The sequence below is a fragment of the Mangrovibacterium sp. genome (genome assembly GCF_059905295.1).
Map to the genome: position 1 here is coordinate 1 of NZ_JBZQJF010000073.1, position 53,308 is coordinate 53,308.

Sequence of the window (53,308 nt, forward strand, 5' to 3'; positions counted from 1 at the left end):
CTATCTTCCCGCCACCAAAAAACAAAAAACAATGCAACGAAAAGTCTATTATTTGTCGACCTGCGATACATGTAAACGAATTATGAAGGAAGTTGGCGTGGACGACAGCTTTGAACAACAGGATATTAAGTTTAGCCCCGTCACTGAGGAACAGGTAGATGGTTTCTACAAACATACCGGTAGTTACGAGGAGCTGATCAACAAGCGTGCCCGTAAATTGAAAGATGTGCTGGCAGAAAATCCGGTGAGTGCCGATGCCGATTATAAGAAGCTTTTGCTGATGGACTACACCTTCCTGAAACGGCCGGTATTCGAAATTGATGGAAAACTGTTTGTCGGAAATGCGAAGAAAACGGTTGAGGCGATAAAAAGCGTATTGTATTAATTCCTGCGATTTACATTGCCCGACAGAACGTTTCCCTCGCCCGACAGTGTATTTACATTGCCCGGTGGAATGTTTTCGTCGTTTGATAGAGCTTCGGAATCGTTCGACAGCATCCTGGAATCATCCGAAAGAACGTTGGAATTGTTTGACAGAACCCTGGAATCATCCGACAGAGCATTGGAATTATCCGATAAAAAGTTGGAGTCGTTCGACAGCATCCTGGAATCGTCCGATAGAACGTTGGAATTGTTTGACAGGACCCTGGAATCATCCGACAGAGCATTGGAATTATCCGATAAAAGGTTGGAATCATTCGACAGCATCCTGGAATCGTCCGACAGAACGTTGGAATCGTTTGACAGGACCCTGGAATCGTCAGGTAGTGTTCCGAATAGTGTCTCAGATTTTTTGTGAATTGACAAAAAAGAGGCGCCTTTCGGCAACCTCTTTTGGTCTTACCCCCGCATTGCTATACGGTCCTTCAAATGTCTATTGTAAGTTTTCAGTGGAATCTTGTTTACGATTTCTGAATGTGTACAGAGGTCATGCTCAACGAACCGGCCATGGCCTTGTCGTTGAAAAGTGTTATTTCTTCTTTCTCCTCTTTTAAGCCAAGCACATATAGCAGCGGCAAAAAGTGATCGGGGCTGGGAATGGCTAATTTGAATGCTGTTCCTTGCTTTTGATAATCGATCAAAGCCTGGTGGTTACCATTCATAATCCATTCATTCATTTGTTTGCGGGCTTCCTCAGCCCAATCGTAGCCGAAGCCAATGTCATTCATGCGGTTCCAGTCGACCATCCGCAGATTGTGCACCAGGTTACCGCTACCGATAATCAGCACTCCTTTGCGCCGCAGTGCGGCAAGCTCGCGTCCCAGCTCATAGTGGTATTGGGGCCCTTTGGTGTAGTCAATGCTCATTTCCACAACGGGAATGTCGGCATTGGGGTAGAGGTGTCGGATTACACTCCACGCGCCGTGGTCGAGTCCCCATTGATCGGTTAGCCCGGCGTTGGTGCTGGTAACCAGCTGTTTTACCTCCTGTGCCAGTTCGGGACTGCCCGGTGCCGGGTACTGAACTTCGTACAGAGCTTTCGGGAAACCTCCGAAATCGTGGATGGTCTCCGGATGTTCCATGGCTGTCAGAAAGGTTCCTCGCGTTTCCCAGTGTGCCGAGATCACCAAAATAGCTTTTGGCTTTTCAATTTTTGTACTGATGTCGTGGAAACTCCTGGTGAATTCGTTGTCCTCAATGGCATTCATCGGGCTGCCATGTCCAAGGAACAGCAGGGGCATTTGCTCCGTGCTGTCAAAGGACGATGTTATCTTGTTTAATTCATTTAATTTCATGGCTGCTCCAGTTAAAGGAAGTAAGGACAGAGTTTTCAGAAATTGTTTCCGTTCCATACTTCAGTTAATTTACGATACTTGTTTTACAAATTGCATTTCAGCCTGGATTTTCACATCTTCACTTACCAGTACACCGCCGGTTTCCAGTGCTGCGTTCCAGTTAAGGCCCCAGTCTTTGCGGTTAATTTTACCTGCTAACGAGAATCCTGCTTTTTCATTTCCCCATGGGTCTTTGTTAATACCACCAAATTCGACATCGAAAGTTACTTCCTTGGCCACTCCTTTAATGGTTAATAAACCAGTCAGTTTGTATTCGTAATCGTCTGTTTTTTTGAAAGATTTTCCTTCGAACTTCAGTTCTCCATAGTTTTCCACATCAAAGAAGTCGGCACTTTTCAAGTGGTTGTCACGGTCCACACTGTTGGTGGAAATTGAAGTAGCTTCGATGACTGCGTTGATTTTTGCCTTTTCGAAATCTTCACCGTCAACGGATGCTGAAAAGGATGTAAACTCACCTCGTACATTCGAGATCATCATGTGTTTTACTTTGAATGTCAATTCGCTGTGTGTCGGGTCTAATGTCCAAATAGTTTTCATTTTCTTCTAGTTTTAAATTGTTTCTACTTTGTTTCGTTTTGTTGATACAAAGTTGCAACAAAGCCCCGCGCAGGGGGTAACACTTTTCGGAAAATGAGTGATAGATTTAGGAAATCAGCTTTTGCATCTCCTTTCGGAACTCGCTTGGTGTTTGGCCTGCTTTGCGTTTAAATACGCTGGTGAAGTACGATTTCTCGTTGTATCCCAGTTCGAAACCAATCTCGGCAATGGTCTTGTCGGTTGTCAGCAGCAGGTTCTTGGCTTCAATCAATTTGCGGGTTTCAATTAGTTCCGATACACTTTGCTGCATGATGTTTTGGCAGATGATGTTGAGGTTGCGGCTACTCATAAACAGCTTCTCGGCGTAAAACTCGACACCCTCGGGGCGGCGAAAGTTCTCCTCCAGGGTTAGCAGGAATGTTTTGAAGGTCGAGCTCTGGGTTTTTACCAGTTGCGATTGCGGTTCCTGCTTCTTACGCTCAGCCTCGACCATGGTAAACAAGGCACTCAGCAAATGGCGGATGATTGAATAATCCGGAGCCGGCTCCCTGGCCTCTGCGTCCATCAGCTCGCACATTGTTTCCAGCCGATTGAAACAGCGGTCAGTTGGAAGTGCGATGGTTGCATTATTATGGTAGTAGGCATATAGCTGGAAAGTCGTTTCAGGGACGAACTCACTTCGAAAACGAATGGCCCAGATTTTACATTTGCCATCCTTCATATAAGGGATTACCCGGTGAACTTTACCTTTCGTTATAAAGCTGATGTAGGGAGCATCTACCTTGGTTGATTCAAAATCGATGAAGTGTTCTAACTGCCCCTCAATACCGATCAGAAGTTCTTCGTAATCGTGGGTGTGCGGTTCGTTCTCCGACGCTTGTATCCGCTCCACATCTTCGGGGTGAAGCTGAAATATATCGAATGTTTCCCTCATCATACTTAGAGTTATTACGTGCCTGCCAAATTTAATAATTACATGGAAGAGATAACTGTTTGTTGACGAATAATTGGTTTCTACGATTTATTTTAAAGTAGCGATCCTGTCCGGCTGTTTTTTCTGTTTTTGTAGAATGAAGTCAATGAGGGGTGAAAAAAGTCGTGTGAAGGATGAACTTCTGTCCGGCTTTTTTGTCCTTATAAGAGATTTTTAAATCTTTTTCTGTTTAACCCCATTATGGAGAAAATTAAACATGAGGCAATGGATGAAGCGATGAAGAATGAGTCCGGTAATTCTACGGATTATCGTTCTGTTATTGCTGAATTTCATCGGCGCGTGGAGGCTGTTAGTTCGCACGGTCCCGAAAAGGCTGTCATCAAGCACCGTGAGCGGGGCAAGCTGCTGGCTCGCGAGCGAATCAACTTGTTGGTTGACCCGCGTTCGCCCTTTGTGGAACTATCATCGTTTGCCGCCTACGGGCAGTATGACGATGCTTTCCCCTCGGCCGGCATTGTAACAGGTATTGGCCTGGTTCATGGCCGTGAGTGCATGATTGTTGCCAATGATGCGACCGTGAAAGGTGGCACTTATATTCGCGAAACAATTCGAAAACATATACGGGCACAGGAAATTGCCATGCAAAACCAATTGCCCTGCATTTACCTGGTGGATTCGGGCGGTATTTTCCTCCCCGAACAAGCACAGGTTTTCCCCGATCGTTTTGACTTTGGGAGGGTATTCTTTAACCAGGCGCGTTTGTCGGCCGAGGGTATTCCGCAAATTGCTGTAGTCATGGGCTCATGCACGGCGGGAGGCGCTTATGTTCCGGCTATGTGCGACGAAACGATTATTGTCCGGAATCAGGGAACCATCTTTATTGGTGGCCCACCCTTGGTGAAAGCTGCTACGGGCGAGGAGGTTTCTGCTGAAGATCTTGGTGGTGGCGACGTGCATACCAAAATTTCGGGTGTTGCCGACCATTTAGCGGACGACGATGTACATGCGTTGCGTATTTGCCGTGACCTGGTATCGGGTTTACCTCGGGTGACGAAGCGTGAAATCGATGTAGCCGAGACTGTAGAGCCTGAGTTTCCGGCGGAAGAGTTGTACAATTATGTGTCGACCGATCTGAAAAAACGCATTGATGTAAATGCAATTACCAAACGGTTGGTTGATGGCGGAACATTTCAGGAGTTTAAGGCAGAATATGGCAAAACTTTAATGACAGGTTTTGCTCGTATAAAGGGAATTCCGGTCGGGATTTTGGGAAACCAAAGTTTCCTGACTGCCGAAGCAGCACGTAAAGGTGCTCATTTTATTCAATTGTGTAATCAACGACAAATTCCGCTTTTGTTTTTGCAGAATATCAGTGGTTTTATTGTCGGTAAGAAATACGAACACGAAGGTATTGCCCGCGATGGCGCCAAGCTGATCAATGCTGTGGCAAACGCCTCCGTTCCTAAAATTACGCTGGTTGTTGGTGGTTCCTTTGGTGCAGGAAATTATGCCATGGCCGGCCGCGCTTACGATCCTGATTTTCTGCTGATGTGGCCACACTCGCGCATTGCCGTGATGGGCGGCGAGCAGGCCTCAGGTGTGTTGCAAACTATTGGCGGTAAGGAAAATAGTTTAATTGAGCAGTTTGAGCAGGAGAGTACGGCTTACTTCAGCTCGTCGCGCCTGTGGGACGATGGTATTTTCGATCCTGTGGATACACGCGATTTGCTGGGCTTTTTATTTCGGGTGACGCTGAATCAGCCGGTACGGGAGGCTCATTATGGTGTGTTTAGAATGTAAGAAAGGAGAGAGTAATGAAAGAATATCAAAATATTAAGGTGCTGATCAGCCATGGGCAGGCAACTATTTTGTTGAACCGTCCGGAGCAGCACAATGCCTTGAATCCGGCAATGATTGCGGATTTACATGGGGTGCTAGACGAACTTGCTTTGAATGATGAAATCAACTTTGTGGTTTTTGCCGGCGAAGGTCGTTCGTTTTGTGCCGGAGCCGACATCAACTGGTTTGCCAATGCTGTGAACCGTGAGAAATCGGAAAACTGGCAGGAGTATTTGCAAATGGCCGATCTGCTGAAAAAGGTTTACAACTTCCCGAAAGTGACCATCGCTGCTGCCCATAAAAATGTACTTGGTGGCGCAAATGGATTAATCTCGGCTTGCGATTTTGTCATTGCCGAGCAATCGACAGCCTTTGCTTTTGGAGAGGTGAAGCTGGGAATTATTCCTGCAACGATTTTACCGTTTGTGGCTAAGCGATTATCAACCCAAAACTTGAAAAAGTTGATGTTTTCAGGTGAACGTATTTGGACCAGTGAGGCTCATACAATTGGGTTAGTTGACATGGTGGCTGAGGATGGCAAACGCCTGCAAGTCGTTGATAAGTTGATCAGCGAGCTGCAAAATGTTTCCCCTAATGCATTGAAAGCCTGCAAACAGCTCATCCTGAAAGTAAACTCGGGAGAGGTAAGCACCGACAGCAGTGAATATACGGCAGCTGTTCTGGCTGATTTGGTTGAGTCGGAAGAAGGGCAGGAAGGTCTGCGCGCATTTTTGGAAAAACGAAAACCGGATTGGACAGCATTAAAAGTGAGTGAAAATTGAGAAGGAAATTTCATAAAATATTCATTGCAAACCGGGGCGAGATTGCTGTGCGGATTATTCGAACAGCCCGCCTATTGGGCATCCGAACAGTAGCAGTTTATGCTTCGGATGATGTGCAATCGCTTCATGTGTCTCTGGCGGATGAAGCTTTTTTATTAGACGGAAATTCTCTGGCTGAGACTTATCTAAATCAGCAAAAGTTGCTTGCTCTTGCAAAGCAAGCTGGTGCTGATGCCATTCATCCGGGCTACGGATTTTTGTCCGAAAATGCGCCTTTTGCCCGGCTGGTTGAAGAGGCTGGTATTGCTTTTATTGGAGCAACACCGGAGCAGATCAGCTTGATGGGAGAGAAAACCAGGGCCATTGATTTTGTGAGTCAGTTGGGGGTTCCGGTTTTGCCGGGTGTGCGTGGTTCTCTGGAGAAGATTATGGAGAATGCCGAGTTGCTGGATTTTCCGGTTTTGGTCAAAGCGGCAGCCGGAGGAGGTGGAAGAGGAATGCAGATTGTGCAGCAAGCAGAGGACTTGTCTTCAGCCTTGCAGCAGGCCCAACGTCAGGCGTTGGAGTATTTCAGCAATGGTGAACTGTTTGTTGAGAAATATTTGCCTAAAGCCCGCCACGTTGAAGTCCAACTGATGGGTGATGGTCGTGGTAAGGCTGTTCACCTGTTCGAGCGCGATTGCAGTTTGCAACGTCGTTATCAGAAAGTCGTCGAGGAAGCTCCGGCTCCTAATCTGTTACCGGAAACCCGGAAGAACCTTCATCAATATGCCCTGCAGATAGCGCAGGCTGCGAACTATCGCGGTGCAGGAACAATTGAGTTTTTAGTTGACGAACAGCAACAATGCTGGTTTTTGGAGATGAACACGCGATTGCAGGTAGAACACCCGGTTACCGAAGCCATTACCGGATTGGATTTGGTAGAATGGCAGTTCGAGATTGCAGCCGGCAATGGTTTGCCCTTGCCACAAGCAGATATTCAGTTGTGCGGACATGCGATTGAAGTGCGTGTTTGTGCTGAAGACCCGGCTCATCAATTTGTACCTTCCTCTGGGACGGTTGCTGCGGTGCAGGTTCCGCAACAAGTGCGTTGGGATAGCTTTATCTCGGAAGGTAGCTTATTGTCTTCAGCCTACGATAGCATGCTTGGTAAATTAATCGTTCATGCTCCCGACCGAAAGCAGGCGATTAGTCAGATGGCACAGTCGCTGGATTCCATTTTGTTGGGTGGTATTAAAACAAACCAGTCATTCCTGAAGTCCTTGATTCAACTGGAGGCATTCCGTGAAATGAAGATTCATACCAAATACATTGAGCAAAATTTGCCCGAGCTGTTAACCGGATTGGAACAGTCTAAAACGGCAGTTGCTAAGCTGCTTCCTGCAACTGCTTATGTGTTGCACCATTTTATGCGGGAATCGCAGTCCGGTAACCCTGGTTATTGGCGAATTAACCCAGCTTTTGAGCTTGAGGTGGATGGTAAGAGCTGCTCCCTCAAACTTCAGAAAACAGGAAAAGGATATCAAATTAAATCTAAAAATGAACCGCTTTTGCTGAACGATGTTCATTACTCTGGCCATCGCGTTTCTTTTAGACTAGACGGGCAGGAGTATGCTGCTTTTTGTGTCGATCAGGAGAGTTCGACCTTGGTGCAGTTTGGAACCTGTCGGTTTGAATTGACCAGTCGCCATGTTCTGTCCCAGGTTAAGCTGAATAAACAATCGGTGGGAAGAAATGGTGAGTCGCAGTCGCGCATTGTCGCCGATCTGTTTGGAAAGGTTATTGACGTTTTTGTTGCACCGGGTGAGCAGTTGAAGAAAGGTCAAAATCTGCTGGTGATTGAGTCTATGAAAACCGAGTTTATGATTCAAAGTCCGGTGGATGCCATTGTGAAGAAGATTCATGTGGAAAAAGGGAAGCTGGTGCAGGATAAGGAGGTTTTGGTTGATCTGGAGCAAAATTAACTTCAGAATAGAAAGGACATTTTGACGAACAAACAACATAAAATTCCGGGTAGCTATACCCGTTAGAAAAAACCATTTATGAACGCTTTATTAAAGAAAGTACATCACGAAGTGAGAGCCCGGGTACGAGCTTTTGCTGAAGAAAAGATTAAGCCGGTGATTGGCGAATTTGAGGCTTTGGAGAAGTTCCCAAGTGAATTGGTCAAGTTAATGGCAAGTATTGACGTTTTCGGCATGTATGCTCCGAAAGAGTATGGCGGACAGGATACGGATTACTTGTCGTACATTATTGCTGTTGAGGAATTGGCACGGGTTGACAGCTCAATGGCCGCAACCCTGGCAGCGCACAACTCGCTGGGAATTGGTCCGATTTTAACCTTTGGCACCGAAGCCCAAAAGCAGAAGTATATTCCGCAATTATGCACGGCCGAAAATTTGTGGGGTTTCGGTCTTACGGAGGAAAATGCGGGTTCCGATGCTCAGGGTGTTGAAACACAGGCAGTGGAAAACGAGAAAGGATGGCTTGTGAATGGCCATAAAAAATACATTACCAATGCGGCCTCGGACATGGTGGCGGGGATTAGTTTTGTTGCACAGACAGGCATGCGCCCGGACGGAAAGAAAGAATTTACCACTTTTCTGGTTCCGAGAGGAACATCGGGCTATACCACCGAATTTATGAAACAAAAGTTTCTGTGGCGTGCTGCTGATAATGGCATGGTTTACTTCAAGGATGTCCAAATTCCGGCTGAAGACCAGTTGGGTGAGCGCGGACAAGGCATTAAAGTGATGCTGAAAACGATTGATTCCGGTCGGCTGTCAATTGCAGCCATGGGACTTGGTCTGGCGCAAGGTGCTTACGAGATGGCCGTTGCTTTTGCAAAGAAACGCAAGCAGTTTGGACAGGCAATTTCAGGCTTTCAGTCCATTGCTTTTAAATTGGCCGATATGGCTACCAAAATTGAAGCAGCCCGAAATCTGCTGTATAATGCTTGCTGGTTAAAGGATAACGATCAGGCATATGGCACGCCGGCAGCCATGGCAAAATTATATTGTGCTGAAGTTGCCAGTGACGTTGCAAGCGAGGCGATGCAGATTTTTGGTGGTGCCGGCTTTTTCCGGAACGATGAATTCCCGATCGAACGCTTCTTCCGTGATCAGCGATTGTTATCGATTGGTGAAGGAACTTCAGAAGTGTTGCGGATGGTTATTTCCCGGAGCATCCTGAAAGAGAAGTAGGGCAATCAATCATGCAATAAGAGTCATCCCGAACATGTTTCAGGATCTGATCCTCAACTCAGGAGATCCTGATAGAACTTGAGGATGACGTGCCCATAACATATTTTGAACTAAATGTTAAGGAATAGGCAAATGCAATAGTTACATTTGCCTGTTACCTTTTATAGACGCAAATGGAAAAAGACCGCAAACTCGAGCACATTCAAATGGCCTACGATTCGCAAACCGGTTATCCGGAGCAGGATCGTCGGTTTATTTACGAACCGCTGTTATCAGCTCACCCGAATCAGGAGCCTAAAGCATTTTCTTTTTTAGGGAAAATGATGAAAGCACCTTTGTGGGTTTCGAGTATGACCGGCGGAACGGGCATCGCCAAAACCATTAATCGCAATCTGGCTGAAGCCACTCGCGAGTTTGGTTTGGGAATGGGCTTGGGCTCGTGTCGAAAAATTCTTTTCGGTAAAACCGATTGGGAAGATTTTGATGTAAGAGATATCATCGGGCCTGATCAACCGTTTTGGGCTAACCTTGGCGTAGCGCAGGTTGAGCAACTGTTGGCCAATAAACAAGAGCAGGCGATAGTTGATTTGGTTGGAAAATTGCGAGCCGATGGATTGATTATACATGTTAACCCGCTGCAGGAATGGTTCCAACCTGAAGGCGATCATATTTCGAAAGCTCCCTTGGAAACAATTCAGGAGCTGATGAGCCGTATTCAGATGCCTGTGATTGTGAAAGAGGTCGGGCAGGGAATGGGGTGTGAAAGCTTAAAAGAGTTGTTGCAGTTGCCTTTGGAAGCCATTGAGTTTGCTGCCTATGGAGGAACTAACTTCTCGAAGCTGGAGATGATGCGTCAGGATGAAGCGTTGAATCAGCTTTATCATCCATTTGCGTTTGTCGGGCAAACTGCCAACCAGATGTTGCGCGATGTGAACAGCCTGGTTGAGGAACAACAGCCTGCCTGTAAGTCGGTGATTCTCTCAGGTGGGGTGAAAAACTACCTTGATGGCTATTACCTGGTATCCAAAAGCAAGTTGCCTGCGGTTTTCGGGATGGCCTCGGGTGTGTTGAAACATGCAACCGGAGATTATGCTGAGTTGAAGAGTTATATCGAAAATTTGCTGAAAGCTTATCGATTGGCAGAAGCTTATTTACGTGTAAACCCAAATTATGAAGGACAATAAACCAATAACCGGATTCTCGAAACTCAATAAACCCCAAAAGATTGACTGGCTGATTCAACAAATAGGATTGAACTCAGACACCGCTTCTTTTTTGGCTGATTTTGAATCGAAAAATCAGGATGCACAGGATGTGATTGCCGATTTGAGCGAGAATCATTTGTCTAATTTTCATTTTCCGTTTTCGGTAGCACCCAATTTTTTGGTGAATGACCGCTATCATGTTTTCCCTTTTGTAACCGAGGAAAGTTCGGTTGTTGCAGCCTTAGCTAAGGCGGCAGGTTTTTGGGCAAAGCGAGGAGGTTTTCATGCTGAAATACTCGGGACTGAAAAGAAAGGACAATTACATTTTTTGTGGAAGGGCAATTCGGAGAAGCTGAGGCTTCATTTTGATCAAATTGAAGAACGACTGCGAAAGGATACAGCTGCCATTACACAAAAAATGGAGAAGCGTGGAGGTGGAATTAAAACGATTCAGCTTCAATATTTACCCGAAATATTACCGGATTACTACCAGTTGGATGTTGCTTTTGAGACACGCGATGCGATGGGAGCTAACTTTATCAATTCGTGCTTAGAGCAATTGGGGAAAAGCCTGGCCTTGTGGGTTGCTGAACAAGCGGATTGGACTGCTGAAGAGCGCAAGCTTGAAATTATAATGGCTATTCTTTCAAACTATGTTCCCGATAGTCGGGTTCGCGTTTGGGTGGAATGCCCGGTGGAGCAACTGTCCGAGACGAATGATTCAGATGCTGCCCGTCAGTTTGCTGAAAAGTTTGTACGTGCTGTGCATATTTCACGCAACGATGTTTCGCGAGCAGTCACGCATAATAAAGGCATTTTCAATGGTGTAGATGCCCTGGCCCTGGCAACGGGAAACGATTTCAGGGCTATTGAGGCCGGGGGGCATGCTTTTGCTGCGCGCAATGGCCAGTACGCAGGCTTAAGTGAAGCCCGAATTGAAAATGGAAAATTTCGTTTTTCCATGGAACTTTCGTTGGCAGTAGGTGTTGTTGGGGGGGTAACTGCTTTGCACCCGATGGCCCGGCTGGCAATGCAGATTTTGGAGCAACCTTCAGCCGAAGAGTTGATGCAATACCTGGCGGTTGCTGGTCTGGCATCAAACTGGTCAGCCGTTCGGGCATTGGTTACTACTGGTATTCAGCAGGGCCACATGAAGATGCACCTAAGCAATATTTTAAATACACTAAAGGCGACGGATGAACAAAAAGCCTCCGCCAGACTTTATTTTGATAAGAAGGAAGTTAGTTTTTCCGAAGTAGAGCAATTTCTGAAAAATGATGCAGGAAATTAAAGTGATAAAAGAAAGTTACCATGCACATGGTAAGTTGTTGTTGACAGGTGAGTACTTTGTCCTTTGGGGAGCAAAATCGATTGCTTTACCATTGCAGTATGGTCAACGGATGGAGGTAAGCCAAGGCAAAGAAGAGGGAATCCTGAGCTGGAAAGCTTTTATGCAGGAGGGATTATGGTTTTCCTGTGATTTGCAGATGCCAAATTTTGAAATCGTCAATAGCTCCGACCCTGAAAAAGCAGCTATCCTTCAGGAAACATTTTTGGCCATTCGCGAGCTGAACCCCGGTTTTTATCCGGGCAATTCGTTGGATGTACATACCCGCATCGATTTCAATAATCAATGGGGACTGGGAAGTAGTAGCACCTTAATAGCCAACCTGGCCAATTGGGCTCAAGTTGATGCTTTTAAGCTGAACGAGATGATTTTTCATGGCAGTGGCTTCGATATTGCCTGTGCGAAAGCTGACGGGCCGATCTTCTATGCCAGAAAACAACAGCCCGAACCCATCGATTTGAATTATCCGTTTCTCGATAATCTTTATTTTATCTATTCAGGTTCCAAAAAAAGTACCCGCAATGAAGTGCGTCGCTTTTTGAATGAAGGGGAAGTTACACAACAACAAGTTGACCGGATGAACCAGCTGTCCGAAGCCTTTGCCAATGCTGATCATTTGGATGACTTCCTGAAACTGATGGCAGAACATGAGCAAATGGTTGGTTCTTTATTGCAGCATCCAACTGTAAAATCGGCTTATTTCTCCGATTTCAATGGTGAGGTGAAGTCGTTGGGTGCCTGGGGAGGCGATTTTTACCTGGTGGCAACGCCCATGAACGACCGGGATGTACTCAATTACTTTAAACAAAAAGGCTTGCGGGTCGTATTCCCATGGAGGGAACTGGTGTTGAACGAACGATAGAACAGTCATGACTACTTATACATCAAATTGGCTTTGCCCGTCGAATATTGCGCTGGTCAAATATTGGGGCAAAAGGCCCGAACAGTTGCCAATGAATCCTTCGCTGAGCTTCAGCTTAAGGCAAGCTCGCACGCATACTTCTGTAACATTGGGGGCGCCAAAAGTGAAGCGATTGGACTTTCTGTTTGAGGGGAAAGAATCGCCTTTTACAGTCCGAATCGAAAAATACCTGGATAAGCTTTCGATTGAACTACCCTGGATTAATGATTATTCCTTTGAAATAACCAGCGAAAATACCTTCCCGCACTCGACCGGAATTGCTTCGTCTGCATCGGCATTCGGTGCCTTAGCGCTTTGTTTAGCCGATCTGAATGCTCAGATTCAGGGTGCCTCGTCTGAAGGTGAAAAGTTCCTGCAGGCTGCATCGCGATTTGCGCGTATGGGAAGCGGCAGTGCTGCCCGCTCCGTTTATGGAGGTTTTGTTTGGTGGGGAAAATCGTCCGTATTGAAAAGCTCAACGGATTGTTATGCCGTTGCTGTATCCGATCAGATTCATGAAAGTTATTTTTCGTTGTGTGATGCGGTATTGTTGGTTGATTCGGAGATGAAAAAGGTCTCAAGCTCAGCAGGACATGAACTTTTAAATTCACACCCATACCGGGAAGCAAGGATAGCGCAGGCCAATCAGGCCATTGAGACGCTTTACGGTTTGATGCAGACGGATGGAAACCGGATGGCCTTTATTGATCTGATTGAACGGGAGGCACTAAGTTTACATGCCTTAATGATGACTTCATCTCCTTCATTTTTGTTATTGAAATCAGGAAGTCTGGAGATCATTGAAAAGATTCGCGAATTTAGGCAGGAAACCGGGTTGCCGGTAGGTTTTACAATTGATGCAGGACCCAATATTCATTTGCTGTATTGGCAAGAAGACCAGGAAGCTGTTCATTCATTCATCAAGAGTGAACTTCTGTACCATACGGAGAATGGTTCGTGGTTGGATGACCGTGTTGGAAACGGGCCTGTAAAACTTTAAACGATGAAGAAATACCCCGCAAAACTTTTGTTGTTTGGCGAATATGGTTTAATGTTTGGCGCACAGGCCCTGGCAATTCCATTTCCTCGCTTTAATGGGTATTTTGCGACATCTCCCATTACCAACCGGACCAGTCAACAAGAAGAAAGTATTACTGAGTTGGGCAAGTTTGCCGACTGGTATCGTTCGGAAAAGGTTGGAGACCAGATGACCTTCCCGCTGCTAATAGAGCTGTTGCAGTCCGATTTAAATAAGGGGGTGTATTTTGAATCCGACATTCCACTGCAATATGGTGTTGGCAGTTCCGGAGCATTGTGTGCCGCTTTATTCGATTGTTACAGCAATTTTTCGAAGCTACATGCGATCGATTCCTTAGATTCGGAATTAATCTCAAAACTTAAAGCGGACTTTGTAATTCTTGAATCTTATTTCCATGGACGGAGTTCCGGGCTGGATCCCTTAGTCGCTTTTTTAAATCGTCCACTTTGGATTGTTGACGGAAAAATTGAATTTGTGGATCTGGCTTTGGAAGAACAGCCCTGGACGGTATATTTGATTGATACTGGAATTACGAGTGCAACTTCTCCTTTGGTGAAGATATTTGTCCGAAAAATGGAGAAAGAGGCTTTTGCATCGCATTTTAGAGAGCATTATCTACCTGTAAATAATAGCCTAATCGATGCTTTTGTGAAAAATGAAGCAGCAAGCTTTTTCGATAGTTTAGTGCAGGTGCATGAATTTCAAATGGAAAATTTCAGTGAGATGCTTCCAGAAGCACAGTTGCCATTGATTCGTGATCTAAGAGAGGAGGGGATTCTTGTGAAATTGCTGGGCTCCGGCGGAGGTGGTTTCTTGATGGCATTTGCTCCCCAAGGAGCTAAATTTACGAAGCTAAAGGAAGGTTTCCGGATTTTCTGATCGGCATCATCAACCCGGAAACCAGGATTCTAAAACTAATTATGCTTTTGTGTTTTGTCTTCTAGGGTTACGTCCTTTCGATCGCTGTCCGTTGTTATTCTGCTGGTTGTTATGTTGCTGATTATTTGGCCTGCGGCGTTTCTTGTTATTTGTCCGCCTTTTTTTATCGACCAAAGTCAGATCAACGGTTCCCACGTTCATTTCATTGGCAGGACTCTCTTCGATATCCATATAGCGATCAAGTGTTGGTTTCTTACCACGTTTATTTAGCTGAATAATTGATTTCACATCTTTCAGATTCAATACAATTGGTTTGTTTGAGTAAGCGTTTTCAACTGTATACCAAATTTTCTTGCTTAAAATGTCTGTTTTAAGATGCTTCGCCAGTCCTTTTTCAGTTTCCAAAGTCAATAACTCTACGGGAAAATCTTCCTGAGCCTCGAGGTAAGTATCGAGCTCGTACATCAGACAGCACTTTAGTTTACCGCACTGTCCTGCCATTTTCTCTGCATTAGGCGAAAGACCTTGTTTTACGGCCGATTCCGAGGTGACACTCGAGAAATCGGTTCTCCAGCTTGAGCAGCAAAGTTCACGTCCGCAGGAGCCAATTCCACCAACGCGTCCTGCTTCCTGACGGGCACCGATTTGTTTCATCTCAACCTTGATCTGAAACTCGCGGGCATAGCGTTTAATTAACTCGCGAAAGTCTACCCGGTTATCTGCGATATAGTAAAAGATAGCCTTTGCTCCGTCTCCCCGAAACTCAATATCTCCGATCTTCATGTCCAGCTTAAGCTCTGCTGCAATTTGCCGTGAGCGAACCATAACGGCATATTCCCGTTTGCGGGCTTGCTCCCATTTTTGTTTGTCGGCGTCAGTGGCTTTGCGGTAAATTTTGTTCCAACTATAACGTTCGGGGCGTTTTACTTTGCGTTCAAACTGTTTCTTTGCCAGTGTTCCGGTAAGAGTCACTACGCCAACATCGTGGCCCGGACTGCAGGCAACAACAACCATATCGCCCACCTTGAGCGATAGCATATCTTCGTTCTTGTAAAAATCTTTATGTGTTCCTTTAAAACGTACTTCAACAATTTTAGTCAAATGGCTGGTATCCGGTAAATCTTTTAACCAGTCATGTGTCGTAAGCATTTCAGGGCGGTTACTGTCCACTTTCATGGCGCATCCATTGCATCCCATATTTTTCCTTTCTTTATTAATTCAGACAAAAATATCTAAAATAAGCAGTTTTCTATATTAATCAAGTCTAAATAAAGAAAATTTTATCGGATGTAACCCCCAATGTGTTTGATTCGAATAAGAAGGAAAAAAAATTATGAATCTGTCGGAAATAATTTCAAACATGAATCTTTGGGCTATTATCGTTGCAGCCTTGAGTACTTTTTTAGTTGGGAGTCTTTGGTATTCACCAACCCTGTTTGGGAAAAAGTGGATGCAATTGAATGGATTTACTGAAGAGACGATTAAAGAAGGGCGCTTCTCAATGGTGACAATCTTTGGTAGTTCTTTTGTTGCAGCGATCATAGCGGCTTTTGCAATGGCTATGTTCATAGGGCCGGAGAGTAGTTTGGGCTTTGGTGTTTTTGCCGGTTTTATGATTGCTATATTTTGGATTGCTACTGCGCGCCTGACAACAGCTTTGTTTGAACAGCAGAAATTAGGGCTCGTTTTGATTCATGTTGGGTACGACCTGGTTTCGTATGTAGTTATGGGAGCCATCGTTGGTGCCTGGAGTTAACGGAGCTTGGGCGTATTTTTTGCTTTGAATGGAAACATTTCGTAAAAAGATTCAGGTTGTTTCACGGTTTGGCGGCTTTTTAGTTCTTTTGAATAAAAAAATTGTGAAACGAATCCTCCTTTTGGTCGCCATCCTTGCCGGCCTGACAATGAAATCTTACAGTCAGAAGATCGTTTTGAGTGATCAAGCTGAAATTAGTGTCATGACCTGTGGAGTCAGCGACTTAATTCACGCCATTTATGGCCATACGGCTGTTCGGGTGAATGATCCTTTAAAACATTGGGATGTGGTTTTTAACTACGGTGTGTTTAGCTTCCGGGAACCAAATTTCGTTTACCGTTTTGCGAAAGGAAATGCAAATTACATGCTGGCTCCCGAACGGTACAACGATTTTTACGATAGTTATATTCGTAATGGACGGAGTATTCGTGAGCAGGTTTTAAACCTTTCGCAGGATGAGAAGCAGCAAATGCTGAATTTCCTGCTTAATAATGCAAAGCCAGAGAATAGGGAATATCGTTATGACTTCTTTTTCGATAATTGTGCTACGCGGGTTCGCGATTTGATTGAAAATCAGGTGAACGGGAAAATTGAGTTTCCGGGGCAAGGGGATGGGATGACTTTTCGGCAACATGTAACGCGGTATCAGCAAATTTTGCCATGGACGAACTTTGGAATTCAATTGGTTTTGGGCAGTCCGGCCGATAAACAGGCTTCAGCATATGAGGAGATGTTTTTGCCACAATATTTATTTAAGCATTTTGCCGGAGCTAAAATTATTGCTGATGGAGTAAGCCGTTCGCTGGTGAAAAAAACGAACCTGATTTACGATGCCCCGGATGTGACCGTTTCAAAACTTGTTATTTATTCGCCCGAACTCATTCTGTTTGGACTTTTCATACTGGTGTTTGTGATTACTTTCCGACAATTGAAACGGGGTAAAATCTCTTATGGTATCGATTATTTACTGCTGTTCATTCATGGCTTAATCGGTATCGTACTATTGTGGTTCTTCTTGTATTCGGAGCACCCCGAGATGAAAGCAAACTACAATCAGTTGTGGGGTATTTGGTTAAATTTCCCCTTCCTGTTTTTATGGATGATTAAACCTTTACGCTCCGTGTTGCGCTGGTATTGGGTTTTTCTTTCCGGCTGGTTATTGCTGTTTTTACCGCTGAGCTTGATTTTACCTCAGCAGTTCGAAACGGGTTTTTACCTGCTTATTGCCATGATGTTGTGTCGTTCCTTGCTACATAGCCGTTTCTTATTGACCCGGAAGTCGTTTTCGTAGCTTTTAGGTGCTTATTTTTCTTTGAAACAAGACCTCTTGTGGTAACTTGTTGAAAAGTTTCAAAGAAGTAAGTGTTAAGCTTTTTCAAACTTGAAAACACTCCTTTATCTTTGTTGGCTAAGTACAAAAAACGAAGGATTTGTCGAAAGAAAAGAAATATGTGGAAACGCCTTTGATGAAGCAGTATTATGCGATCAAAGGGAAGCATCCGGATGCAATTCTGTTATTTCGGGTGGGCGACTTTTATGAGACTTTTGGAGACGATGCAGTTAGAGCTGCCGAGATCTTGGGCATTACTTTAACACGTAGGGCAAATGGCTCGGCTAGCTATGTCGAATTGGCCGGATTTCCGTATCATGCCCTGGATACCTACTTGCCGAAACTGGTTCGGGCCGGACAACGTGTGGCCATTTGTGAGCAGTTGGAAGATCCCAAAATGACCAAGAAGATCGTGAAACGCGGAATTACCGAGTTGGTAACTCCGGGGGTTTCAATTAACGACAATATTCTTGAAAACCGAGAGAATAATTTTTTGGCCTCTGTTCATTTTGATAAAAAAATGGGTGGTGTTGCTTTTCTTGATATTTCGACTGGTGAATTTTTAACTGCTGAAGGCAGTTTTGAATACATCGATAAGCTGCTTAATTCCTTTAAACCGAAAGAGGTTCTTTACCAAAAAGGGAAAGGAAATGAATTTACAGAGCACTTTGGCGGTAAATTTTACACCTACACGATGGACGATTGGGTTTATACCGAAGATGCTTCAACCGATCGGCTGCTTCGTCATTTCGAAACTAAATCGTTGAAGGGGTACGGGGTTCATGAACTCAACTATGGAGTGATTGCTTCGGGAGCGATATTGCATTATCTCGATTTGACCCAGCACACGCAGGTACAACATATCACGGCACTTTCGCGCATTGAGGAAGATAAATATGTTTGGCTAGATCGTTTTACCATCCGGAACCTGGAATTGTTTGGTATTATCAATGAAGGGGCCAAAACCCTGGTGAATGTGTTGGATAAAACGATTTCGCCCATGGGATCCCGCATGCTGAAACGCTGGATTGCCTTACCGTTGAAAGATGTTACGGCTATCAATGAGCGTTTGTCGGTTGTAGAATACTTTATTGAGACTGAAAATGAAATTGAAGAGCTACAGGCACATCTCCGTCAAATAGGAGATCTCGAAAGGATCATCTCGAAAGTAGCTGTTGGGAGGATTAATCCACGGGAAGTGATTCAGCTGAGAAATGCCCTGTATGCGATAGAGCCAATTAAAGAATATGCCGCCAAAGTTGATAACCCGGTATTGAATCGCTTTGCTGAGCAATTGAATCCGTGTCTTTCCATTCGGGAACGTATTGAAAAGGAAATTGCCAATGATCCACCCATGCTGCTGCATAAAGGGAATGTGATTAAAGATGGTGTTTCTGAAGAGCTGGACGATTTGCGGAATATTCAATATTCCGGGAAAGATTATTTGAATCAGATGCAGGAGCGGGAATCGGAAAGAACAGGTATTCCTTCTCTGAAAATTGCCTTTAATAATGTTTTCGGGTATTATATCGAAGTTCGGAATACACATAAAGATAAAGTTCCGCCCGAATGGATTCGTAAGCAAACCTTAGTTAGTGCCGAGCGATACATCACCGAGGAGTTAAAAGAGTACGAAAGTAAGATTTTGGGTGCTGAAGAAAAGATTCTGGCTCTCGAAGGAAAGTTGTTTAATGATTTGGTGATTGCTCTGACCGAATATATTCAGACTGTTCAGCTAAATGCTGTGGTTATTGCGCGACTCGATTGTTTGCTTTCCTTTGCGACATGTGCTCTTCAAAATAATTACTCGAAACCCGAGGTGAACGATACCAAGGTGATTGAGATTAAGGAGGGACGTCACCCGGTGATTGAGCAACAATTACCAATTGGCGAAGAATATATCAGTAATGATGTGTTCCTGGATCAGGACGACCAGCAAGTCATCATTATTACCGGACCCAACATGGCTGGTAAATCGGCTTTATTACGCCAAACGGCTTTGATTGTGCTGATGTCGCAGATGGGCTCTTATGTGCCTGCTAAGTCGGCAAGCATTGGCTATGTCGATAAGATTTTCACCCGCGTGGGAGCATCGGATAATATCTCGCTTGGAGAATCAACTTTTATGGTTGAGATGAATGAGGCGGCCAGTATCCTGAATAATATTTCGGATCGGAGTTTAATCCTGCTGGATGAACTGGGACGAGGTACTTCTACTTATGATGGTATTTCGATTGCCTGGTCAATTGTGGAATACATTCATGAGCACCCGCAAGCCAAAGCAAAGACTTTGTTTGCAACGCACTATCATGAACTGAACGAGATGGAACGTTCGTTTGGACGAGTAAAAAATTACAATGTTAGCGTGAAGGAAGTTAGCAATAAGGTAATTTTCCTGCGTAAGCTGGTGCGCGGTGGAAGTAACCACAGTTTTGGTATCCATGTAGCACGAATGGCTGGTATGCCGCCTTCAGTTGTTAATCGGGCCGATGAGATTTTGGTACAGCTGGAAGGGGATAACCGGAAGGAGAGCCTGGCCAAACCGTTGGACGGAATGGCAGAGAAGCGCGAAGGCTTTCAATTAAGCTTTTTTCAGATGGATGATCCGGTTTTAAAGGCCATTCGGGATGAAATTCGGAACCTCGATGTGAATAATTTGACACCAATTGAAGCCTTGAATAAATTAAATGAAATCAAGAAATTATCTGGTTTAAAGTAGCTTTAGTTGCAGGGTTAAAAAATGATTTCAAAATTTGAAACTTTATTTTTGGAGAAATAAAAATTAGCAATATATTTGCATCGCTGTTACGGAAACGGGGCAGCAAGAAGTTCTAAAAGTATTATGCGAGAGTAGCTCAGTTGGTAGAGCACAACCTTGCCAAGGTTGGGGTCGCGGGTTCGAATCCCGTCTCTCGCTCCATATCCAGGATGCCCGGATGGTGGAATTGGTAGACACGTTGGACTTAAAATCCAATGATCATTACGATCGTGCGGGTTCAAGTCCCGCTCCGGGTACTTTAATACTTTTAAAAAGGAATTGCGAGAGTAGCTCAGTTGGTAGAGCACAACCTTGCCAAGGTTGGGGTCGCGGGTTCGAATCCCGTCTCTCGCTCCATCCATTAAAAAAGAGATGTTCTGAATCAGGATGTCTCTTTTGCTTTTTAATCCAATATTTATTTCGGTCGCTTTATTTGTCTCTAAGGATAATAAAGGACTGTTTTACCCCAATGGAATATCTCTTAAAAAATATTTCCCGATATTTAGCATCTGTTCTAGATTAACTACATACCGGGAAATGTGATTTCTCTAAAGCTTATTCCGATCTGCTATTTGAAATGATTTAACAGATTGGTTAATACGGATTCGTTAGCCTTAAAAACAGTGCCGTGGCGCGTTCCTTCAGGGAAACTGATTGAATCGTTGATGGTCTCCCAGTTTTTCAAATCAGACGACTGAATGGCTCCCATGTGGTGACGTGTGTATTCGTCGTAATAAACCACCCATTTACCGTTAACATTAGTAACGGTTGGACCTTCAACCCAATTCGGAGAAATAGGTTCTGATATTAATTTGTAGCCTCCGTAAAGCGATTTGCTGCTGGCGATCCGGATATGCTTTTTAACGGGGTTTTTAGTTTCGTCTTTCAAAAACATCAGGTACTCACCGTTAATTTTTTGAATAGTGGCGTCAATCACATTAAAGCCTTCGTCGTACAGCAATTTTGTTGGGCTATAGGTGACAAAATCTTTTGTGGTGGTGTAATACATGCGGTGGTTGTATCCACCGTCTCCCTGGCTTTCTCCGGCTTCGAAGCGTCCGGGGATAGTTGTTGCCCAGTAAATCATGTATTGGGCACTGTCGGCGTCGTAAATAATCTCCGGAGCCCAACAGTTGCGTGCTGTCGGTTCATCTTCCATAACGGGTACAAATTGTTGCTTTGACCAGTTTATTAAATCATCGGAAGAAGCGTAACCAATACCACGGTCGTTCCAACTGACCGTCCAAACCATGTGAAATTTGTGATCCGGACCTTGAATGATGCACGGATCACGCATCAACTTATCGTCGGCAACTGTTGGTGTTAAGATAGATTGATCGTTGTTTAGAGCCTTAAAATGGTACCCATCGTAGCTGTAGGCTAAATGGAGGCCATCTTGGCCATTATCCTTGAAGTAGGAGAACATGTAAACTTGTTTGGGGGCTTTCGTGCATGCCGTAAAGGCCAAAGTTAGCACTAGTGAGAGTAATAGTAGTTTTTTCATTTGATGTATGGTTTTTTCAAAAATAACAAAAAAGTCAATAATACTCTTATGGCTTGTTTAGAACAAAAAAAAGAAGCAGACTGTGCAGCCTGCTTCTTCCTGTATTTTTGGTCGAAATCGATTAATAGAATTTCGCTCTTCTGTCTTCAATTTCTGCAGCTTTCTTTTGTGCATCAAAAGCCTGGTAGTTGGCCCGATAAGCTAAAGCTTGTTCCATACGTGCCTTTTCAGCATCAACATTGGTATTTTGTAATTCGTTGATGGCAGTCACCTCCGTGATATATACACCGCGGTTTCCTTTTATAGGAGCTGAAATTTTTCCTTTTTCCATGCTTACGACTGTACCAACAACTGCAGGCTCAACACCAATAACAGGTACTGAATACAAGTCAAAGTGGATGTTTGATGCAGTTTGAACATCTGTACCAAGGTCTGTTGCAATCGCATCCATATTGCCGGCTTTGGCAGCTTCGCTCATTTTTTGAACTAAAGCGTCACCCTTTTTCTCTTTCAGTACTGCTAATTTGATTGTTGGCATTACTTCAGCAAAGGGAGTGTAACCTTCATCTTGAATTCCGGCAAGTTTAGCCACTACGAAATTGTCTCCAAATTCGAAGATGGTTGAACCTTCATTATTCGTCAGAATGTCGTTTTTGTCCGCTTGATATGCCGCACGAATTAATGTGCGTGAATCTTTCAGTCCTGCAATTTGACGGTCGTTTTCAGCAACGCGGGCAACACGTTTGTTTAACCCTTGTTCTTTAATTGCCGCATCGAAATCAGATCCGCTTGGGTTTTCACTGGCAAATTTGCTAGCTTGAGAATATACCAATTGGAACGTTTTTGTACTTGGCTCAATATTTCGAACTAATTCGGCCAGACGAACTTGCTTAACTTCTTTTCCTTTTTTTGTTGGTTGCAGCAGGTGAACCCCAAATTGAGTTGTAACAACGTACAATTTGTTTACATCACCATTGAATGCAGCATCTTCGAAAGGTTTTACCATTTGGTTGCGTTTGAACCAGCCTAAGTCTCCACCTTTAGCAGCTGAGCCCGGGTCCGCAGAATATTGTTTCGCTAATGATGCAAAGTTCGCTCCTTTTTCAATCAGGTTTTTAAGGCTGTCGGCTAAGGCTACTGCTTTATCAAGACTTCCTACAGTTTGCGGATTGATCAGGATGTGGCGGGCTTGAACAGAATCAGGAAGCTCTTTGATATCGTCAATTTTTACCAAGCGATAAGCATTGTTTTCTTTGATTGGTCCAAATACATCACCCACTTTACCACTGAATGCTTCATCAGCAATATTAGCTGGTAAATCTTCTTTTTTCTCGTAAACATCCTGAAAACGTACGTCTGAATTTACATTCACATATTGTTTGTTGTCCGGTGTGCTGGCGAACTCGTCTTTGGCATCTTCAATCCACTTCAGGGTATTGGCATCGTCTTCCTCAGTTGCAGTAACCGGGAATACCATATAGTCAATTGTACGCGAAGCAGATTGTTTGTAATTTTCCTGGTGCTCATCGTAGTAAGCTTTCATATCGCTTTCAGTTACCGTAACAGCACTGTCGGAAATTGAACTGTAAGGCAAGCTAACAAATTCAATGTTCACGTTCTTATTCTTTTCGTTCAGACTGTTTTGTGCTTCTGCGTCTGTTACAAACAAACCTTTGCTAACCAAGTTGTTGTATTTTGTTTGAATACGTTCTTGCTTAATTTGGTCTTCGATATATAACCAATAGGCTTTTTGTTGTGCCGTTGCAGCTCCTGAGTTAATTGCTCTCAGGAAGTTTAAAATTGCAGAACGGTCAACCTGTCCTGTTTGTTGGTTTGTAAACAACTGTTGGATAATCGGGTGAAGGTGAGATCCTTGAACAAGATCGAACAATTCGTCACCGGTAACGGTCAACCCAAGGTCTTTATAAACGTTGGACATAACCCCTTTGCGGACATATTCTTGCCACACTTGCTCCCGAATTTGAGCCCGGGCATCGTCGTTTAACTGTGTTTGGCCGGTATTCATTTTGTAGATTTCGGAAGTCTCATCTACTTTTTGCTGGAAATCAGGGTATTGAATTGATTCACCGTTGATTTCAGCAATTTTTAATTGGTTAGGTCTTAATAATGAACTACTTGCATTTAAGATGTCTCCTAAAATAAAAGCGACTAACGCAAGCCCGATAATAATTGCTACTAAGATACCTGCACGATTTCGAATTTTCTGTAAGGTAGCCATTTACTTATTATTCTTAATTTAGTTGTTTACTTAATTTTTTAGCGGTACGAAGATAACAATTTTAGTATTGAAACCTTAATAAACCGTTTTAATTTTAGCTGTTGTCTAATATGTGCAACTTGACCAACTCGATGCGAGTGCTGCTGGCTTTGAGTACTTTAAACTTGAAATTGTCGATCGTTATTACCGTATTGATTTTGGGAATACTTTCGTGATGAAAAAGAATGAAACCGGCGAGGGTTTCAAAATTCTCTTCAACCGGTAGATTCAAGTTGTATTTTTCATTTAGAAAGTCGAGTTCGATTCGTGCAGAAAGGATGTATTCGTTATCGTTTATCTTTCGATCCACAAAATCAACCGTATCATGTTCGTCCTCGATTTCTCCAAAAATTTCTTCTAAAATATCTTCAATAGTGACCATGCCCGATGTTCCTCCAAATTCGTCGACAACGATCGCAATACTGCGGTGTTGCTGAATGAATTTGCTCAGCAGTTTACTGGCCGGCATGGTTTCGGGAACAATTAAAACTTTTCGCAAGTTTTCTTTGATGGATTCCGGATTGGTAAAAATGATCGAATGGTGGATGTAACCGACGATATTATCGATGTTGTCTTTGTACAGAAGAATACGGGAGTAGCCAGTATCGATAAATTTTTGACGAAGTTCTTCGATGTTCGATTCTATTTCCAAAGCTTCTATTTCAGTTCTTGGAACCATGATCTCACGCAATTTTACTTTCGAAAAATCCAGTGCATTTCTGAAGAGCTTAATTTCGTTCTCTAGCTCGTCCTTTGCTGATTGCGTAGCGCTGTCTGGTTCTTTTACAAAATGGTCCAGATCGATTCGGCTGAATACAACTTTCTCTTCATTTTTATCAATAGAAGCTCTGAAGATGAAATTTAGCAACAACTTCGAAAGGGACATGGTTATCCTTGTCAAAGGATAGAAGAGGTAGTAAAAGATGATCAACGGGATTGCGAATACCCGTAAAAATATGTTTGGGTTTATCCGAAACAGTGTTTTGGGTAAAAACTCAGCTGTGAAGAGGATGAGGAGTGTTGACGATACCGTTTGCAGAAAAAGAACAGCTCCTGCGGTCGACAGAAACGAATAGAAAAAGGGTTCCAGTAATTTGGCAAAAGCCACACCATAAATTACCAGTGCAACGTTGTTCCCAACAAGCATGGTGGCAATGTATTGGCCCGGGTTTGCTGTGAATACAGATAAGATCCGGGAGTTTAGCGAATCTTGCTTTTTGTCCAGTTCGAGGCGTAATTTATTGGCTGAGACAAACGCGATTTCCATTCCGGAGAAGAAGGCCGAAAAAATAATTGTGAGTAAAATGGTTATGATCAGGGTTTCCATATGCTATTTTGCAACATCAAGATACAAAGTTCCTGTCGGTTTTTTGATCTCCCAGTTTTCTAAATTTTGGTCCGACTCCATGCCAATTCCGTTAATGACCTGATCCTGACGGATGATCTTTACAAATTTGTCGGTATAAATTTTTCCTGCCTTTTCGTCCCAAATAAGTTCTTCGGTTTTTAGTGAGTCACCCTGTTCGTTTACTGCAATCACGTTGTTTTTAGCCAGCCATTTGTCTTCTTTCTCTAAATGACGGGCATAATTGGCTGTAATTCGGGAAACGACCTTCATTTGAGAATTGTATTTCTCAATCTCAACACCATCGGGAAATTCGGTAAAAGGATCTTTCTCCTGATCGTACCGAATTAGTTTTGGTGCAATTAGCTTAAAACGGACTACCGCTGAATCCGAGTAGAGCATTTCAAAATGTTCGGCTTCCATCCCGGGTAATTTCTCTGCAGCAGAGAACTCTTTTATTTTTTCAATCTTATTGGCACATGAAAAGAAAAGCACTGCAATTCCCATTAGGAGAATTGCAATGCTTAACTGTTTTTTATGCCGTATTATTAGACTTCTATTTTGCACGTACTGTTGTTGTTTCATTAATCCAACCACCTAGTTTATACGTTTGTCCGTTTTGAAGACCTTGGAAGAACATGGTCTCTTTGTCCGGGAAATAAACGCGGTAAGTGTTGATTTTCTGATTTGCAGTAGCTGCGATATCCGGATCAACACGTTTTGCTTTTTGGTAATAGTCAACGGCTAACCAATATACTGTTGTGTGTTCGAAATCGTCTTTTCCATATGATTTGGCACTTTGTGCGTAAATGTCACCAAGAAGAATCAATGTTCTGCCTGATTTAGGATCGTTTTCCAAAGACTTGCGTGCATAGTCGCGAGCAGCTGCGAATGAATGCTCTTTAGCAAATGTAAACAAAGCCAACTCGTAGTAGTACTTCGCTAACAATTCTTTGTCGGTTTCTGAAGCAATAGCTGTTTTGTAATATTCTTTAGCTTTTGCTACCTCGTCGCGTTTTACGAATAAACGAGCCATGTTGAATGCAGCTTCTGGTGAAGGATCCAATTCGTAAAGTTTTTCAGAAGCAGTAGAGAATAACTCACTTGAAGTACAGTCTTGACGATCCAATGCACGAAGCATTTTTTTCAATGCATCAACATCTTTAGAGATTTCATCGAACTTAGGCTCGTAATAGGCTAATAATGCTTCACAGTCAGCAGCTCCTGAAGTTTGGAATGCTTTGTCTATTTCTTCTTTGGCAACCTGCGCTTTTTCGTCTTTCGGGTCTTTTGCTAATTGGGCTTCGTCAATTTTGCTAAGAATTCCGTAGTTTGCAACAACATCTTCTTTCGGAAGTTCACCCAAAAGGAACAAACTTTTTGTTACCTGCATGTCAATAACCATTACTGCAGCTTCTGACTCGTCACCTTGTAATTTAATTGATTCGCTTAAGTCAGCATAAGCTTTCTTCAGTGCAGCTTTACGTACATCTTCAGAGATGTCAGGGTTTGATAATTTGTATTTTACGTAGTCGGTTGCTTTACGACCCAATACGAAACCTTTTTGATCGAAGTATTTGATACGACGGTCATAAATTGACATCAAAGTGTCGATGTAAGCGTCTTTAGTAGCTTGATCTTTTGCTGCGTCAATTTTAGCTTCGTACATGTTTACCCCGTGGTAGTACAGGTTGATCGACGATTTAGGATATTTGTTGTAAACTTTTTTCCAGTGAGGTAAGGCTGATTTGTAGTCTTTTTGCTTGTAGAATTGGTCATACAAGGTGAATTGACTCATGAATTCAGTATCACCGGCTTTTACCAGTTCCTGGCTTGTTCTTGTATCAACACCCACTTCAGCAGCAGCTCCATCACCTTTTCCAGGGATCGGAGAACCATCAAAACTAAAGTCGATTACATCGCCTTCGTTTCCTGTTAATTCAAGTTTTTTTGATTCGTCTATGAATGTAAATTTTAGGTATTTACATTTTGCAGGATCAATAGTGATTTTGTATTTACCATCAAAACTGGTCATGAACGTTTCATTCGATTTATGCGCCTCAACAGTGATCCCGGCAGCAGGCTTGCTATCGCGATATACGGTTCCGGTGATTACCTTTTGAGCATAGGTCGAAATGCTCATCACGACCACAAAAACAAATGTTAATACTTTGCTTTTAATTAGGAATGATCTCATCTTTTTGAAAATATTTTAGATTACACTTTTATTATTCAAATTCGTTGAAAGCTCAACGCTAACAGAGGGTCAAATATAATCTTATTTTGTCTTTTTGCGAAAGCTATTTATCCTGTCAGCTTCCAAAAAATGTCAATAAAACAATGAGGTACGCTCAAGTATTGTATTTGAAGATCTGATGAATGAAAATCAAAAGTTGTGCCAAATCTCATTATTTGAATACAAAATGGGTAAAACAGGCATGCATGAAGCACTGAGTTAATCTGGTAATTGTAAGTAGTTTGATCGATATTCATCAATGGTCAACAGGGATACTTATGCTTGTTTTTTTGATTAGCTACAGTCTATCTGTCCGTAAATAGGCTACTTCACGCTTTTGAAAAATTTAGTTATGGGTAATCCGAACTGCTTGTTGTGTTTAATTATTGTTTGTGGCGTTTCAACAAAATTGATTCCTTTTAGAATTGTTCAATTCTTTTGTATTTGTGTCAGAAGCGTCAGACTGTTTGGTTTGAAAAATCGTGTTAAGAAATCATCATTTTTTGATGGTGCTCAATTTGGGGAGAAGTCATTGTTGAAAAAAATGGATTAGAACAAGCAAATTGTTATTCCGATTGCTACGCTCGATTAAAGACAAGAATTGCGTTCAACCCTGTTAGTGTTAAATCGGGTAAAAGCTCGGTGTTGCCTTTTAGCTTTTGATGAAGAAACGAGGAGTCTCCTCCCGTTAACAATACTTTCAGCCTGCTATTCTGTGCCGTAAAATAGTTGATATAACCTTGGGTTTCGAAAATAGTGCCTTGTTGCACACCTGCTCTGATTGCCGATTCTGTGTCAAATCCAACCGTTTCGAAATTGTTGCTTAATGAGACCAATGGAAGTTTCCCGGTGAACTGGTTTAGAGCTTTAAATCGGGTTTGCAGTCCCGGAGAGATATTCCCACCAAGGAATTCGTTTTCGGCACTGACAAGGTCAATTGTAATAGCAGTGCCCGCGTCGATAACTAGAAGTGGCGTTTTTGGAAACAGAGTAACCCCACCAACAGCTGCAACAAGGCGGTCAAGGCCTAATGTTTCCGGACTTCGGTAGCGATTGATGATTGGCGTTGGAGTCTTGTGGTTTAACTCGATGAAATGAGCCGTTTTAGTGGTAAGTAGTTCCCTGCATTCTTTTGGGAAATCACGAACGGCCGACAAAATTGCTTTGTCGATCATCGGGAATTCATTAAAAATATCGGATAGAACGGAGGCATCAAGTTGATCGATCAATCCCTTCTTTACAAGGCTGTTCTGATCGAATATAGCCCATTTGCAGCGTGAGTTCCCGATGTCGATCACTAAATTCATGCTTCAATACGCTGGCTAATATCCAAAGCTGTTACTGAATGAGTTAGTGCCCCGATTGAAATGAAGTCTACCCCCGTGGCCGCAACTTCAGGTAAGCGTTCTAGGGTCATATTGCCAGAGGCTTCGGTTCTTGCTTTTCCACTAATTAATTCGACTGCTTGGTGGGTTGTTTCATTGTCCATATTGTCAAGCATGATGATGTCAGCTCCTGCATTCAAGGCTTCCTGCACCTGTTGCAAGTTGGTTGTTTCAACTTCAATTTGAATTTCCGGCGATACTTTGGAACGGATTGATTTTACGGCGGCTGTTATTCCACCTGCAATATCGATATGGTTGTCTTTAATCATTACCAGGTCGTAAAGTCCAACCCTGTGGTTTGTTGCACCACCGGTTTTAACAGCATATTTATCGAGTAAGCGAAAGCCTGGAAGTGTTTTGCGTGTGTCCAGAATTTTGCAGTTGAAATCTTTTACGGCATCCGCGTAAATTCTCGATACGGTAGCAATGCCGGATAAGCGTTGCACAAAATTGAGAGCCGTTCGTTCGCCGGTTAAAATAGCCCGGTAGCTTCCTTCAAACTGAACAACAAGATCTCCTTTGTTTACGCGTTCCCCATCATTGATAAGGATATTCCATTTTAGGCTTGGATCAAGTTTTTTGAAGGTCATTTCAGCAATTTGAAGACCGGCAATAACTCCGTCAGCTTTTGCTCTCCAGAAACCTTTTTTGGTGATTTCTGCAGGGATCAGGTTGTCGGTCGTTAAATCGCCGGAAGCAACGTCTTCCTTTAATGCCAGATCGATCAGATGTTCGGCGGCTTTCAATTCTTCTTGATTCATCATTTTCTAAGTGGGATATATGCTGTTTCCGTTTCTTTTTGAAATACAATATGAAGCCTGAAATCAGGACTTTCTTGTTTATATTCTTCCCGGATATGGCCACCACGGCTTTCTTTGCGGAGTAAGGCCGAGCGGGTTATTAACTCACAGATTTCAACAATCTGGTGGGCTTTCAGAATATTGTAGTCACGTGTGCCTGAGTCTACTTTGGCTCGAATCTCTTCAAACCGGTGTAGAGCGGCTTCCAGTTCCTTGCCGTTGCGAACAATTCCGACATGTCCCGACATTAGATCGGCTACTTCGTTTTTAATTTGAAGGTAAAAATCTTCGTGTTGAGCCAAGTTGGTGTATTCTTCCAATTCAGGAATGGCGATACCCGAATTGGAAATTTCAGCCGCTCTTTGGCTGGCTCTTTTTCCAAAGACCAGACATTCGAGCAGTGAATTGCTAGCTAGTCGGTTAGCTCCCATGACTCCGGTTGAAGCTACTTCGCCACAAGCGAATAAGCCTTGGATGCTTGTTTCGCCGTGAAGACCGGTTTTAATACCGCCAACCATATAATGCGCTGCCGGTGCAATTGGTAATAGGTCTTTGGTCATATCGTATCCAAAGCTTTGCAGCTTGTTGTATATATTAGAGAATCGGTTTCTAATTTTCTCAGGATCCAGGTGGCTTAATGAAAGATAGACATTTGGACTTTGGTCCTTTTTCATTTGTTGGTAAATCGAAAAGGCAACGACATCGCGCGGTGCAAGTTCAGCCAGCGGATGGATATCCTTCATGAAACGTTCGCCGTTCTTATTGAGCAGCCAGGCACCTTCACCCCGTACAGCCTCGCTGATAAGGAAGGCATCTTGATTTTCGATACAAAGTGCCGACGGGTGAAACTGGATGAACTCCATGTCCTCCACTTTAGCTCCGGCATCGTAGGCAATCGATATACCGTCACCAGTAGCTGTATGTGGATTCGTTGTTCGGCTAAAAATTCGAGAAAGCCCTCCGGTTGCCAAGATACAAGCTGGAGCTTCGAAGATTAGATTTTCGCCGTTTACAAAATCAATGGCTTGAACTCCCAGGCAAATGTCGTCTACAACAATTAATTGTGTAACTGCGGTGTATTCGAACGTTTGAATGGATTGCTGTTCGATTACTTTTTGCATCATGAAGCAGGTCAGTTCTTTACCTGTTGCATCACCGCCGGCATGCAGGATGCGTCTTTTGCTGTGTCCGCCTTCAAGCCCAAGGACGAGTTCGCCATTTTTCTTATCAAACTGCATTCCCATTTCGATAAGCTCCAGAATTCGTTCCTTCCCTTCGGTTACCAGAATCTCCACGGCATCTTTTTCGCAAAGTCCGCGTCCGGCAACTAAGGTGTCGTGTGCATGCATCTCAGGAGAATCGTCCGGAGAGATTGCTCCGGCGATACCGCCTTGTGCATAATATGAATTACTGGTATCAAGTTGTGATTTCGTGATAAGTGCTACCGATCCTTTTTTAGAAGCATGGTATGCTGCCGTAAGCCCGGCAAGTCCACTGCCTACGACAATAATGTCAAATGATTTTTTCTGCATGAAAACGGTAAGCTTTCAAATTAATTTGAGAAGCAAAGTTATAAAATCAATTCATATGGATGCTGATTTCTGTTTGGAAGTCGGACAAATTGGGGGAGAGAGGTGTCATTTTTGATATAACCATCCCTATTAAGCATTTCAGTTTCGTTGAAATTGGTTTTCAGAAACTGGACTAATTGATTTCACAAAAGAGTGTAAGATCTATATTTGTCCAGTTGACACAAATTATATCCTATAAATGTTGAAGGATATCTGGGAAGCAATTAAACCTTTACCTTTGTTTGTAATCAAATACCACAACAAACTAATATTGACCTTGAAAAACTAAACCATGAGTTGGAGAAAAATCACTTTTATTATTGCTACTTTGCTTGTGCTGCTGGGCGGTTCTGCAGCATTGTCCTGGCTTTTTATTGAGATGAAACCGGATCCTCCCCGAAAAGACGGAGATGGTCCTCAAAGGTATGTTAAAGCATTGCCCGTTGTTTACACGGATGTTATTTCTCCATTAAAAAGAGAAGGCCGTGTTGTTGCCAGCCACGATGTTTTGCTTGTTGCCGAAGCTGCCGGTAAAATAGAGCCGGGCGAGTTGGCTTTGAAAAAAGGAACTTCATTTAAAAAGGGACAGTTGTTAGCGACCATTTATAAAGATGAAGCTGAGCTGGCTCTGAAAGCCCGGAAAAGTAGTTTTTTGACTTCTCTGTCCGAAATTCTTCCTGATTTAAAGGTTGATTATCCGGATGAATATGATACTTATTATAACTATTTTACCTCGATAGCCTTAGATGAACCACTTCCGGAGTTGCCGGATTCACAAAACGATAAATTGAAAGTGTTTCTTGCCAGTCGCTCAATTTTAAGTGATTATTATGGCTTGTTGCAAGATGAAAAATACCTGAAGCGTCGATCGCTAATTGCTCCTTTCGATGGAACTTTAGCTTCGGTGAATATTGAAGTTGGGGCCTATGTGAATGCGGGGAGTCAGATTGCCCGTATGATCGGTACCGATATTTTGGAAGTTGAAGTGCCGGTAGAGAATCGTAATAGTAAATGGATTAAGCTGGGCGATGAAGTGCAGGTAGCTTCAGGTACCGATGTCTTAAAAGGTGTTGTGGTTCGGAAAGCCGATTTTGTAGATGAAACGACCCAGGCACGAAGTATTTTTGTGAGGGTACGCGATTTTGAAAAAGATGATTTGCTTGCGGGTGAATACAAGGTTGTTGAATTTCCGGGGCAGAAGATTTCCGGGGCAATGGAAATTCCCCGAAATGCTGTCTTTAATTCGAATGTTGTTTTCACTGTGGTTAACGGTGAACTAAAGAAAGCTGAAATTAAGATTCTGAAAGTAAATGAAGTTAGTTTGGTTTTTACAGGACTGCCGGAAGGAACGATGGTTGTTGTTGAACCATTGATTAATGTCAAAGAAAACCTGCCGGTTGAAATTTTGGGGAGTCAGACGAAAAAATCATAAATCAGAATCGTATGAGAAAAATAGTTGAGACTTTTGTTCGCTTTCCATTCTATGCGAACCTGATCGTTTTGTTTTTAATTCTCGTTGGTGGAATCAGCATCTTATCAATGAAATTGTCGTTTTTCCCGGAACGTCCCTCTAAAATGATTTATGTGCAGGTTGCCTATCCCGGTGCTTCGCCTGTTGAGATGGAAGAGGGTGTTACCAGCCGGATCGAAGAAGCCGTTCGAGGTATTCCCGGTATTTACGAAATTACTTCCACCAGTGCTGAAAACTCGGCTCGTGTTCAGATTGAAATCACAGGAGATATCGACATTGATGAGACGCTGATTGAGGTGAAAAATGCGGTCGATGGAATTTCTTCATTTCCGACTGCAGCAGAGCGCCCTATTGTGTATAAACAACGAACAACTTCGCCGGCTGCGCGCTTAATGGTAACAGGTGATGTTGATTTACTGACGTTGAAAGATTATGCGCAGCAGATTGAGGAAGATTTCCTAAGCTCTGGTTATATTAGCCAGGTTTCTGTTTCCGGATTTCCGGATTTGGAAATTTCGGTAGAAGTGCACGAAGAAACCTTGATGCGATACGGGCTGACTTTCACCCAGCTGCAGAATGCTATTACGCAGAATAACCGCGATGTGTCCGGTGGCCAACTCCGGTCGGACAATGAAGAGATGCTCATTCGATTACGATCTCGCAGTGCCGATCCCAATAAAATTGGTGAAATTATTCTTAAGGCCAATCCCGATGGCAGTGTTATTCGAATTCGCGATGTGGCTACGGTAAAGAAAAAGTTCAATGATATTTCTCCGAATAAAGCTATTGAACGAGGGAATCCTGTTATCAGTATTTCGGTTTCCAAGCTTATTTCAGAGGATTTGGGCGATATTGACAGCTACATTCAGGATTACGTCAAGAAATTTAATTCCAATACGGATGGTGTTAAACTTGTTATCACCCGGTCGTATATCGAGTTGTTGAAGAGCCGCTTAGATTTACTGTTGGTGAACGGAGGGCAGGGCTTAATTCTGGTTGTAATTTTACTGGCCCTGATGCTTAGTTTTCGCTTGGCCTTTTGGGTTGCCTGGGGGATTCCGTCTTCCTTCCTGGCGATGTTTATTATCGCCAATTTAGCGGGGATTACGATTAATATGATTTCGCTTTTCGGGATGATTTTAGTGATTGGTATTTTGGTTGACGACGGGATCGTAATCGGTGAAAATATCTTTCAGCATTTCGAAAGGGGGAAGCATCCGATACATGCGGCGGTTGACGGAACCATTGAAGTTGTGCCTGCGGTAATAACTTCAGTGTTGACCACGGTCGTTGCGTTTGCACCTTTGTTCTTCATTTCCGGGAATATGGAAATGATGTATGAAATGGCGTTCATTGTTGTTGTCAGTTTGATTTTTTCCTTGTTTGAATCATTTTTTGTGTTGCCGGCTCATATCGGGAACGAACATGTTTTAAACCCGGCTAAGCTAAACAAGGAACCGAAAGGCATTAAAAAATATACAGAGCGTTTTTTTACCTGGTTAAGAAATTATGCTTACGACCGCGTTTTGAAACTGATCATCGAATGGCGGTATATTGCGATTTTTATACCTCTTGCCATGATTATAATTACCATCGGCATGATCGGAGGGCAGGTGATTAAGACGACTTTCTTTCCGAGGATGGAATTCGATTCTTTCAATATCAATATTGCTTTTACACCGGGCTCAGGCGAAAAGCAGACTATGGCTTACCTGCAGCGCTTTGAGAATGCCGTTTGGGAAGTGAACGAGGATCTGAAGAAGGATTACAATGATACTGTTGATATTATTGAATACTGTACGGTTAACCTGGGACGTGGCTTTGATGGTGATGAGTCGGGAACTCATACCGGGAATGTTTTCGTTTCTCCGCGCAATTCAGAGGAAACAGAAATAAGTTCCTACGAAATTATCGATCGGGTTCGAAAGAAGATTGGTCCTGTGCCCGAAGCTGTAAAATATACGATTGGTGCTCGTGGGCGCTTTGGTGACCCGGTGTCGATTGGTTTGCAGTCGCGTGTGCCCGAGGAGTTAGACCAGGCACAAGCTTATTTGATTAATCGATTGGTGCAAATGCCGCAGCTAAAAGATGTGGTGAATACGAATGCGTTGGGTAAGCAGGAGATTCGGCTTAAACTGAAGCCGAAAGCGTATATGTTGGGCTTCAATGAAGCGACTGTTGCTGAGCAGGTTCGTCAGGGCTTTTATGGTGGACAAGCGCAGCGTTTACAGGTTGGTCGTGATGAATTGCGTGTTTGGGTGCGTTACCCTGCTGAAGATCGGGAGCGGATTGGTCAGTTGGAGCATATGAAACTGAAAGCTTCTTCTGGTGAATATCCTTTAATTGAATTGGTCGATTATGAAATGGAACGTGGCCCGGTTAATATTCAGCGCTTTAACGGGCGTCGTGAAATTCGGGTAAACGCAGACTTAACAGATCCTGATGCATCGGTGACCGATATCCTGGATCAGGTTAAATCGGAGATAATTCCTGATTTGAATGTCGCGTTTCCGGGCATTCATGTTGAATACCAGGGACAGCAGAAAGAGAGCCAGCGCAATATGAATGATATTATGGTCTTGTTTCCAATGGCTTTCTTGGCAATTGTGTTTATCCTAATGATTAATTTCCGGTCGTTTGAGCAGCCGCTGATTATTTTGGTGATGATCCCGATTGCGATTCTGGGAGCTATTTGGGGGCATGGTATTCATGGGAAACCCATTTCTATCTTAAGCTTATGGGGTATTGTTGCCTTGTCGGGAGTTGTGATAAACGACTCCGTGGTCATGCTCTCTAAATTTAACTCTTTGATAGAAGAAGGCTTTAAAGTGAAAGAGGCCATTCTGGAGGCTGGCAAGTCTCGTTTGCGGCCTATTATTTTGACAACTTTAACAACTTCAGCAGGTCTTTTCCCCTTGGTGCTGGAAACCAGTTTTCAAGCCCAATTCCTGATTCCTATGGCCATTTCTTTGGTTTATGGAGTTGCCTTTGGCACCTTGTTTATTTTACTTTTCTTCCCGGCCTTAATTATTGTATTGAATGATATTCGCAGGTTAGTTCGGAAGCTGTATCATGGAAGAGAGTTTACACGCGAGGAGGTAGAGATTGCATACATCAATTACCAACGGCGAAATAAGGAGAAAGAAGATGATGAGTCTAAATCATAACTATTCTGAAATAACACTATGAAATATATTACACTTTTTATCTTGTTGCTTGGGCTGGGAATGAACTCCAGCGGGCAACCCAAACTTAGTCTTACAGATGCAATTCGGATTGCGCTCGAGAACAATTACGATTTGGAAATTCAGCGAAATGATCAATTGATTGCTGAAACTCAAAATACCTGGGGGGCAGCAGGGCGATATCCCTATCTGAACTTGTCCGGCGACGCGCAAACGAACTACAATATCAATGAAACTGAGAATTATCTGAAGAATCAATATTCAGGAACAGCAAGTGTGAGCTGGACTTTGTTTAATGGGTTTGCAGTTACTTTAAACAAGCGTCGTTTAAATGAATTGGAGATGCTGTCGGCTCAAAATACCGGGGTGATGATTGAAAGTACGATCCAGTCGGTCATCTTAGCTTATTTTAGCGTTTTGCTTGAAAAAGAAAAGCTTAACGTTTATGATGAGCTGATGCAATTGACATCCGACCTGTATGAAAAGGTGAAGTTGCAGCGCGAAATTGGTTCTGCTGTAACCTATGGTGTTTTGCAGGCACAAAATGCTTATTTGGAAGATCGGGCATCCTATTTACTACAAAAAGTAAATTACAAAAATGCCATGCGCGACCTGTTATTTTTGATGGCTAATGATTCGGTGACAGAATATGAACTAACAGATTCCTTTGAGGCTAGGCCGGTTGATTATCAGTTGGCGGATTTGAGGAAGGAAATGTTGAATAATAACAAGAATCTGAAGAATCAGTATGTCAACCAAAATTTGTTGAGTAATGCCGTTGCATTGGCGAAAAGCGATTTCTACCCAACTTTAAGTTTTGCCGGGGGAGCTACTGCAGCCCGCACCGGATTTGATTACGATACACAAGGCGTCACTTGGAGTAATATGAATAATTTCTACGGCAATTTTACCCTGAGCTTTAACTTGTACGGGGGCGGACAGAAAAAGCGAGCTTTGAAGATTGCACAAATTGAGCAGGAATCCGGCAAGGTCGATCTGCAACAAATGATTCATGAACTGGATAATCAGCTTCGAAATACATTCGAATTTTACCAGGTCCGCGAAGAGTTGTTAGGAGTTGCTAAGGAAAATTTGGATGCAGCAAAGCTTAATCTTCAAATTAGCCGGGAAAAGTTTGAAAACGGAAGCATTAACTCGTTTAACTACCGCGATGTACATAACCTCTATCTAAATGCTGCTCTTAATGAGCTGCAGGCTGTTTATCAGTTTATTGATGTGCATACCAGTTTGTTGCGGTTAACCGGGGGTATTATTCAGCAACATGTTCAGTAATCTATAAGGAAAGAATACTTTTCCAGACATCGACATGAACAGGAATTCCGTTTTGCTGATTGTCGGCTGCAATTTTTTTGCGGTTCTGACCAGGAAAGTGAATACACTGATCGGCAGATAATGGGATTGCTGAGAGGTAATCCTTGATAATTTCGTCGATGGCGCTGTTTATTGCCGGATGGTTGCTAAGTTGCTTTAAGTCGATGGCAATAAAGATTTGGGAAATGCCGTATTCTTCTCCTTGTTGTTGGCTAACGCCTGATGTGGAGAGTCCTCCGGACAATATTGTTGCAAACAAATCGAGTAAAAGGGATAGGGCGGCTCCTTTCCAGAAACCAATGGGAAGGGCTCGTCCTCCATTCAATATTTGCGACGGATCATGGGTCAGGTTTCCGGCTTCAGTGTAACCGCCGGCTTGTGGCAGATCGTTGCCTAGAGCTTGCTCGTTTTTTAATTTTCCAAATGAATATTGGGACATAGCCATATCCAATAGAATAACTTCGTCGTTGTAAGGCATCGCGAATACAATGGGGTTGTTGCCCAATTTATTTTCGGCCGATCCCCAAGGTGGAAGGTTGGCAATCGTGTTGGTCCATCCCATAAAGGCAAACCCTTTTTGGGCGCAATGAAGTCCGTATGTTCCACCACGCATCCAATGATTGGTTTGTGCCAGGCTAACAAGACCAATGCCCGAATTTTCCGCTAGTTTCATCGCACGATCCGATGCATGGAGTGCATTCAACGGTCCTGGTCCCAGGTTGCCGTTCCATTGTTCCAGTGCTCCTGCAGTGTGTATTAAACTGGGAGTCGCATTTGGATTGATAAAGCTTTTCCTTACTGAATTGACAAAGCGGGCAAATCGATTGACTCCGTGGGAATTGATTCCTTCAAGGCTGTTTTGTGTGAAAATTTCTGCGCATTTCAAGGCAGCGTCCGGAGAGAAGTTTTCGTGGCTCAAGACTTCACGAAATCGTTGTTTCATCTCGTGAACCGGTATTCGGGTTGTATTAGCGTTGGTCATTGTTCTTTAGGTTTGGGGTGTAGCTTGTCGATAGGAGATATACTTCGGTTTTTATTTTCAAATTAAATAAAACCAAATTGAGTGGCAAGCTGTTGATAGATTGGAAGGCGCTTTTATAAGCATTTCTTTACAGTTTCTAAATTTTTAAAATCAGAAATTGTTGGTGCTTTTGCGCCGGATTGGCGATTAGATTTATTAAATTCGGAGAAAATTATCACATCAAGTTAAACCTAAATTGTAAATATGAGCTCTAAAAAAGCTAAACGCATTGGGATTTTAACGGCCGGTGGCGATTGCCCCGGATTAAATGCGGCCATTAGAGGAGTAGGGAAAACAGCGATCGTTAATTACGGCATGGAAGTTATCGGATTTAATGCCGGTTATTCGGGGCTGATTGAGAAAGACTATGTTGAGTTAAAGGAGGCTAATTTGTCCGGAATCCTGACTTTGGGAGGTACGGTATTAGGAACCTCTCGTGAAAAGCCCTATAAATTTGTCAAAGAAGGAGATAGTGATAAACCTGAATTGATCAAGCAAAATTATCATGAGCTGGGTTTAGATGCTATTGTGTGTATCGGAGGTAATGGTACCATGAAAACTGCTAACCGGTTGGCGAAAGAAGGACTGAATGTTATTGGGATCCCAAAAACGATTGATAATGATGTTTGGGGAACTGATATCACTTTTGGGTTTGATTCAGCCCTCAATATTGCCACTGAAGCGATCGACCGTCTTCATACAACTGCAAACTCGCACCAGCGGGTGATGATCATCGAAGTTATGGGGCATCATGCAGGATGGATCGCATTATATGCCGGTATGGCTGGTGGAGGCGATATTATTTTGTTGCCGGAATTGGAATACAATATACGCTCAGTTTGTAAAAAGATTGAAGAACGATACGAAAGTAAAAAACCATATTCTATTGTTGTGGTTGCTGAGGGGATCGATCACCCAAAAGAGACTTCTGCAGCAAGACATTTGGCCGAGGCTATTCAAACATACACCGGGATTGAAACCCGTGAAACTGTCTTAGGTTATATCCAGCGGGGTGGTAGTCCTACACCAATGGATCGCATCCTGGCAACCCGTTATGGGGCTTTTGCGGCTGAGTGTATTGCAAATGGTGATTTTGGAACAATGGTGGCTGTAATCAATAATGAATTGACAACGGTGCCTTTGGAGGAAATCAGTGATAAGTTACGATTGGTAGATCCTGATCATGCACTTATTGCTAAAGCCCGTAAAATGGGTGTTTCGTTTGGCGATGAATATTTGTAACTATAATTATTCAAAAAATGAGAAGCCCCGCTTTTGCGGGGTTTTTTTATTTTGAGAAGATCATCTTTAACGCAAAGAACAGCAGCAAAAGCCCAAACATCTTTTTCAAGACCTTATCCGGAAGCTCTACAGCAATCTTCGATCCGATAAATGCTCCGATTAAAAATGTGACGGATAGAATTAATGCGAAACGCCAGTTTACATTCCCGTTTTTCCAATAGTTCCAGGTGGCCAAAATAGTAACCGGAGGTAGCATAAACGCTAAGGTTGTACCTTGTGCATCGTGTTGGCTAAAGCCAAAAAGAAAGATCAACGCCGGAATAACAATAACCCCGCCGCCAACACCGAGAGTCCCGCCGAGTAATCCGGCAGAAAGGCCCAGAACAACCAAGAGGATGATTTGATGAACTGCCATAATTTACTTACTTGTCTATTTACGCTCAATAGGAGCATTAAACCTGAAGCCGATCCCGTGCAGGTTGATGATCTTGATATTTTCGTCGCTTGAAAGGTATTTCCTAAGCCGAGAAATAAAAACATCCAGACTTCTGCCGAGGTAATAGTCATCAGAGCCCCATACGTTTTTGAGAATATCGGAACGGCTTAATACTTTGTTCGGATTTTCACAGAAGAAACGCAACAGTTCAGCCTCTTTGTAGGTCAGTGTTCTTTTTTGCTTCGCATCTTGAAGTGTCAGGTTTTCGAATAAAAAATCGAAATGCCCAACTTTGCAGCTTATAAACTCACTTTGCTCTTCCGAAGGAGCTAGCGATCTCTTTAGGAAAACCCGGATCCGCATTAATAACTCCTCCATGGAGAATGGCTTGGTAATGTAATCGTCACCTCCGATAGAGAATCCATTGATTTTATCTTCATTTAGAGACTTGGCTGTCAGAAAAAGAATTGGAATGATTTCATCTACTTCTCTGATTTTCTTCGCCAAAGAGAACCCGTCAAGCTTAGGCATCATAACATCCAACAAACACAGATCAAACTCTTCATCTTTGAAGATTTGTAGAGCTTTATCCCCATCTTCTGCCGTCGAAACAATGAAGCCTGCTTCTTCCAGGTTGTCACGAATAATAAAATTCAGGGTTTTATCGTCCTCTGCTAATAAAATCTTTTTACCCGTAAAATTCATAATTAATTCGGTATGGTTATGGTAAAAATAGTACCTTTTGGTGAATTATCCTTCACGTTTATTGCCCAGCGGTGAAAATGGATCATTTTTCGAACATAATCCAGTCCAAGACCAAATCCTTTAACGTCATGCACATCTCCGGTTGGTATGCGGAAAAAACGAGAGAATATTTTTTTCTTGTATTCTTCAGGAATACCAATGCCATTGTCGGCAAAACTTAACCGGATGTGTCGTTTTTCTTTTGTTAGCTTAACTGCTATTTGAGGGTCATCCGTACAGTATTTAACAGCATTGTCCAGTATGTTGAAAATGATATTGGAGAAGTGCAGAGGATCGGCTTGAATCGTTATCTCTCGATTTAATGTAGTGAGCCGGATGAAGTCGGTATTCACTTCCTGGCTGGCTTGAAACTCACTAATTGTTTTTTCGATAAACTCGTTCAACGTGATTTCCTGCTTGTCAAGTTCGATGATCTTTTTTTCAATACTAGCCATTTGCAGCACTTTCTCGACTTGAGAAGTCAATCGTTGCGTTTGTTCGCTGACAATTCGTGCGTAATCATTCAGCCGTTTCGGATGTTGTGCAATCTTGGGGTCTTCCAAAACCTTTGCCGAAAGGCGGATGGCTGCAATTGGGGTTTTAAACTCGTGAGTCAGGTTGTTGATGAAGTTTTTCTGAATCTCGCTAAGTTGCCGTTGCCTGAAGATGACATATAAGGTGTATCCAAAGAACATTAGTATGATAAAAAGAAATCCGTTGACCATGTACCAGGCTTGAACATGACTGCTGTAGTACTGACTTCGGTTGGGGAAATACACACCGAAGTAATAAGTATATTTGTCGCAGGTTGGGAGTGACGGTTGCTTAACTTTAGTGGATTTTAAGGCATAATGATTTTCAAAAATTTCCTCATCAGTAAGGACTTCGGGATCCGGGTCGTCCGTCATGTAGGAGGAGCGGATAATACTGTCGTTAGCTGTTGAGTACGAGATTGCATGAACCATTTGCCGGGTGTCGCAATCGTAAATCGCATATTCAAAATCAAGCTCTATGTTAAAGCGCTTAAATTCTGTGAGTAGTAAATGTTCGAGTAGTGTTGGATTGATGACATCGTTGACATTTACCACATAGTAGTTATTTGAAATCTGATCTACAGAGTTGTAGGGGTCGTAATTGCTTTTATAACCTTGCGTTTTTGTATTATACTCAACCAGACTCTGGGCCACATTCTTCAGTGCTTGAGTCGTGGATTCGTGAAATCGCCGTTCGCTGAAATCTACCGTGTTTTTCAGAAAAAAGAACTGGATGACCAGAATTCCCAGCACCGACAAAGTAGCTAGTACAATAATTACCCGTATAGTATTTCTTCCCATTTACGCTTCAATTTCCTTTCAATTCCTATGCGAAACTAGATTAATTTTCAGTAAATTCCGTTTCTGTTAACAAGTCGTTAACAAATGTTTGGCGCAATTAACAACGAAACATTTCCAGCTTTCTTAGCTTTGTGTAAGTACCATTTACGAATTATTTGATAATTTAAATAAAACCTACCGTATTCACGAAAAGAAATGCCTATGAAAGCGAGATTCTTACTTCTGTTATTAACCTTGTCGCTATTCGGAGTTGGGGTTAGAGCACAGTCATCTCAAGCCAAAATTGTTTTTGAAACAACTGAACATGATTTCGGAACCTTTAAGGAAGCTGGAGGTCCTCAGTCGTACAATTTTGCGTTTGTAAATCAAGGGGCTACTCCTTTGATCTTGAATAATGTACAAGCTTCGTGTGGATGTACCACACCTGAGTGGACCAAAAAACCGATTGCTCCGGGCGAAAAGGGGTTCATTAAAGTCAGTTACAACCCGGCTAACCGCCCGGGCCCGTTTAACAAATCGATTACAGTGACCAGTAACGGTGATGTACCGCGTACCGTTTTGCGGATTAAAGGAACAGTTTTGCAACGCGAGAAAACTATTGCAGAGTTATATCCTCGTGAAATTGGACCTGTACGTGCAAAGTCGAACCACATTGCTTTTGTAAAAATTAAAGAAAATGAGGTGAAAACCGATAGTCTGGAGATTGTCAATGATTCAGATAAACCGGTTACTCTCGATTTTAAAACTCCACCGGAAAACCTGACCGTGAAAGTTGTTCCTGCTACATTGAAACCAAAGGAAAAAGGAAACATTATTGTTACCTATGACGCTTCAAAAATTAATTCGTACGGATTTGTAATGAATCGGATTTATTTGAATGTGGACGGAAAAGCTGATTATCGGAATTCAATTGGCGTATCAGCTACAATTGAGGAAGATTTTTCATCATTAACACCTGAAGAATTGGCGAATGCTCCGGTCGTTTCATTTAACGAAGAAACACACGAATTTGGCGATATTAATGAAGGCGATAAAGTCGAGTGTGTTTTTACACTTAAAAATGAAGGAAAACGCGACCTTATTATTCGTAATGTTAAGACATCGTGCGGATGTACTGCGGTAACACCAGAGAAAAAAGTGGTTGCTGCTAACGAATCTGTTCCTTTAAAAGTTGTTTTCAATTCAAGAGGGAAACGTGGCCGCCAGAATAAAGCGATTACAGTTATTACAAACGATCCGAAAAATCCGACAACAATTTTGCGTATTTCAACAAACGTGAAATCGGCCGGATAAAAAAAGATATTTATAAATTTTGTTAGCCGCTCTCAAAATTATTGGGAGTGGCTTTTTTTTTAATCGACACTGAAGTTTTATCTTCGTGAAAATTTCGAGTTAATGATTGGAGATAAAGAACATCATCATATTGAGAATGATGAACACTACCAGGGATTGAACGTTAATGAAGGGGTGGAACAACCTGATTCTTTTAATGAAAATTCAATTCAACGTTTCCTTAAAAATAAAAAGAAGAAACAACTATCGGTCGACGAATATGTAACCGGTATTTGCGGGGGAAACCGAACTATTCTGAGTAAAGCAGTAACACTGGTTGAAAGTAATAAGCCAGAGCATCAGAAAATCGCGCAGGAAATCATTTTCAAATGTTTGCCTTATAGCGGTAAATCAATTCGTATTGGTATTACCGGCGTTCCCGGTGTTGGGAAAAGTACTTTTATTGAATCGACCGGGAAATATATCACTTCACTGGGGCATAAACTGGCCGTTTTGGCTATCGATCCGAGTAGCGAGCGTTCCAAAGGAAGTATCTTGGGCGATAAAACCCGGATGGAAGAATTATCTATTGACCCGAATGCATACATTCGGCCTTCCCCTTCGGCCGGTTCGCTGGGAGGTGTGGCTCGAAAGACCCGCGAAACGATTATCCTGTGCGAAGCAGCAGGCTTCGACGTCATTTTCATTGAAACAGTTGGTGTTGGGCAAAGCGAAACTGTTGTACATTCTATGGTCGACTTCTTTTTACTGCTCATGCTTTCCGGAGCTGGAGACGAGTTGCAGGGAATAAAACGAGGCATTATGGAAATGGCCGATGCGATAACGATTAATAAAGCTGATGGTGATAATATTGATCGTGCTGAAATGGCTCGGGTACAATACATGAATGCTTTGCACCTTTTTCCCCCCACTGAGTCGGGATGGAAACCGAAAGTGTTAACATGTTCTGCATTTAAAAAGATCGGGCTCGACAAGATATGGCAAACAATCAATGACTATATTAGCCATGTGAATCAGAACAATTATTTTCAGTATAAGCGAAACGAACAGGCCAAGTTTTGGATGTACGAGACCATCAACGATCACCTGAAATCAAATTTTTATCAAAATCAGGAAATTAAAAAGCTACTTGGTACGTTTGAAAAGCAAGTATTGAATGAAGAACTAAGTTCTTTCGTTGCTGCAAAAGATTTATTAGAAACATATTATCAATCTCAAAAAGTAAAAGAATGAAAAAATTATTTCCAATCTTCCTGTTCCTTTTGGTGATGGCTGCTTGTCAGAGCAATTCAGCAAAATTTACAGTGAACGGAACGATTGCCGGGGTCGATTCAGGTATGGTTTACCTGGTGAAGGCAGAAGCCGGAAAACCTGTGGTTATCGATACATCTAAAATTGAAAACGGGAAATTTAAATTTGAAGGTACAGCAGCTAAGCCGGAATTGACTTATCTGCGTTTGGGCGATCGTACTTATTTCGCTCAACTTTTCCTTGACAATGCCGACATTGATGTTGAAAGTTATAAGGACAGCCTTCGTGCGACTAAAGTTACCGGTTCGCCTACAACTGATATTTTCAATACCTATGTGGATGAAGTAACTAAGTTGAATAAAAAAATGGGGCAATATCAATCACAATACCAACAAGCAGCTGCTACGGGTAATCAGGAAGAGATGGATCGTATTCGGATTGACATTGAAGCTGCCTCGGATAATATGGAGGTGTATGCTAAAAATTTCGTGCGCGAAAATAGTAGTTCTATTGTTGCACCGTTCATTGCGTTGACTCAACTGGCCAGCCATTTGGAATATGGAGATATGAAGGAACTGGTTGATGGCTTTGCTCCTGAACTTGCAGATAACGAGTATGTGGTACAGCTCAATAAATTGTTGGAAACTGAAGCAAAAACAGCAGTTGGTGCAGAAGCTCCCGATTTCACCATGAACGATACCGAAGGCAATCCGTTTACCTTATCGTCATTGCGTGGAAAATATGTGTTGGTCGATTTCTGGGCTTCATGGTGCGGACCTTGTCGCCAGGAAAATCCGAACGTAGTTGCAGCATACAATAAATATAAAGATAAAGGATTCGATATTTTGGGCGTTTCGTTGGATCGTGATAAAGATGCCTGGTTAAAGGCAATTAAGGATGATCAGCTGAACTGGCACCAGGTTTCGGATCTGAAATACTGGCAGAATGCAGTGGCACGACTTTATGGTGTAAATTCAATTCCACATTCAATTTTACTGGATCCCGATGGTAAGATTATTGCGAAAGACCTGAGGGGCGATGCACTGGATGAGAAATTAGCAGAGTTGCTTGACTAAATAGATGAAGCCGGTTTTTTGACCGGCTTTTTTATTGAAAAGGCATTGGGAAATTATCTTTGGACGAATCGAAATTTTCAAAACATTTTCAGAACTTAGATGTTTCCATTACAGTCGAAAAAATAACGAAACAACTATTATGAGCTACGATGTATTAGTTATAGGGAGTGGTCCTGGCGGATATGTTGCCGCGATTCGGGCTGCCCAGTTGGGATTTAAAGTTGCTGTGGTTGAAAAAGAAAACCTCGGCGGGATTTGTTTGAACTGGGGATGTATCCCTACAAAATCATTATTGAAAAGTGCTCAGGCTTATGAGTATGCAGTACACGCTGCTGATTACGGCGTAGAGATCTCCGGAGAAGTTAAAGCTGACTTTGAAGCTATGGTGAAACGTAGCCGCGGAGTGGCCGAGGGGATGAGCAAAGGTATTCAGTTCCTATTCAAAAAAAATAAAATCGAAGTCATCAATGGTTTTGGTAAATTGACAGGTAAAGGCACCGTCGAAGTTACTGATGCGGATGGCAAGAAATCAACCGTTTCGGCTAAGCACATTATCTTAGCTACGGGTGCTCGCTCCCGCGAATTGCCAAACCTGTCACAGGATGGAAAAAAAATCATCGGCTACCGTCAGGCAATGACTTTACCCAAGCAGCCTAAATCAATGGTTGTTGTTGGTTCGGGTGCTATTGGCAGTGAGTTTGCTTATTTCTACCAATCAATTGGTACAGAAGTAACTTTGGTTGAGTTTCTGCCTAATGTGGTGCCGAACGAAGATGAAGAAGTATCTAAAACCTTGGAACGTTCATTTAAGAAAATGAAGATGAATGTGATGGTGAATGCTTCGGTTGAATCAGTAGATACATCCGGCGACCTTTGTAAGGTTAAGATTCAAACCAAAAAAGGAATTGAAGAAGTTGAAGCTGAAGTGGTATTGTCGGCTGTTGGTGTTGCTACGAATATCGAAAATATTGGACTGGAAGAATTAGGTGTTAAAACCGAGAAAGGTAAGATCATTGTTAATGATTACTACCAAACTAATATTGAAGGTGTTTATGCAATTGGTGACATTGTTCATGGACCGGCTTTGGCACACGTTGCTTCGGCAGAAGGTATTACCTGTGTTGAAAAGATTGCCGGTTTGAATCCACATCCGGTTGATTATGGTAATATTCCGGGATGTACTTACACCATGCCTGAAGTTTCGTCGGTTGGTATGACCGAAAAGAAAGCTAAAGAAGCTGGTTACGATGTTAAAATTGGTAAGTTCCCATTCTCTGCAAGTGGTAAAGCCAGTTCTGCGGGACAGAAAGATGGTTTTGTGAAATTGGTATTCGATGCCAAATATGGTGAGCTTTTGGGTGCACACATGATTGGCGGTAATGTAACTGAGATGATTGCCGAGTTGGTTGTTGCCAAACGCCTGGAGATTACTGGTCACGAATTGATTAAATCTATTCACCCGCACCCAACCATGAGTGAAGCGATTATGGAAGCCGCAGCTGCTGCTTACGACGAGGTGATTCACTTGTAAAATCAAATATGCGATAACATGCAAGCCCGGCTTTTAGTCGGGCTTTTTTTTGCACTTTTCTTAATTTGGAACAAATGACTTATTTGTTAGAAATTTCATAAACACCTGATATACAACATGATTGTTTTGCACTTAGGTAAATAATTATACTTTTGCCGCCGCATTACTAACAAATATTATTTATGAAGAGAAGAATACTGTTTAGCCTTGCGCTTGCTTGGTTGGGAACATCGGTTTATGCTGGTGGGATTCTAACGAATGGTAATCAAAGTGCGCAATACATCCGGATGTTATCGAGAAATGCATCTATCCAGATTGATGGAGTTTATTTTAACCCTGCAGGTTTGACTCAATTGGAAAATGGTTTTCATTTTTCGTTAAGTAACCAAAGTATTTTCCAGAACAGGACCATTGAAAATACCTATGTTTTGCTGAATCAGGAAAGTTACGATGGCGGAGTTACAATTCCATTTTTCCCGAATGCTTACGCTGTTTATAAGAAAGACAAATTGGCCTTATCGTTAGGCTTTGGAGTTAACGCGGGAGGTGGTACCGTTGAATACAAAAACGGGCTTCCATCGTTTGAAATGCCGATTGCAACCGTATTGAGGAGCTTTGGTGCTGATGGTTATACGACCGACCTGTATTTTAAGGGGTATTCCGCTTTTATGGGATACCAGTTTAATGCCTCCTATAAATTTTGCGATGTTTTTAGTGCATCTGTTGGTGTTCGTATGATCGATGCAACGAATAAGTATAAAGGACACATTACCGATATTTATGCTCTTAGCGGAAGTAATGTCGTTTCCGGCGAGAATTATTTATTGGGAGTTGCAGCAAATGCTTCGGCAGCAGCACAGCAGTTTTCTCAGTATCCGGCGGATATGGTGATGCCTGAATCGGTTGCAACAAGTGCCGGGTTACCTGTAGGAACAACTTTTGGCGAGGGGGCTGCTACAATGAGTGGTATTGCCTCACAAGCGAATGCTTATTCAACCCAAATGGGGGATAAATATGTTGATGCCAAACAAAAAGGTTTTGGTATCACACCTGTTATAGGTGCCGATATAAAACCTGCTCAAGGGCTGAATATTGGTATGCGTTACGAATTTAGAACGAAACTGGAGCTGGAGAACAAAACGAAAGTTGATGATATTAACTATTTTCCTGATGGTCAGAAATATCGAGATGATATTCCGGCTATTTTAGCCGCCGGAGTTGATTATCAGTTGTTTGATAATGTAAAAGTATCCGGGTCATACACAAATTACTTTGATAAGAATGCGAATTGGGATGGTAAGGAAGCCAATGTCGACAAAAACCTTTATGAGGTGGCAGTCGGTATGGAGTATCAAATTTCGGATATTACGGCTATTAGTGCCGGCTATATGCGTACTCAAACCGGAGTAGGCAGAGCCTATCAGACCGATATGAATTTCAGTCTGATCGGCAACTCGGTTGGACTTGGTTTGATGTTTAAGGTCAATGAGCAAGTTGATCTGGATTTAGGGATGCTTTATACCGCTTATGAGAGTGATTATAAAGAGGGAACTTATCAATCGTTGCCCTATAAGGAATCATATGACAAAACAAACCTGGCTTTCTCGATCGGTGTAGCCTACCATTTGCTGAAGTAAAAGCATACACAAACGATACAAAAAGAAGCAGCCTCGTTGAGGTTGCTTTTTTTGTTCCTTAAATTTGGAATACTTTTTGATTTTTAAACGCAACCATCGTGAAAGATCAGCATCATTTTATTGGAAAAACTAAAGAGCCGTTAATGTGCTGAATGTTTGTTGAATGAAAATCCTTCAAAATTGTCCGACCCCGAAGAACTAACAAAGTTGATCCAGAATTGTGCAGCCGGAAAGGCAAGTGCACAAGCTCAATTGTACGGGCTTTTTGCGCCCCGTATGTTTGGGATTTGTATGCGCTATTCCAAAGATCAAACTGAAGCTGAGGACAACTTGCAGGATGGTTTTCTGAAAGTTTTTGAAAAGATCGGAACTTTCAAACATCAAGGGTCTTTCGAAGGATGGATGCGACGTGTGATGGTGAATGTGGCTTTGGCAAAATTCCGAAAACAGAATCAATTGTTTCGGGTTGAAGATATGTCAAATTATGACGCTGTTGATGAGTACGACGGAACATTCGAGAATGATATCTCAGCCGAGCACCTGATGAAACTGATTCGAGAATTACCACCCCGTTACCGAATGGTTTTCAATTTGTATGTTTTTGAATCGATGAATCACCGGGAAATAGCAGAGGAATTACAAATATCAGAAGGTACATCAAAGTCGAACCTGGCCAGAGCCCGGATGATTCTCAAGGATCGGATACGGAAAGAGTTGGTGAATGCCGAAAATAATTATACTGCATGATGAAGGTAGATAGACAACTGGATGAATTATTTCGCTCGAAATTAGTGGATTTCGAAATGAAACCTCCTGTCTACCTATGGGATCAGATTCTTGAAAAACAGGTAGCGGCCAAGCGTAGAAAACGGATGCTCGTTTGGTGGATCTCAGGGACTGCAGCTTCTTTGTTATTTGCATTTTTGTTGGGCTGGGAGTTACAGCAAAAACTGGTCGGACTGAAATTTGAGAATCAGGTCGTTTATCAGGAAAATATGATGCCGAATGAGGAGAAAGGTTCAACGCCAGTCATAACTGATCTTATGATGCCGAATAAGGATTCAGTCGATGTTATGGAGGACCGCGAGTCAGTCCATGTCAGGAACTCAGAATCTAGAGAACAGGCTGTCTCCGTAAAGCAGCAGAACGATCGGGTAAAAGTTGCAGATGTTGAGAGGGAACACAAACGCGAAGCGTTGTCAGATAAAATGTCTCTTTTGCAACGAATGATTGTGAGTTTAAATTCGGATTGGCCACAGAGTAGCAAATTGGAAGCAATGAACGACAGCAATAGCACTCTAAGCGATGACGATTACCGCATTATGGCGATGAATAAGGCGAAGATGATCAAGGAGACGAAGGGTGAACGTTCCTGGATTGTAGGTGCTAATGTAACGCCCGCCTTAAATGTAAATTCAGCAAAATACAGTTCCCAATACAAAGCAGCGATGAGTTCGACGGGGACTAACCTGGATATGAGTTTTGGTGGAGGAATAACTGTTGAAATGAAAACGCCGAGGAAATGGAGTGTTCAGTCGGGAATTCAGTATCGTCGAATTGCGCAAAATGGCACTGGTTCGTCATCCCGAGATCTTTATGCAGATGTTGCTACTGCAGGTGATTTAGTCGCTGCAGAGCGGACACCCACAGGAGACTTAGTCGTGAATGGACCGGCCGGGAGAGTGGTGCTGAATAGTTCTTCTCAAAATTCAGCGATGAGTGCTGATTTTGCAACGGCTGAGGGGTTGAATTCAACCTTGATGACCCGAGCCGATTTTGATCAGGTATTTGACTATATCGAGATTCCCCTGTTGTTACGCTATCAAGTTTTGGAAGGTGTCCTAGGAGTGCAACTGACTGCCGGTGTTAATTCTGGCTTCCTTGTCCATAACGCGGTGTATAGTTCCGGGAATAATATTGGAAAGACCGCCGATATGAATAATTTCAGTCTGTCGTCAAGCTTCGGCCTTGGGCTTGGCTATAAACTCTTGCCCAGGCTTCAACTTCGCTTCGAACCACAAGTACGTTATTTTCTGCAATCGTTAAGTGATAACAGCAGTATTGACTATAAGCCTTATTCTTTTGGTTTTAGTACCGGCATGAGCTATTCATTTTAATGAAAGAAATATAATCTACCTGCGGATGGAATCACAACAGATCATTTAATTGAGCGTGTTGACCAGCTCATTTCCCTGCAAGCTACTGGAAGTCCAAAAGAATTAGAGGCTTCGGCAGAATATACCCTCCGACGTTAAAGTTGCATGTGCATCTAAGATGTTAATTTTCAATGTTGTTTATTTAAGCGATCTAAAGTGAGTCGAAGTCAGGGCAGTAAACGTGGGCTCTAATAATTTAGCTTGGCTTGCAATTTTTATTAAAAAAATCTCTCACTCTCAAAATTTGAGAGTAGGCCGCCGTAATTTAGATCACAAGTTAAGTGCACAAAACCTAGGCGGTATCCTGAAAAGCCTTTTAAGAGAGTAGGGGAAACTCTAAAAATTTTAAATTATGAAAGAATTGGATAATGTAGTTTTATCTGAAGTAGATGGAGGTTTTTTTGTCGCTGATGATATTACTATTGGGACGGTTCTCGCTATCGCAGGAGCGTGTATATATGTTTACAATAATTGGGACGACTTTGTTGACGGATTTAATGAAGGTATGGGGCGGTAAGAAAAAATCATATTATGGAACGAAGTCAAACTTATTTTTTGTACTTATTTGCTGAATTAACAGATGAAGAAATGAAAAACATCTCAGGAGGTGATCCATTTATGCATGACTTTGGATTATTGATTGGACGTTTATGGAAAGCCTATGGTGATTCAATGGTTTATAACAATCCTCCACATCTCTAAAACGAAAGTGTCAGGTTTAGAAATTAATTGATATGAAGATAAGTCAAGTGACAATTAATCTAAACCTGGCACAATATTTAAGAACACATAATTCCTATAGATTGTACTTGAAAAAAAGAAATGAAATGGATGAAAGTTGTAGAAAACAAATTCGAAGACTTAAAATAATGAATAGGTTGTTGATTGTTTATGTTATTATATCCATAGCGATCATGGTTTATAATATGTATTTTAATCTTTTATGTGATTTATGAATCCGCTATTATATATTCCTCAATGAAAGGTTGGTTAAGAGCTTTGTTAATATTAATCCCGTTTCTGATTGTCTCCGGGATTTTCGAGTTTATTGGATGTTTGGTGGCAGATGTTCCATTGGTTAAAAATCCGGATGTAGGAGGTGGGCAAGTGCTTGTTGTTACTTCCTTCGGATTTGTTGGTGTTTTTTTAGTGGTCTTTTTGTTTGTGCGTTTTGTTGACCGCGAGCCATTTAGAACGGTTGGATTTAATGGACCGTTTTCAATACAAGAGTTCTTGTGTTCTGCATTGGGAGTTCTGGTTGCTTTCGGTGTTAGCTTCTTGTTGCTCTTAGCATCGGGGCAGTTGGTTTTTGAGTCATTCTCTTTTGAAAAGCTTCCTTTTGCTCAGTCAATCCTGCTGTTTATTATGGTTTCGGTTAGTGAAGAGTTGTTTGTTCGAGGTTATATTCTTCCAAATTTGGCTCGTTCTTTTGGCGACCTTGTTGCTTTGCTCTTGTCCGCGTTGTTATTTTGTGTTCTGCACCTTTTGAATCCCAATATCGGTTTGTTGGCTGTAGTAAATCTATTCCTGGCTGGTATCTTGTTCGGATTAGCATATTTGTATAAGCGCTCTCTCTGGTTACCAATTTCCATCCATTTTTTCTGGAATTTTATACAGACACACCTTGGGTTCGAGGTAAGCGGACAAGATTTCTATTCGATTATTACTACAAGTGAACCTATAAGTACAATATGGAATGGTGGGGCATTTGGACTCGAGGGGTCTGTAATCGCGGTAATTATTCAGCTAATTGCTATAACAGGGCTATGGTGGTTATATAAGAGAACTATTTTGGTGAAAGGTGAAGAGCTTTTCCCATTAGTAGCAAAATAGATTCTCAAGTCAGATGATTTTATGGAGTGTTGATCTCGAAGATATTTGATAATACCTATTTTATTTTTGCTTTTTCTTTTTTGTATTTATGAGAGACTTGTTTATGTCTTGTCTCACAAATATGTAAGACTACTTTTTTTTCTCCTACATAATTGTATTTGATCATAGGTTAATATGTTGAAAAACAGTACTATTTTGTGTTTTGCATTATTGTTGCTGCTGTTAATCGAAACTTAAAAGTAATAGTTATGGAAATTAAACAGACTTGGGAAAAAGTGATTGAATATGCTACTATGCCTTTGCATGGAAGTTTATCTCGCAAACAAAGAAAAGGAGTGAA

At 42.5% G+C, this 53,308-nt stretch carries 44 protein-coding genes and 3 tRNA genes; 30 read left to right on the forward strand and 17 right to left on the reverse strand.

Annotated features, from left to right (window positions below; genetic code table 11):
• The coding region (locus AC37HE_RS03935; RefSeq protein ID WP_500781482.1) for an arsenate reductase family protein at window positions 1–385 on the forward strand (385 nt) is incomplete at its 5' end.
• Here AC37HE_RS03935 and AC37HE_RS03940 read toward each other — a convergent pair.
• The 4 genes from AC37HE_RS03940 to AC37HE_RS03955 all read right to left on the reverse strand — a co-directional run bounded on the left by AC37HE_RS03940 (window position 382) and on the right by AC37HE_RS03955 (window position 3,270).
• Entirely contained in the window at window positions 382–708 is a 327-nt protein-coding gene (locus AC37HE_RS03940) for a hypothetical protein (RefSeq protein ID WP_500781483.1), read from the reverse strand. The genes AC37HE_RS03935 and AC37HE_RS03940 overlap by 4 nt on opposite strands.
• Window positions 709–902: 194 nt before the next feature.
• Entirely contained in the window at window positions 903–1,793 is an 891-nt protein-coding gene (gene ygiD / locus AC37HE_RS03945; RefSeq protein ID WP_500781484.1) for a 4,5-DOPA-extradiol-dioxygenase, read from the reverse strand.
• Window positions 1,794–1,805: 12 nt separating this feature from the next.
• Window positions 1,806–2,333 carry a YceI family protein gene (locus AC37HE_RS03950; RefSeq protein WP_500781485.1) on the reverse strand — a complete coding sequence of 176 codons (528 nt, stop codon included), beginning with the start codon at window positions 2,331–2,333 and terminating at the stop codon, window positions 1,806–1,808.
• 106 nt (window positions 2,334–2,439) lie between these two features.
• The gene (locus AC37HE_RS03955; RefSeq protein WP_500781486.1) at window positions 2,440–3,270 is read right to left on the reverse strand and encodes a helix-turn-helix domain-containing protein; all 831 of its coding nucleotides are present in this window, start codon (window positions 3,268–3,270) and stop codon (window positions 2,440–2,442) included.
• A 237-nt stretch (window positions 3,271–3,507) separates the two neighbouring features.
• On the opposite strand from AC37HE_RS03955, the gene AC37HE_RS03960 reads away from it, so the two are divergent.
• The 9 genes from AC37HE_RS03960 (at window position 3,508) to AC37HE_RS04000 (ending at window position 14,463) form a co-directional block, all read left to right on the forward strand.
• Complete coding sequence (locus AC37HE_RS03960; RefSeq protein WP_500781487.1) at window positions 3,508–5,067, forward strand: carboxyl transferase domain-containing protein; 1,560 nt, start codon at window positions 3,508–3,510, stop codon at window positions 5,065–5,067.
• A 14-nt stretch (window positions 5,068–5,081) separates the two neighbouring features.
• On the forward strand, window positions 5,082–5,888 hold the full coding sequence (locus tag AC37HE_RS03965; protein WP_500781488.1) for an enoyl-CoA hydratase-related protein: 807 nt from the start codon (window positions 5,082–5,084) through the stop codon (window positions 5,886–5,888).
• Window positions 5,885–7,852: an acetyl/propionyl/methylcrotonyl-CoA carboxylase subunit alpha gene (locus tag AC37HE_RS03970; RefSeq protein ID WP_500781489.1), complete on the forward strand. Its 1,968-nt coding sequence runs from the start codon at window positions 5,885–5,887 to the stop codon at window positions 7,850–7,852. The genes AC37HE_RS03965 and AC37HE_RS03970 overlap by 4 nt, the downstream gene beginning before the upstream one ends.
• Window positions 7,853–7,930: 78 nt before the next feature.
• Window positions 7,931–9,091 (forward strand): acyl-CoA dehydrogenase family protein, encoded by a 1,161-nt coding sequence (locus AC37HE_RS03975; RefSeq protein ID WP_500781490.1) that lies wholly within the window; start codon window positions 7,931–7,933, stop codon window positions 9,089–9,091.
• A 173-nt stretch (window positions 9,092–9,264) separates the two neighbouring features.
• Window positions 9,265–10,275: a beta/alpha barrel domain-containing protein gene (locus AC37HE_RS03980; protein WP_500781491.1), complete on the forward strand. Its 1,011-nt coding sequence runs from the start codon at window positions 9,265–9,267 to the stop codon at window positions 10,273–10,275.
• Window positions 10,262–11,587 (forward strand): hydroxymethylglutaryl-CoA reductase, encoded by a 1,326-nt coding sequence (locus AC37HE_RS03985; protein WP_500781492.1) that lies wholly within the window; start codon window positions 10,262–10,264, stop codon window positions 11,585–11,587. Before AC37HE_RS03980 ends, AC37HE_RS03985 begins: the two co-directional genes overlap by 14 nt.
• Window positions 11,571–12,506 (forward strand): GYDIA family GHMP kinase, encoded by a 936-nt coding sequence (locus tag AC37HE_RS03990; protein WP_500781493.1) that lies wholly within the window; start codon window positions 11,571–11,573, stop codon window positions 12,504–12,506. The genes AC37HE_RS03985 and AC37HE_RS03990 overlap by 17 nt, the downstream gene beginning before the upstream one ends.
• Window positions 12,507–12,513: 7 nt before the next feature.
• Window positions 12,514–13,545 carry a diphosphomevalonate decarboxylase gene (gene mvaD, locus AC37HE_RS03995; RefSeq protein ID WP_500781494.1) on the forward strand — a complete coding sequence of 344 codons (1,032 nt, stop codon included), beginning with the start codon at window positions 12,514–12,516 and terminating at the stop codon, window positions 13,543–13,545.
• A 3-nt stretch (window positions 13,546–13,548) separates the two neighbouring features.
• A complete protein-coding gene (locus AC37HE_RS04000; RefSeq protein ID WP_500781495.1) occupies window positions 13,549–14,463 on the forward strand; it encodes a mevalonate kinase family protein in 915 nt (304 codons plus the stop codon).
• 39 nt (window positions 14,464–14,502) lie between these two features.
• Here the strand turns inward: AC37HE_RS04000 and AC37HE_RS04005 are convergent, their stop codons facing one another.
• On the reverse strand, window positions 14,503–15,639 hold the full coding sequence (locus AC37HE_RS04005) for a PSP1 domain-containing protein (protein ID WP_500781496.1): 1,137 nt from the start codon (window positions 15,637–15,639) through the stop codon (window positions 14,503–14,505).
• A 184-nt stretch (window positions 15,640–15,823) separates the two neighbouring features.
• Between AC37HE_RS04005 and AC37HE_RS04010 the strand changes: the two genes are divergently transcribed.
• The 6 genes from AC37HE_RS04010 (at window position 15,824) to AC37HE_RS04035 (ending at window position 20,664) form a co-directional block, all read left to right on the forward strand.
• Window positions 15,824–16,219, forward strand: coding sequence for a DUF1761 domain-containing protein (locus AC37HE_RS04010; protein WP_500781497.1), 396 nt, complete (start codon window positions 15,824–15,826; stop codon window positions 16,217–16,219).
• A gap of 103 nt (window positions 16,220–16,322) precedes the next feature.
• Entirely contained in the window at window positions 16,323–17,510 is a 1,188-nt protein-coding gene (locus AC37HE_RS04015) for a lipoprotein N-acyltransferase Lnb domain-containing protein (protein ID WP_500781498.1), read from the forward strand.
• Between the two features lie 139 nt (window positions 17,511–17,649).
• Window positions 17,650–20,268: a DNA mismatch repair protein MutS gene (mutS, locus tag AC37HE_RS04020; protein ID WP_500781499.1), complete on the forward strand. Its 2,619-nt coding sequence runs from the start codon at window positions 17,650–17,652 to the stop codon at window positions 20,266–20,268.
• A gap of 125 nt (window positions 20,269–20,393) precedes the next feature.
• Window positions 20,394–20,469, forward strand: a tRNA-Gly gene (locus AC37HE_RS04025).
• Between the two features lie 10 nt (window positions 20,470–20,479).
• Window positions 20,480–20,564, forward strand: a tRNA-Leu gene (locus tag AC37HE_RS04030).
• Between the two features lie 24 nt (window positions 20,565–20,588).
• Window positions 20,589–20,664, forward strand: a tRNA-Gly gene (locus AC37HE_RS04035).
• Window positions 20,665–20,875: 211 nt separating this feature from the next.
• On the opposite strand, the gene AC37HE_RS04040 is transcribed toward AC37HE_RS04035, so the two are convergent.
• From AC37HE_RS04040 to nadB, 8 genes are all read right to left on the reverse strand, one after another.
• Entirely contained in the window at window positions 20,876–21,811 is a 936-nt protein-coding gene (locus tag AC37HE_RS04040) for a glycoside hydrolase family 43 protein (protein ID WP_500781500.1), read from the reverse strand.
• Window positions 21,812–21,932: 121 nt separating this feature from the next.
• The gene (locus tag AC37HE_RS04045; protein ID WP_500781501.1) at window positions 21,933–24,050 is read right to left on the reverse strand and encodes a peptidylprolyl isomerase; all 2,118 of its coding nucleotides are present in this window, start codon (window positions 24,048–24,050) and stop codon (window positions 21,933–21,935) included.
• Window positions 24,051–24,144: 94 nt separating this feature from the next.
• Window positions 24,145–25,416, reverse strand: a complete 1,272-nt coding sequence (locus tag AC37HE_RS04050) for a hemolysin family protein (protein WP_500781502.1) — start codon at window positions 25,414–25,416, stop codon at window positions 24,145–24,147.
• Window positions 25,417–25,419: 3 nt separating this feature from the next.
• A complete protein-coding gene (gene lptC / locus AC37HE_RS04055; RefSeq protein WP_500781503.1) occupies window positions 25,420–25,941 on the reverse strand; it encodes an LPS export ABC transporter periplasmic protein LptC in 522 nt (173 codons plus the stop codon).
• A 49-nt stretch (window positions 25,942–25,990) separates the two neighbouring features.
• Window positions 25,991–27,631, reverse strand: coding sequence for a tetratricopeptide repeat protein (locus AC37HE_RS04060; RefSeq protein ID WP_500781504.1), 1,641 nt, complete (start codon window positions 27,629–27,631; stop codon window positions 25,991–25,993).
• A 617-nt stretch (window positions 27,632–28,248) separates the two neighbouring features.
• Window positions 28,249–28,977: a type III pantothenate kinase gene (locus AC37HE_RS04065; protein ID WP_500781505.1), complete on the reverse strand. Its 729-nt coding sequence runs from the start codon at window positions 28,975–28,977 to the stop codon at window positions 28,249–28,251.
• Window positions 28,974–29,819 carry a carboxylating nicotinate-nucleotide diphosphorylase gene (gene nadC, locus AC37HE_RS04070; protein WP_500781506.1) on the reverse strand — a complete coding sequence of 282 codons (846 nt, stop codon included), beginning with the start codon at window positions 29,817–29,819 and terminating at the stop codon, window positions 28,974–28,976. The genes AC37HE_RS04065 and nadC overlap by 4 nt, the downstream gene beginning before the upstream one ends.
• Entirely contained in the window at window positions 29,816–31,387 is a 1,572-nt protein-coding gene (gene nadB / locus AC37HE_RS04075) for an L-aspartate oxidase (RefSeq protein WP_500781507.1), read from the reverse strand. Before nadB ends, nadC begins: the two co-directional genes overlap by 4 nt.
• 331 nt (window positions 31,388–31,718) lie before the next feature.
• On the opposite strand from nadB, the gene AC37HE_RS04080 reads away from it, so the two are divergent.
• The 3 genes from AC37HE_RS04080 to AC37HE_RS04090 are packed head-to-tail and all read left to right on the forward strand — an operon-like array spanning window position 31,719 to window position 37,375.
• Complete coding sequence (locus AC37HE_RS04080; protein WP_500781508.1) at window positions 31,719–32,858, forward strand: efflux RND transporter periplasmic adaptor subunit; 1,140 nt, start codon at window positions 31,719–31,721, stop codon at window positions 32,856–32,858.
• An 11-nt stretch (window positions 32,859–32,869) separates the two neighbouring features.
• Window positions 32,870–36,064: an efflux RND transporter permease subunit gene (locus AC37HE_RS04085; protein ID WP_500781509.1), complete on the forward strand. Its 3,195-nt coding sequence runs from the start codon at window positions 32,870–32,872 to the stop codon at window positions 36,062–36,064.
• Window positions 36,065–36,082: 18 nt separating this feature from the next.
• Entirely contained in the window at window positions 36,083–37,375 is a 1,293-nt protein-coding gene (locus AC37HE_RS04090; protein WP_500781510.1) for a TolC family protein, read from the forward strand.
• A 1-nt stretch (window position 37,376) separates the two neighbouring features.
• Here AC37HE_RS04090 and yiaK read toward each other — a convergent pair whose 3' ends face one another.
• The gene (gene yiaK / locus AC37HE_RS04095) at window positions 37,377–38,396 is read right to left on the reverse strand and encodes a 3-dehydro-L-gulonate 2-dehydrogenase (protein WP_500781511.1); all 1,020 of its coding nucleotides are present in this window, start codon (window positions 38,394–38,396) and stop codon (window positions 37,377–37,379) included.
• A 243-nt stretch (window positions 38,397–38,639) separates the two neighbouring features.
• Here yiaK and AC37HE_RS04100 point away from each other — a divergent pair, with 243 nt between their 5' ends.
• Window positions 38,640–39,677: an ATP-dependent 6-phosphofructokinase gene (locus tag AC37HE_RS04100; protein ID WP_500781512.1), complete on the forward strand. Its 1,038-nt coding sequence runs from the start codon at window positions 38,640–38,642 to the stop codon at window positions 39,675–39,677.
• A 46-nt stretch (window positions 39,678–39,723) separates the two neighbouring features.
• Here the strand turns inward: AC37HE_RS04100 and AC37HE_RS04105 are convergent, their stop codons facing one another.
• Genes AC37HE_RS04105 through AC37HE_RS04115 form a run of 3 tightly spaced genes read right to left on the reverse strand, consistent with a single transcriptional unit; the run spans window position 39,724 to window position 42,191 of the window.
• Entirely contained in the window at window positions 39,724–40,092 is a 369-nt protein-coding gene (locus AC37HE_RS04105) for a TSUP family transporter (RefSeq protein WP_500781513.1), read from the reverse strand.
• Between the two features lie 15 nt (window positions 40,093–40,107).
• Window positions 40,108–40,818, reverse strand: coding sequence for a response regulator transcription factor (locus tag AC37HE_RS04110; RefSeq protein ID WP_500781514.1), 711 nt, complete (start codon window positions 40,816–40,818; stop codon window positions 40,108–40,110).
• Between the two features lie 2 nt (window positions 40,819–40,820).
• Window positions 40,821–42,191, reverse strand: coding sequence for a sensor histidine kinase (locus AC37HE_RS04115; RefSeq protein WP_500781515.1), 1,371 nt, complete (start codon window positions 42,189–42,191; stop codon window positions 40,821–40,823).
• Between the two features lie 201 nt (window positions 42,192–42,392).
• Between AC37HE_RS04115 and AC37HE_RS04120 the strand changes: the two genes are divergently transcribed.
• The 10 genes from AC37HE_RS04120 (at window position 42,393) to AC37HE_RS04165 (ending at window position 52,968) form a co-directional block, all read left to right on the forward strand.
• Window positions 42,393–43,484 (forward strand): DUF1573 domain-containing protein, encoded by a 1,092-nt coding sequence (locus AC37HE_RS04120; protein WP_500781516.1) that lies wholly within the window; start codon window positions 42,393–42,395, stop codon window positions 43,482–43,484.
• Between the two features lie 102 nt (window positions 43,485–43,586).
• The gene (gene meaB, locus AC37HE_RS04125) at window positions 43,587–44,717 is read left to right on the forward strand and encodes a methylmalonyl Co-A mutase-associated GTPase MeaB (RefSeq protein ID WP_500781517.1); all 1,131 of its coding nucleotides are present in this window, start codon (window positions 43,587–43,589) and stop codon (window positions 44,715–44,717) included.
• Window positions 44,714–45,811 (forward strand): redoxin domain-containing protein, encoded by a 1,098-nt coding sequence (locus tag AC37HE_RS04130; RefSeq protein ID WP_500781518.1) that lies wholly within the window; start codon window positions 44,714–44,716, stop codon window positions 45,809–45,811. Before meaB ends, AC37HE_RS04130 begins: the two co-directional genes overlap by 4 nt.
• Window positions 45,812–45,950: 139 nt before the next feature.
• A complete protein-coding gene (gene lpdA, locus AC37HE_RS04135; protein WP_500781519.1) occupies window positions 45,951–47,342 on the forward strand; it encodes a dihydrolipoyl dehydrogenase in 1,392 nt (463 codons plus the stop codon).
• A gap of 182 nt (window positions 47,343–47,524) precedes the next feature.
• The gene (locus tag AC37HE_RS04140; RefSeq protein ID WP_500781520.1) at window positions 47,525–48,979 is read left to right on the forward strand and encodes an OmpP1/FadL family transporter; all 1,455 of its coding nucleotides are present in this window, start codon (window positions 47,525–47,527) and stop codon (window positions 48,977–48,979) included.
• Window positions 48,980–49,159: 180 nt separating this feature from the next.
• Window positions 49,160–49,726, forward strand: coding sequence for an RNA polymerase sigma factor (locus AC37HE_RS04145; RefSeq protein ID WP_500781521.1), 567 nt, complete (start codon window positions 49,160–49,162; stop codon window positions 49,724–49,726).
• Window positions 49,723–51,096: an outer membrane beta-barrel protein gene (locus AC37HE_RS04150; RefSeq protein WP_500781522.1), complete on the forward strand. Its 1,374-nt coding sequence runs from the start codon at window positions 49,723–49,725 to the stop codon at window positions 51,094–51,096. Before AC37HE_RS04145 ends, AC37HE_RS04150 begins: the two co-directional genes overlap by 4 nt.
• 391 nt (window positions 51,097–51,487) lie before the next feature.
• Window positions 51,488–51,652, forward strand: a complete 165-nt coding sequence (locus AC37HE_RS04155) for a hypothetical protein (RefSeq protein WP_500781523.1) — start codon at window positions 51,488–51,490, stop codon at window positions 51,650–51,652.
• A 14-nt stretch (window positions 51,653–51,666) separates the two neighbouring features.
• Window positions 51,667–51,837 (forward strand): bacteriocin, encoded by a 171-nt coding sequence (locus AC37HE_RS04160; RefSeq protein ID WP_500781524.1) that lies wholly within the window; start codon window positions 51,667–51,669, stop codon window positions 51,835–51,837.
• A 372-nt stretch (window positions 51,838–52,209) separates the two neighbouring features.
• Entirely contained in the window at window positions 52,210–52,968 is a 759-nt protein-coding gene (locus AC37HE_RS04165; RefSeq protein ID WP_500781525.1) for a CPBP family intramembrane glutamic endopeptidase, read from the forward strand.
• The last annotated feature ends 340 nt before the right edge of the window (window positions 52,969–53,308 follow it).

What these genes read in the sequence shown, in the direction of transcription:
- AC37HE_RS03940 (WP_500781483.1), bottom strand. Translation starts at nt 708, where the DNA reads ATGCTGTCGAATGATTCCAACCTTTTATCGGATAATTCCAATGCTCTG.
- ygiD (WP_500781484.1), bottom strand. Translation starts at nt 1,793, where the DNA reads ATGGAACGGAAACAATTTCTGAAAACTCTGTCCTTACTTCCTTTAACT.
- AC37HE_RS03950 (WP_500781485.1), bottom strand. Translation starts at nt 2,333, where the DNA reads ATGAAAACTATTTGGACATTAGACCCGACACACAGCGAATTGACATTC.
- AC37HE_RS03955 (WP_500781486.1), bottom strand. Translation starts at nt 3,270, where the DNA reads ATGATGAGGGAAACATTCGATATATTTCAGCTTCACCCCGAAGATGTG.
- AC37HE_RS03960 (WP_500781487.1), top strand. Translation starts at nt 3,508, where the DNA reads ATGGAGAAAATTAAACATGAGGCAATGGATGAAGCGATGAAGAATGAG.
- AC37HE_RS03965 (WP_500781488.1), top strand. Translation starts at nt 5,082, where the DNA reads ATGAAAGAATATCAAAATATTAAGGTGCTGATCAGCCATGGGCAGGCA.
- AC37HE_RS03975 (WP_500781490.1), top strand. Translation starts at nt 7,931, where the DNA reads ATGAACGCTTTATTAAAGAAAGTACATCACGAAGTGAGAGCCCGGGTA.
- AC37HE_RS03980 (WP_500781491.1), top strand. Translation starts at nt 9,265, where the DNA reads ATGGAAAAAGACCGCAAACTCGAGCACATTCAAATGGCCTACGATTCG.
- AC37HE_RS03985 (WP_500781492.1), top strand. Translation starts at nt 10,262, where the DNA reads ATGAAGGACAATAAACCAATAACCGGATTCTCGAAACTCAATAAACCC.
- AC37HE_RS03990 (WP_500781493.1), top strand. Translation starts at nt 11,571, where the DNA reads ATGATGCAGGAAATTAAAGTGATAAAAGAAAGTTACCATGCACATGGT.
- mvaD (WP_500781494.1), top strand. Translation starts at nt 12,514, where the DNA reads ATGACTACTTATACATCAAATTGGCTTTGCCCGTCGAATATTGCGCTG.
- AC37HE_RS04000 (WP_500781495.1), top strand. Translation starts at nt 13,549, where the DNA reads ATGAAGAAATACCCCGCAAAACTTTTGTTGTTTGGCGAATATGGTTTA.
- AC37HE_RS04005 (WP_500781496.1), bottom strand. Translation starts at nt 15,639, where the DNA reads ATGAAAGTGGACAGTAACCGCCCTGAAATGCTTACGACACATGACTGG.
- AC37HE_RS04010 (WP_500781497.1), top strand. Translation starts at nt 15,824, where the DNA reads ATGAATCTTTGGGCTATTATCGTTGCAGCCTTGAGTACTTTTTTAGTT.
- AC37HE_RS04040 (WP_500781500.1), bottom strand. Translation starts at nt 21,811, where the DNA reads ATGAAAAAACTACTATTACTCTCACTAGTGCTAACTTTGGCCTTTACG.
- AC37HE_RS04045 (WP_500781501.1), bottom strand. Translation starts at nt 24,050, where the DNA reads ATGGCTACCTTACAGAAAATTCGAAATCGTGCAGGTATCTTAGTAGCA.
- AC37HE_RS04050 (WP_500781502.1), bottom strand. Translation starts at nt 25,416, where the DNA reads ATGGAAACCCTGATCATAACCATTTTACTCACAATTATTTTTTCGGCC.
- lptC (WP_500781503.1), bottom strand. Translation starts at nt 25,941, where the DNA reads ATGGGAATTGCAGTGCTTTTCTTTTCATGTGCCAATAAGATTGAAAAA.
- AC37HE_RS04060 (WP_500781504.1), bottom strand. Translation starts at nt 27,631, where the DNA reads ATGAGATCATTCCTAATTAAAAGCAAAGTATTAACATTTGTTTTTGTG.
- AC37HE_RS04065 (WP_500781505.1), bottom strand. Translation starts at nt 28,977, where the DNA reads ATGAATTTAGTGATCGACATCGGGAACTCACGCTGCAAATGGGCTATA.
- nadC (WP_500781506.1), bottom strand. Translation starts at nt 29,819, where the DNA reads ATGATGAATCAAGAAGAATTGAAAGCCGCCGAACATCTGATCGATCTG.
- nadB (WP_500781507.1), bottom strand. Translation starts at nt 31,387, where the DNA reads ATGCAGAAAAAATCATTTGACATTATTGTCGTAGGCAGTGGACTTGCC.
- AC37HE_RS04080 (WP_500781508.1), top strand. Translation starts at nt 31,719, where the DNA reads ATGAGTTGGAGAAAAATCACTTTTATTATTGCTACTTTGCTTGTGCTG.
- AC37HE_RS04085 (WP_500781509.1), top strand. Translation starts at nt 32,870, where the DNA reads ATGAGAAAAATAGTTGAGACTTTTGTTCGCTTTCCATTCTATGCGAAC.
- AC37HE_RS04090 (WP_500781510.1), top strand. Translation starts at nt 36,083, where the DNA reads ATGAAATATATTACACTTTTTATCTTGTTGCTTGGGCTGGGAATGAAC.
- yiaK (WP_500781511.1), bottom strand. Translation starts at nt 38,396, where the DNA reads ATGACCAACGCTAATACAACCCGAATACCGGTTCACGAGATGAAACAA.
- AC37HE_RS04100 (WP_500781512.1), top strand. Translation starts at nt 38,640, where the DNA reads ATGAGCTCTAAAAAAGCTAAACGCATTGGGATTTTAACGGCCGGTGGC.
- AC37HE_RS04105 (WP_500781513.1), bottom strand. Translation starts at nt 40,092, where the DNA reads ATGGCAGTTCATCAAATCATCCTCTTGGTTGTTCTGGGCCTTTCTGCC.
- AC37HE_RS04110 (WP_500781514.1), bottom strand. Translation starts at nt 40,818, where the DNA reads ATGAATTTTACGGGTAAAAAGATTTTATTAGCAGAGGACGATAAAACC.
- AC37HE_RS04115 (WP_500781515.1), bottom strand. Translation starts at nt 42,191, where the DNA reads ATGGGAAGAAATACTATACGGGTAATTATTGTACTAGCTACTTTGTCG.
- AC37HE_RS04120 (WP_500781516.1), top strand. Translation starts at nt 42,393, where the DNA reads ATGAAAGCGAGATTCTTACTTCTGTTATTAACCTTGTCGCTATTCGGA.
- meaB (WP_500781517.1), top strand. Translation starts at nt 43,587, where the DNA reads ATGATTGGAGATAAAGAACATCATCATATTGAGAATGATGAACACTAC.
- AC37HE_RS04130 (WP_500781518.1), top strand. Translation starts at nt 44,714, where the DNA reads ATGAAAAAATTATTTCCAATCTTCCTGTTCCTTTTGGTGATGGCTGCT.
- lpdA (WP_500781519.1), top strand. Translation starts at nt 45,951, where the DNA reads ATGAGCTACGATGTATTAGTTATAGGGAGTGGTCCTGGCGGATATGTT.
- AC37HE_RS04140 (WP_500781520.1), top strand. Translation starts at nt 47,525, where the DNA reads ATGAAGAGAAGAATACTGTTTAGCCTTGCGCTTGCTTGGTTGGGAACA.
- AC37HE_RS04150 (WP_500781522.1), top strand. Translation starts at nt 49,723, where the DNA reads ATGATGAAGGTAGATAGACAACTGGATGAATTATTTCGCTCGAAATTA.
- AC37HE_RS04155 (WP_500781523.1), top strand. Translation starts at nt 51,488, where the DNA reads ATGAAAGAATTGGATAATGTAGTTTTATCTGAAGTAGATGGAGGTTTT.
- AC37HE_RS04160 (WP_500781524.1), top strand. Translation starts at nt 51,667, where the DNA reads ATGGAACGAAGTCAAACTTATTTTTTGTACTTATTTGCTGAATTAACA.